Below are 45,552 nucleotides of genomic sequence, written 5' to 3'. Positions count from 1 at the left end.
CGATCGCGCTGTGAGCCGTCGCGCCACCACGCGCGGTGAGAATGCCGGCGACCCGCACGGGATCGAGACGCGCCACATCGGAGGGGCCGACCTCATCCATCACCAGGATGTACGGTTGCTCCGGCTCGCTCGGGGTTTCGACCCCACAGAGTTGCGCCAGTACGCGACGACCGATGTCACGCAAGTCGGCCGCGCGTTCGGCGAGCAAGGCATCCTGCAGCGACTCCTGTTGTCTGGCCGCCGCTTCGATCACGCCCATCCACGCCGCTTCGGCGCTTTCGCCTTGCTTGAGGCGCGTGTCGACTTCATCGGTCAATTCCGGGTCGTCGAGCATTTCCTGGTGGGTGATGAAGATCTCGCGGATGGCCTTGGACTGACTGCGTTCGATCAGGCCTTCAATGTCGCGGCGCACTTGCTGCAGCGCTTGCTGGAGACGTTCGCGCTCGATGGCGGCGGACTCTCCGCGCAACGGGTATTCGATGGTTTGCAGCACCTGGATATGCGCCGGGCCGATGGCAATTCCCGGTGCGGCGGCGATGGCCTGGATGACGCTGCCGGAGACTGGTGCGAGCAGCACTTCGGCGATGTCGGTCAACACGGTGCTCTGCTGGCTCACGGCTGGCAACGGTTCGACTTCTTCACCCAGGCCCTCTTCGATGGCGGCCAGCAAGGCCGGCAAGGCGTCTGCCGCAATGATGGGCTCGGCGATGAACTCCAGCACCTGGCCACGACGCGCACCGAGGCTCAGCAACTTGCTCAGGCTCTTCACAGAGACGGCGCTGTCGTGACCATCGACGATGCGTACACGAATCTCGCCCTCAAAGCTTTTCGCCAACTGAGCCAGGATTTTCGCCGGACGGGCATGCAATCCATGGGCGTTGGCCAAGGCGATACGCGCGCTTGGCCAATCGGCCGGCAGCTCGCCGCCGAGGACTTCAAGCACGGCGCGACTGCTGGTAGCGCGACCCAATTCATGGCCGCGACCTTCAATCAACAGCGCGCAAAGTCGTTCGAGCAAGGCTTGGTGCGCTTCTCCGAGGCTGGCCAGGCAGAACAGTCCGCTCAGCGGTTGCCCGAGGTAGCGTATCGGCTTGTCTGGCGTGACGAAGGCCAGGCCTGGACGCTTCACCGTTTGTTCACTGTGCAACCACCACAGGCCATCACCGAGGGGCAGCGCTTCTACCTGCTGCAACACCGCGGCAAAGCCGTTGCTCACGCAATCCGCCTGGCGCAACAAACGTGCGCCACGCCAAACCAGCTCTTCGAAATCATCGGCGGACACGCCAAGGCCGATCATCTGCGCGTCCAGTGCCAGTTCCTGCGGTGCGCCTTGCAGCAGTTTCAACAAGGCTTCGGCGGAGCTGGCACGACGCAGGGCCTGGCCCAGATCGGTTTCGCCGAGGGCTCGAGTCAGCAGTTGCAGCAGACGCAGGTGTTCATCGGACTTGGCGGCAATACCAATCGCCAGGTAGACAATTTGACCGTCGCCCCAGTCCACCCCATCAGGAAATTGCATCAGCCGCACGCCGGTGGAAAACACCTGATCGCGGGTTTGCGGCGTTCCGTGGGGGATGGCAATACCTTGACCGAGAAAGGTCGAGCCCTGGGCTTCACGCGCTTGCAAACCGGCGAGGTAACCCTCGGCGACCAGGCCATCGGCAACCAGGTGCCGGGCCAGCAAGTCCAACGCTGCAGGCTTATCCACGGCTGATTGGCCCATGGAAATCTGCTCTATGGTGAGCTCGAGCATGCTTTCTCCTTTTGGCACCCTTTGGGAGGCCAGGTATTGTTTTTGAGGATTCAGCTTAGGCGCTTGTTCATCTTATTTGGCAGTTTCGCGGCAGAACTGGCAAAGGCACCTAAAACGTAGAAAATACGCCTGCTGAAACGTTTAATCTATAATGATCGGCACGTTACTCGATAATGTCTCATCCTTGAAGCGCAACTTGTCGGTTACGTTGCGACAATGGTCGTCTGCCGGAATCGGGTAGGATTGACGAAAATGTCGGGGCACGCTCGAACAAACAAGGAAATCCCGAGTTGAAACTCAGTGATATCGCACAGTTGGCTGGTGTCTCCGTGACCACCGCCAGTTATGTCATCAATGGCAAGGCTGAACAGCAGCGGATCAGCAGCGCCACGGTCGAGCGCGTCCGCGCGGTCGTCGAACTGCATGGCTTTACGCCCAACCCACAGGCTGCCGGACTGCGAAGCCGGCACACCCGCACGCTGGGTTTCATTCTGCCGGACCTGGAAAACCCCAGTTACGCGCGGATTGCCAAGCTGCTGGAACAAGGTGCTCGTGCTCGCGGCTACCAGCTGCTGATCGCCAGCTCGGACGACGCGCCAGACAGCGAACGGCAACTGCTGCAACTGTTTCGAGCGAGGCGTTGCGACGCGTTAATCGTCGCCAGTTGCCTGCCGACCAGCGATGACAGCTACCGCCAATTACAGGCCAAAGGCATTCCGATCATCGCGATCGACCGGGTCATGGAACCCGAGCATTTCTGTTCGGTAATCAGTGACGACCGGGAAGCCAGCCTGGAATTGACCCGCAGTCTACTGGACCCTGTGCCCAAACAGATCGCCCTGATTGGCGCTCGCCCCGAACTGAGTATCAGCCAGGAGCGCGCCGCCGGGTTCAAAGAGGCCTTGGCCGGGTTCAAAGGCGAGGTGCTGATCGAACACGGCGAATCCTTCAGCCGCGAATGTGGCAAGCAGTTGATGGACGAAATGCTTCAGCGCCTGGGGCATTTGCCGGACGCTCTGGTCACGACGTCCTACGTGTTGTTGCAGGGCGTATTCGATGCCTTGCACGACTTCCCGCTGAAATCCCGGCCGCTGCGCCTTGGCACCTTTGGTGACACGCAGTTGCTGGACTTCTTGCCGTTACCGGTCAATGCCATGGCCCAGCAGCATCAACTGATTGCCGACAAGGCGCTGGAGCTGGCCTTGGCCGCGATTGAACAGTCGGACTACCAGCCCGGCGTGCAAGCCATCGCGCGGACATTCAAGCAGCGTATTCGCCAGGACTGAACCGTGGAGCTGATCGACACCCACACGCACCTGGATTTTCCCGACTTCGACGCCGATCGCACGGCGTTGCTGGCCGAAAGTCGTGCGCTCGGTGTTCAGCGAATGGTTGTGTTGGGCGTTTATCAGGGGAATTGGCAACGGGTCTGGGACCTGGTGCAAAGCGATCCTGACCTGCACGCGGCGTTCGGCTTGCACCCGGTGTACCTGGATCAACATCAGCCAGGAGATTTGCCCGAACTCGGTGACTGGCTGACACGGTTAGCCGGTCATCGGCAGCTGTGCGCGGTGGGTGAGATCGGTCTGGATTACTTCATCGAAACCCTGGACCGCGAACGCCAGCAAGCACTGTTCGATGCGCAACTGCAACTGGCGGTGGACTTTGACTTGCCGGCGCTGATCCACGTGCGTCGCAGCCATGCGGCAGTGATTGCTACGCTCAAACGGTTTCGCTTGAAACGCGCGGGAATCATCCATGCGTTTGCGGGAAGCAAGGAGGAGGCTCGCGAGTACATCAAGCTGGGTTTCAAACTCGGCCTGGGTGGCGCTGCAACATGGCCGCAGGCGCTGCGCATGCACCGCGTACTTGCTGAACTGCCACTGGACGCCGTGGTGCTGGAAACCGACTCACCGGACATGGCGCCCGCGATGTTCGCCGATCAACGCAACAGTCCGGCGCATTTGCCGGACATTTGCGCCGCATTGGCGAAAATTATGGGGATCAGCCCCGAGCAGTTGGCAGCGGTCAGCAGTGCCAATGCGCGTGACGTGTTCCGCTGGTGACCAACGTAGCGCCTTGTAGGCGCTGCGGTGTTTTCAGACCCGGAACGCACTGATCAGCTGTTTCAACTCCACCACCTGAGCCGACAATGCACGGCTGGCATCTTCGGTCTGGTGGGCTCCTTCGGCCGTACGCTCGCCTGCGCGATTGATCTCGACGATGTTCTGGTCGATGTCGTGGGCCACGGCAGTTTGTTGCTCCACGGCGGCGGCGATTTGCTGGTTCTGATCGACGATCATGCCCACAGCGCCAAGAATATTTTCCAACGCTTGCTGGACCTTCTCCGACTGCCCGACAGTGCCGCTGGCCATCTGATGACTGGTGCCCATGGCTTTCACCGCTGCGCCTACGCCGCTGTGCAGCCTGGTGATCATCTGCTCGATTTCTTCGGTCGATTGCTGCGTGCGCTTGGCCAGTGTCCTGACCTCATCGGCCACCACCGCGAATCCACGGCCCTGCTCACCCGCCCGCGCAGCTTCAATTGCCGCGTTGAGTGCCAGCAGGTTGGTTTGCTCGGCGATGCTTTTGATCACTTCCAGCACACGACTGATGGATTGGCTGTCGCTGGCCAGTTGATTGATCACCAGGACAGATTGATCAATTTCGCCGGCAAGGGCTGCGATGCTGCCCTGCTGTGACTGCACAAGTCCGCGGCCGTTGAGGGTTTCATCGTTGACGCTGTGCGCGCTGCTAACCGCGGCGGCGGCACTGCGCGCTACCTCCAGAGAGGTGGCGGACATCTGGTTCATGGCCGTGGCGACCTGCTCGATCTGCGAGCGCTGTCCCGCCACTGCCTGGTTACTTTGGGCAGAAACGTTTTCGACCTGACCGGCCTGGCGCTCGACCTCGCTGACGGTTTGTCCGACGCGCTCGATCAGGTCGTGAATTTTCTTCACGGTCCCGTTGAACACTTCGCCCAACTCGCCGAGTTCGTCGCGACTGTTGGCACTGAACGTCACTGTCATGTCGCCCGCCGCGACTTTGTCCATCACGGCGCCAAGGCGCTTGAGGGTGGTGCGGGTCGAGGCGTAGAAACCGCCGTATAGGTAAAAGATCAACACGAACACCACCGACAGCGCCACGGCCTGAAGGATCATATGCGTGCGATTCTGCTCCAGTCGTTGCTGTAACTGGGTGCCGAGAAATTTCAGGGTGGCTTCGTTGAGTTGGTAGGTTTGGTCCATCAGGCCAGTGACGGTGTCGTAAAAACCTTGCCACGGCGCATCAAGCGTATCGGCCATCACCACCTGTTCTTCGAACAGTTCACTGGCTTTTTTAAGCGAGGCGTTGCTGGTGTCGGCCAGAGCCGTCAGCGAGTCCTTGGCCGCTTTGCTCGAGCCCAGTGTGTCCTGCAATTTCAGGCCGTACTCAGCCTGGAGCTTTTCGATCTGCACCAGCAATTCATCAAATCGGGTGCTCGATGCCGAGTTGAGAAAACCCTGCCCCAGGGAAAAAGAGCCCATCGCCCGGCCTTCACCCAACAGCTGGGTGACCGGTGGGGTGACAGTGGTGATGAGTTCGGTCAATTGGCGCATGTCGCTTTGAGTGTCGCGACTCAGGCCCGCCTGACTGGCAATGATCTGGCTGAAAATTTGTGCGCTGCCGAGTAACTTGCCAATCATCCCGCTTTTACTTTGCAGGGAGCTTTCCGCTTGCTGGGCTTTGAACGCCGCAATCATCTCATCGCGCTTGGCATCGAATACCGCGATCTGCTCGGGGTCCGTGGACATTGCGGCCAGACCTTGCAGACGAGCCAGTACGCTTTGCTCCAGCGCGCTGATCTTCGATTCGACATTGCCGGCTTTACCCGACTGACCCAGGGTGACGTTGATCTGCACCAGGTTGTTCAGGGTCTCGAGATCGCGACGAAGTGCCAGGCTGCTGCCGAGTAAGTCGATGCTTTGCAGTTCGATGCGGGTGCCTTGAAATTCGCGATAGGAATCTCGCACCAGATAGAAGTTGGTCACCAGCATCGGTATGAGGAACAGCACGCTGATCAGGCTGAACTTCATGCCGAAGCTCAGGCGATTCATTAGCGCAACGGCGGGATAGAGCAAGCTCTTCACTGTGAAGTCTCCCTTGGATTTCTTATTTTTATTGGCAGGCGCACAGAGAAAGCAGATAGCCACTATTGGGCGCTATCTCTGTATAGCTTAAATCGGCAGGAGGTTTTGTAACTTAAGGTTAACGGAGGAGGGATTCGTGTAGCAGCGGGTAAAGCCGTCATTGGTTTTGGCAACCTGCGACGGCTTCGCCGCCGAACGCAGGCTTCGCCAGCTGCTACAAGGTGGTTGTGTTCAGGGAAGGACAGTCCACAAGGCGAACCCGGCGTACCAAAGCAACGCTGCGCGCAGCAGCAGTTCCCAAATGCGGTCCAGGCTGTTGATACCGTCGGGCCCGACCACCGGTGCCGGTATTTCACCGGCCACCAGCCCGACCTTCTCGATCAATTGGGCAGCGCTGATGTTCCAGTTGAGCAGTTCATGCAGCATCACCCGACTGACCGCGACAAAGTTGCCCACCAGCGCAAAGCTCGCCGCCAGCAGGCGCACCGGTATCCAGTCGAACGCATGTCGCAATTGCGCAGCACACTCGGTGACCGCCGGGTTTTTCCCGTGTTCTTCGGCCAACGCTAACAGGCGATAGCTGAGTGCCGCGACCGGACCCAACAGGAAATACCAGAAAATCACAGCGAAAAAGCTTTGGTAAGCCTCCCACAGCAAGTGACCTTCGACGCGCTCCAGCAGTTGTTCGCCGTTGTCGGCACAAATGCCCAGATCGCGGTTCGCGACGTGTGCTGCCGCCTGTAGATCTTCCCGACGCCAGGCATCGCGAAACGGGCCAAGACCGGCCAGCAAATCGCCACGGCCCAGGCTGTAGATCACTACCAGCAAATGCACTGGCAACGCCAAAAGACCGTAGGCCACCGGCTCAAGCACGATCAACAGCAACCCCAGCACCGCGACCGGCAGTAACACGAGCACGATCAAGATCAGCCATGGGTGGCTGGCAAAGCGTGGGCTTGCTTCAAGCTTGTTCAGTTCGCTTACCCAACCACTGTCGCGCTGAACACGATGACGAAGGGCCGAGAATTTCTCGATCCAGACCGCCAACAGCAACACCAGAAAACTCATTGTTGTTCCTCTTTTGCCAAGGCCGCGCGATAGCGTGCCCAGTCGAACGCTGGACCCGGATCGGTTTTACGTCCGGGTGCGATGTCACTATGACCGCAGATACGCTGTGCCGTGATGGCCGTGAAGGCGCTTTGCAGCTGTCGGGTCAGGGCCGTCAATGCAGTGTATTGAGCATCGGTGAACGGCAGATCATCCGTACCTTCCAGCTCAATGCCCACGGAAAAATCGTTACAGGTTTCCCGGCCTTCGAAAACCGAGACACCCGCATGCCAGGCGCGCTCAAGACAAGAGACAAACTGGGTGACCTTGCCGTCACGTTCGATCAGGAAATGCGCGGACACGCGCAGATCAGCTATCCCTTCAAAGTAAGGGTGCTCTGTGACGTCCAGGCGATTCTGGAAAAACGCCTGCACCTTGCCGGTGGCGAACTGCGCGGGCGGCAGGCTGATGTTGTGGATCACCAGCAGGGAAATTTCGCCCGTGGGGCGCGCATTGAAGTTAGGCGAAGGGCAGACCTGCACGCCCTGACACCAACCACTTGCGGGATCCAAGTGCATACCGGTTCCTTGAGCATCGACTGTATTGGCGCCCAGTATGCCGCGATAGACCCTCGCGACGCGATCACTTGCCACAATTGATGTCGCTGGAGAATCGACCAAATGCACCTTTCATCACCCAGGAAAGGCCCCTGATGCCTTGGGTTGCCGCGTGCCATGCCCCTATAATCGGATCACTTTGTTTGTGGAGTCCGTTATGCCGAATCTACGTCTCGCCGACTTGACCGCCGAAATCGAAGCCAACGTGCGCCGTGCGTTGCTCGAAGACATCGGCAGCGGCGACATCACCGCACAATTGATCCCGGCTGAACGCCTGGCCAAAGCGACCATCATCACCCGTGATGCTGCCGTTATCGCGGGCACCGCATGGGTCGATGCTGTATTCCGGCAATTGGACCCTCGAGTGGCCGTTCATTGGCAAGTGCGCGATGGCGAACGGGTGAAACCCAATCAGGCGCTGTTCCACCTCGAAGGGCCGGCACGCTCGCTTCTCACTGGCGAGCGCTGCGCACTGAACTTCCTGCAGCTGCTTTCAGGGGTGGCCACTCGCGCGCAGTACCTGGCGGATTACGTTGCCGAGACCCAGGTCAAATTGCTCGACACCCGCAAAACCCTTCCCGGGCTGCGTCTGGCGCAAAAATATGCCGTGACCTGCGGCGGTTGCCACAATCATCGCATCGGCCTGTATGACGCGTTCCTGATCAAGGAAAACCATATTGCGGCTTGTGGTGGCATCCCAGAGGCCATCAACGCCGCGCACAAGATTGCTCCGGGCAAACCGGTTGAGATCGAGGTGGAAAGTCTTGAGGAGTTGAAGCAAGCCCTGGCAGCAGGTGCGGACATCATCATGCTTGATGAGCTGAGCCTGGATGACATGCGCGAAGCGGTACGCCTGAACGACGGCAAGGCGAAACTGGAAGCCAGTGGTGGCATCAACGAAAGTACGCTGCTGCCGATCGCTGAAACAGGCGTGGATTACATTTCGATCGGTGCGATGACCAAGGATGTAAAGGCCGTTGATCTGTCGATGCGCCTTAGTCTTTAAGAAGCTGCAAGCCTAAAGCAGCAAGCCACAAGCCACAAGCCATAAGCAATCTCGCTTCAACTTGTGGCTTGCGGCCGCATGCATGAGACGGCGATCACACCACTAGATTATTCATCTCGCAGTACTCTTCCCACTCGACGCCCAGCACTTCGGCCGCCTCCTTGTGCAAAACCAGGCGCGCCTCCTCAAACTCTTCAGGTGTTGAGGTGTACTTGAGCGTCAGCTCCCAAGGCTGCAATCCCTGGGATTCAGCCTCGTCCTCGAATGCCCATTGGATCTGGTCTTTCTGATCGTCGGAGGGCAAGTCCTTGATCTCTTCGGCCAGCTGGGGGGAATCCAGCAAATACTTTTTCAGCGCTTCTTGGTGTCTGGCTTCTTGGGTCAATTCTTTAACGGTCATGGCGTTCTCTTTGATCTGGGGAATGGAAGATGGATCTGGATCATCAAGGATCTCTCTGACGCAAAAAGCCGCTTGAAACCCGGCTTGTCTGGCCTTCAGAACCATTCGGGATCATCTGAAAACAACGTGTCGCTGGTGCCCGAGACAGGAATCGAACCTGCGACCTTCGCGTTACGAGTGCGCTGCTCTACCGGCTGAGCTACACGGGCGGTGGGCTAAACCTAGCACTGACTTTGGGGTCAGGCAACTGACGGCGCTACAAAGATCTTTTGACCTTTTTCTACAGGGCAAAAAAAACCCCGCAGCTTTCACTACGGGGCATTTTTTACAACGTTGAAGCTTTCAAGCGAAGGGGGTAATTAAACGCCCGATGCCTTGGCTGCTGCTACGTCTTTGATGGACAGCTTGATACGGCCGCGGTTGTCCACGTCCAGTACCAGTACTTCCACTTCCTGGCCTTCTTTCAGGATGTCGGTCACTTTTTCAACGCGAGCGTCGCTCAGCATCGAGATGTGAACCAGACCGTCCTTGCCTGGCAGGATGTTGACGAATGCGCCGAAGTCGACGATGCGCTCAACCTTACCCACGTAGATCTTGCCGATTTCAGCTTCTGCGGTGATGCCCAGAACGCGCTGACGTGCAGCTTCAGCAGCTTCCTTGGTTTCGCCGAAGATCTTGATCGAGCCGTCGTCTTCGATGTCGATCGAAGCCTTGGTCTCTTCACAGATCGCACGAATGGTCGCGCCGCCTTTACCGATAACATCACGGATTTTGTCGGTGTCGATTTTCATCGCGATCATGGTCGGAGCATTTTCCGACAGTTCGGTACGGGACTGACCAATGATCTGGTTCATCTGACCGAGGATATTCAGGCGCGCTTCCAGGGCTTGGCCCAGAGCGATTTCCATGATTTCTTCGGTGATGCCCTTGATCTTGATGTCCATCTGCAGCGCGGTAACACCTTTGGCGGTACCGGCTACTTTGAAGTCCATGTCGCCGAGGTGGTCTTCGTCACCCAGGATGTCGGTCAGGATGGCGAACTTCTCGCCTTCTTTAACCAGACCCATGGCGATACCGGCAACCGGTGCCTTCATCGGAACGCCGGCATCCATCAGGGCCAGGGAAGCGCCGCAGACCGAAGCCATGGAGCTCGAACCGTTGGACTCGGTGATTTCCGACACAACACGGATGGTGTACGGGAACACGTCGGCAGCAGGCAGCATGGCGGCAATCGAACGACGGGCCAGACGGCCGTGACCGATTTCGCGACGACCAGCGCCACCCATGCGACCACACTCACCTACCGAGAACGGAGGGAAGTTGTAGTGCAGCATGAACGGGTCTTTTTTCTCGCCTTCCAGGGTGTCCAGCAGCTGCGCGTCACGGGCAGTACCCAGCGTTGCAACGACCAGGGCCTGGGTTTCGCCACGGGTGAACAGCGCCGAACCGTGGGTCTTTGGCAGAACGCCGACTTCGATGTTCAGAGGACGTACGGTCTTGGTGTCGCGACCATCGATACGTGGCTTGCCGTTTACGATGTTTTCGCGAACGGTGCGGTATTCGATTTCGCCGAAAGCGGCTTTGACTTCGCTGGAAGAAGGCTGGCCTTCTTCACCGGACAGCTTGGCAACAACCTGATCCTTCAGCTCACCCAGGCGAGCGTAACGGTCGGCCTTGATGGTGATGGTGTAAGCCTGGGAGATCGCATTGCCGAACTCGGCACGGATAGCGCCCAGCAGAGCAGTGGCTTCAGGCTGTGGAGCCCAGGTCCAGGTCGGCTTGGCAGCTTCGGCAGCCAGTTCTTTAACAGCGTTGATCACAACCTGGAACTCGTCGTGAGCAAACAGTACCGCGCCCAGCATCTGGTCTTCGGTCAGCTCTTTGGCTTCCGATTCAACCATCAACACGGCTTCCGACGTACCGGCAACGACCATGTCCAGGCTCGAAGCTTTCTGTTGTTCGTAAGTCGGGTTCAGCAGGTAGCCGGTGCTTTCGTGGAAAGCAACGCGGGCAGCGCCGATCGGGCCATCGAAAGGAATACCGGAGATGGCCAGTGCAGCCGAGGTACCGATCATCGCAGCGATGTCCGGATCGGTTTTCTTGCTGGTGGAAACGACGGTGCAGACAACCTGCACTTCGTTCATGAAGCCTTCTGGGAACAGCGGACGGATCGGACGGTCGATCAGTCGGGAAGTCAGGGTTTCTTTCTCGGAAGGACGGCCTTCACGCTTGAAGAAACCGCCAGGGATCTTACCGGCAGCGTAAGTTTTTTCCTGGTAGTGAACGGACAGAGGGAAGAAGCCCTTGCCTGGATCGGCTTGCTTGGCGCCGACTACAGTTACCAACACGCTGACGTCGTCGTCAACGGTGACCAATACTGCGCCGGAGGCCTGACGGGCGATACGGCCAGTCTCGAGAGTAACGGTCGACTGACCGAACTGGAATTTTTTGATTACCGGGTTCACGGTGTCCTACCTTCTTTTGTGGCTCTTGGGGAACTTGTCTTCTTGCGAAATTCTTGGGCAATGTCGGGAATCGGCCCAACGCCTGTCCAGGGTAAAACGTGTATCCAGATAAAACTTGAGGCTGGGAGCCTGCCATGCGCCAGCGGGAATCCCACTGACGTACGACAGACAACCAACCTCTAGCGCAATCGCTTATTAGCGACGCAGACCCAGGCGACCGATCAGAGCCTGATAACGACCCAGATCCTTGCCTTTCAGGTAGTCCAGCAGCTTACGACGCTGGTTTACCATGCGGATCAGACCACGACGGGAGTGGTGATCTTTACCGTTGGCCTTGAAGTGACCTTGCAGCTTGTTGATGTTGTGGGTCAGCAGTGCAACTTGCACTTCTGGCGAACCAGTGTCACCAACAGCTTGCTGGTAGTCAGCTACGATTTGAGCTTTTTCTTGAACGTCGAGAGCCATGAGGCAATCCTTTTATCAGGAAACTGTTTCAAAGAAACAGCTTCAACAGGCCAGGGACAAATCCCTGTATCTAAAAATGAGTAGTGACCGTGCCTGTTAACAGCCACCCTCGTCCGGTCATTCTGACCGAATCAGTCGACGCGGCGCGATGCGCCCGTCTTCGCTCACTTCACCGATTCCGATGAAGCGACCGTTGTGATCCTGTACCCGTACCATGCCGAACTTCGGTGCATCCGGGGCGCGTACTGGCTGGCCGTTAAGCCAGTAGAACGAGCTGTGCTCCGAGAACTGCAACAGCGGCCAATCCAGCAGACCGCTGTCCGATGGCATGAGGAAGCGATCTACCGCTTCGTTGCCGCCTTCGGCGTGTACGGCTTCCAGCTCTTCAAGCGTAACCGTCTGCGCCAGCGTGAACGGCCCGGCCTGGGTACGTCGCAATTCTGCAACGTAAGCGCCACAACCGAGTTGCTCGCCGATATCCTCCACCAGGGTGCGGATATAGGTGCCTTTGCTGCAATCCACTGCCAGCCGCGCAGTATCACCGTCGAAGGCCAGCAATTCCAAGCGCGCAATAGTAACAGAACGCGGTTCGCGCTCCACTACTTCGCCTGCACGAGCCAGCTTGTACAGCGGCTGGCCATCACGCTTGAGTGCCGAGTACATCGGCGGTATCTGACTGATTTGTCCACGAAAATTCGGCAGTGCCGCTTCGACATCGGCGCGACCAACGGTCACCGGGCGCTCCTGCAAAACCTCACCTTCGGCATCCGCCGTCGTGGTGGTTTTGCCCAACTGCGCCAGAGTTTCATAGGCCTTGTCGGAATCAAGCAGGTACTGCGAAAACTTCGTCGCCTCACCGAAGCACAACGGCAACACGCCAGTGGCCAGCGGATCGAGGCTGCCGGTATGACCGGCCTTCTCGGCGTTCAGCAACCAGCGAACCTTCTGCAACGCCGCGTTGGAAGTGAAGCCCAACGGCTTGTCGAGCAGGATGATGCCGCTGACGTTACGACGGATACGTTTGACCTGAGCCACCGATTACTCCTTGGCGTCTTCGGGTTCAGCCGCTTCCGGGCGCTGACTGTCTTCAGCCACCGCACGCTCGATCAAGGCCGACAGATGCGCGCCACGCACGACGCTTTCGTCGTAGTGGAAGTGCAACTGCGGAACACTGCGCAGCTTCATTTCACGCGCTAGCTGCATACGCAGGAAGCCGGCAGCGGAGTTGAGCACCTTGATGCTCTGTGCGATGTCTTCGGCGTTGTCCTGGCCCATCACGGTGATGAAGATCTTGGCGTGACCGACGTCACGGCTGACTTCAACAGCGGTAATAGTCACCAGGCCTACGCGTGGGTCTTTGACTTCACGACGGATCAGCTGTGCCAGCTCACGCTGCATCTGATCGCCGATACGTTGGGTACGGCTGTATTCTTTTGCCATGTCTTGTTACCTGTTACTGCCCCACGGTGAAACCCGTGTGGTCTGAAAGCGGCAAACGCCCGGCCTGACAGAAGCCAGACCGGGCGTTGCGTTTAGAGTCCTGACGCCTGACCGCGCATCTGCATGCGGCGGCTCGGCGTGGCCCTTGAAGTGCGCGAGTTAGAGGCTGCGAGCAACCTGAACCTTCTCGAAGACTTCGATCTTGTCACCGACTTTGACGTCGTTGTAGCTCTTCACGCCGATACCGCATTCCATGCCGGCACGTACTTCGGAAGCGTCATCCTTGAAGCGGCGCAGGGATTCCAGCTCGCCTTCGAAGATAACGATGTCTTCACGCAGTACACGGATTGGACGGTTACGGTGAACAACACCTTCGAGAACCATGCAACCGGCGATCGCGCCAAACTTCGGCGAGCGGAACACGTCACGGACTTCAGCGATACCCAGGATGTTCTCGCGAACATCACTGCCCAGCATACCGGTGAGGGCTTTCTTGACGTCTTCGATGATGTCGTAGATCACGTTGTAGTAACGCATATCCAGACCTTCCTGCTCGACGATCTTGCGAGCGCCAGCATCGGCACGCACGTTGAAGCCGAACAGTACAGCGTTGGAGGCCAGTGCCAGGTTGGCGTCGGACTCGGTGATACCACCGACACCGCCACCGACAACACGCACTTGCACTTCGTCGTTACCCAGGCCGTTCAAGGCACCGTTCAACGCTTCCAGCGAACCACGGACGTCGGATTTGAGGACGATGTTGAGCGTCTTCTTCTCTGCCTGACCCATGTTTTCGAAGATATTTTCCAGCTTGCCGGCGTGAGCGCGAGCCAACTTGACTTCGCGGAACTTGCCTTGACGGAACAGAGCCACTTCACGGGCTTTCTTCTCGTCGGACAACACGCTCATCTCGTCGCCAGCGTCCGGGGTACCGTCCAGGCCGAGGATCTCGACAGGGATGGACGGACCGGCTTCCTTGATTGGCTTGCCGTTCTCGTCGAGCATGGCACGTACACGGCCATAGTTCGAACCGACCAGCACCATGTCGCCTTGGCGCAGGGTACCGTCTTGAACTAGAACGGTTGCAACCGGGCCGCGACCTTTGTCGAGACGCGATTCAACCACAACACCGCGACCTGGGGCCGATGGGGTTGCTTTCAGTTCGAGAACTTCAGCTTGCAGCAAGACAGCTTCGAGCAACTCGTCCACGCCAGTACCGACTTTCGCCGAAACCGATACGAACGGGGTGTCGCCGCCCCACTCTTCCGAGGTCACGCCGTGAACCGACAGTTCGCTGCGGATGCGATCGAGATCGGCGCCCGGCTTGTCGATCTTGTTCACTGCAACAACCAGCGGAACACCAGCGGCCTTGGCGTGCTGGACAGCTTCAATGGTCTGCGGCATCACGCCGTCGTCCGCTGCAACTACCAGAATCACGATGTCAGTCGCCTTGGCACCACGGGCACGCATTGCGGTAAACGCGGCGTGACCTGGGGTATCGAGGAACGTGACCATGCCGCGTTCGGTTTCAACGTGGTATGCACCAATGTGCTGAGTGATACCACCGGCTTCGCCAGCAGCTACCTTGGCACGACGGATGTAGTCGAGCAGCGACGTCTTACCGTGGTCGACGTGGCCCATTACGGTCACGACTGGTGCACGGGAGAACGTCTCACCTTCAAACTTCAGGGACTCGGCCAAGGAATCTTCCAGGGCGGTGTCGCTGACCAGGGTCACTTTGTGGCCCAGTTCTTCGGCTACCAGCTGAGCAGTTTCCTGATCAAGCACCTGGTTGATGGTCGCTGGAGTTCCCAGTTTGAACATGAACTTGATGATTTCAGCAGCCTTGACCGACATCTGATTGGCGAGATCGCCAACAGTGATGGTCTCGCCGATCTGCACATCACGCACGACAGGGCCGGTTGGGCTCTGGAAACCGTGAGCGTTGCGTTTCTTCAGCTTGGCCTTGCCGCGACCACCACGACGGAAGCTATCGCTTTCTTCGTCGGTAGTACGTGGCGCAACACGTGGAGCAGGCGCTTTCTCTTTGACCGAAGCACGATGTGGAGCGTTTTTGCGCTCGCCATCGCCACTGCCACGACGATTGTTATCGTCGGCGCGTGGTTTGTCCGGACGGCGCTGTTCGTTCTGCTTGTTGCGAACGTCAGCAGACGGTGCTGGAGCAGCAGCCACAACCGGCGCGCTTTCACGCACTGGCTCGACTGCCGCAGCAGGCGCTGCGACAGCGTCGTTAGCAGTAGCTTGCGTACCAGCAGGCTGGCGACGCGCTTCTTCTTCGGCGCGACGCTTGGCTTCTTCTTCAGCCTTCTGACGTGCAGCATTTTCTACTGCGCGACGTTCATCCAGTTCGCGTTTGCGCTCGGCTTCGATTTCTTCCGGGCTGCGCTGTACGAAGACTTTCTTCTTGCGTACTTCAACGCTGATGCTTTTGCTGCCAGCAACACGCAGGGTGCTGGTGGTTTTACGCTGCAGCGTGATCTTGCGTGGTTCTTCCACTTTCGCCTTGTGGCTGCTTTTCAAGTGAGTCAGCAAAGATTGCTTCTCACTGTCAGTCACATGTTCTTCGGCGGCGGTGTGCGGCAGACCTGCCTCACGCATCTGCTGCAACAGGCGCTCTACCGGTGTTTTGACCTCATCGGCCAGTTGTTTCACCGTGACTTGCGTCATGCACTTCTCTCCTCAGGCCGCGCCTAATTACTCGAACCAATGGGCTCGGGCGGCCATGATCAACTTGCCGGCACGATCATCGTCAATGCCGTCGATGTCGAGCAGGTCGTCAATAGACTGCTCGGCCAGGTCTTCGCGGGTAATTACGCCGCGCACCGCCAGTTCCATCGCCAAATCCTTGTCCATACCCTCAAGCGAGAGCAGGTCTTCGGCCGGATGGGCGTCTGCCAGCTTTTCCTCAGTAGCGATGGCTTTGGTCAACAAACGATCCTTGGCACGAGCGCGAAGCTCGTTGACGGTTTCTTCGTCAAAGCCGTCGATGTTGAGCATTTCTTCCAACGGTACGTAGGCAATCTCTTCCAGGCTGGTGAAGCCTTCATCTACCAGCACCTGCGCCAGGTCTTCGTCGACTTCCAGCTCGTCGATGAAGTTGCGCAGGATGTCGCCGGTTTCTGCTTGCTGCTTAGCCTGGATGTCCGATTCGGTCATCACGTTCAGGGTCCAGCCAGTCAACTGGCTAGCCAGACGCACGTTCTGACCACCGCGACCGATGGCCTGAGCCAGATTGTCTGCGCCAACGGCGATGTCCATTGCATGGGCATCCTCGTCAACGATAATTGCCGCCACTTCAGCCGGCGACATTGCATTGATTACGAACTGAGCCGGGTTGTCATCCCACAGGACGATATCCACACGCTCACCGCCCAACTCGCCCGACACTGCCTGGACGCGCGAACCGCGCATACCGATGCAAGCGCCCTGCGGGTCAATGCGTTTGTCCTTGGAACGGACTGCGATCTTGGCGCGCGAACCCGGGTCACGGGACGCAGCCATTACTTCGATCAGGCCTTCTGCGATTTCCGGCACTTCGATGCGGAACAACTCGATCAGCATTTCCGGCGCGGTACGCGACAGGATCAGCTGCGGGCCGCGGTTCTCGGTGCGGATTTCCTTCAGCAGTGCACGCAGGCGCACACCAACCCGGAAAGTCTCGCGGGAGATGATGTCTTCACGAGCCAGCAGCGCTTCAGCGTTGTTGCCCAGGTCGACGATCACGTTGTCGCGGGTGACTTTCTTCACGGTGCCGGAGATGATTTCTCCCAGGCGCTCGCGGTAGGCATCAACGACTTGAGCGCGCTCGGCTTCGCGAACTTTCTGCACGATGACTTGCTTCGCAGTCTGTGCAGCAATGCGGCCGAACTCGATGGATTCAATCTTTTCTTCGACTACGTCACCGACCTGAGCACCAGGATGCGTTTCTGCAACCTTGCTCGGCCAGGTTTCGATCGCCGGATCGTCCAGGTCGTCTTCTTCGACGACCGTCCAGCGACGGAATGTCTCGTAAGCGCCCGTGTGGCGATTGATTTCCACACGCAGATCGACTTCGTCCTCGAAACGCTTTTTGGTAGCAGTGGCCAGAGCCAGCTCCAGCGCTTCAAAAATTACGTTTGCCGGTACGCCCTTTTCATTGGATACCGACTCAACAACCAGCAGTACTTCTTTGCTCATCGTACGCCTCGCCTTTCGCAAGCCATTGGATCCGCGGGATCCGCGTCTCAGTCAAAACTGGGAATAATGTTGGCCTTGTCGATCATATCGATCGGCAACAGGAACTCATGGTCTTCAACCTGCACCACGACGTCCTGCTCTTCTACACCGCGCAGAAGGCCCTGAAAGTTGCGTCGACCTTCAAAAGGCGAGCGCAGCTTGATCTTCACTTGTTCACCGGCAAATTTTGCAAACTGCTCAATAGTGAACAGCGGGCGTTCCATGCCAGGCGAGGAAACTTCTAGGGTGTACTCCACAGCGATCGGATCTTCAACATCCAGGACACCGCTGATCTGACGGCTGACAATGGCACAATCGTCCACCAGCACACCGCCCTCTTTATCGATATAAACGCGCAACATTGAGTGGCGACCTTGAGCCGAAAACTCAATACCCCAGCATTCATAGCCTAGGGCCACGACCACCGGGGCCAGCAAGGCCTGCAACTCTTCTAGCTTGCTCGACACCTGAACCCCCTCGTGCATGTATGTGCATGCTATGCAAAATAAAAAAATGGGCGAAACGCCCATCCTTGAAACGCCGTCGAACAGCGGCGTTATAAAGTGTCCAGCTAACAAAAAGCCCCTGAAAAGGGGCTCCTTAAACTGGTTGCGGGGGCCGGATTTGAACCGACGACCTTCGGGTTATGAGCCCGACGAGCTACCAGACTGCTCCACCCCGCGACAAAGCTGGGGCGGAAGTATACGACCGATCCCTGACAGGGTCAATGTAACCTTCCACCTACAAGAAAGCCCGCAACAGCGGGCTCTCCTGATAATTGGTACCGAGAAGGGGACTCGAACCCCTACACCCTATGGGCACAACCACCTCAAGGTTGCGTGTCTACCAATTCCACCACCTCGGCAATACTACGTGTGAAACCCTTCTTACTTTTGCTCTTGAGCTGGAGGCACGTCAGTCGCTGGAGTAGCCGACTTTTGCTCTTGAAGCACCGGTACATCATCAGAAGCCGGTTGTTGCTTTGGAACTTCCAACACTGCTGGATTTGGCAAACCTACTTGAGTCAGCTGATGAGCTTTCTCTTTAGCAAAGTAACCTAACCCTAAGCTGGTTATGAAGAAACCTGCGGCAAGTATAGCAGTAAACTTACTAAGAAAGGTAGAGGAACCTTGGCTTCCGAACACAGTATTTGAAGCACCTGCACCGAAAGACGCACCAGCATCCGCACCTTTACCCTGCTGCAGCAAAACCAGAGCAACTACGCCCAATGCACCCAGCAGATGAAAAACGACTACGACTGTTTCCAGCATTTTTTCAGTTTCCCGCGGCGCGACAAATCGCACCGAACTCATCTGCATTCAGGGAAGCCCCACCAATGAGCCCCCCATCGATATCCGGCATGCCGAACAGTTCGACCGCATTGGCCGCCTTCACGCTGCCGCCGTATAGAAGCCGCACACCTTGTGCGACCTCAGAATTCTTTGCCGCCAACTGAGCGCGAATGGCTGCATGCACATCCTGCGCTTGTTGCGGCGAAGCAGTCAGCCCGGTACCAATGGCCCAGACCGGCTCATAAGCAATTACTGCTTTTGCAAACACCTCGACACCCAACTCGTCAATGATGCTGTCCAGCTGACGCCCGACAACATCAAGAGTTTTGCCGGCTTCGCGCTGCTCGAGAGTTTCCCCTACGCACAACACCGGAATTAAGCCGGAAGCCTGTGCCGCCGCAAACTTGCGGATCAGCATTCCGTCCTGCTCACCCATTATCTGGCGGCGCTCGGAATGCCCAACAAGGACCAGGGAACAACCTGCATCCACCAACTGACTCGGTGCAACCTCACCGGTCAACGCACCTTGCATGGATTCCACCGCAGAGTTCTGCGCGCCGATCATGACCGGCCGACCTTTCAAACCATCAACCACTTGGTTGATATGCAAGCAAGGCGGGAAAACCGCAACATCAACATCGCTCGGCAAGGCCAGATTACGTAGGCCGTTGATCAGCTCAGCGACGCTGGCGCGGGTACCGTGCATCTTCCAGTTACCAGCTACCAAAGGGCGACGCATGCTGTACCTCGTCGGTCAAAGTGGGCGCAGATGTTACCCAAGACAATCATGGCTGGCAAGCCGAAATCAGGCAGAAACTTCAGTTACCAGTTTTGCCAGTTCTTCGGCGTAGCCACGAACCTGTGTTTCGTCCTCACCTTCGACCATGACGCGCACCAAAGGCTCAGTACCAGACTTGCGCAACAGCACCCGCCCACGACCTGCCATTGCCTGGGTGACAGCCTCACTGGCCTCTTTAACTGATGGATGCTCAAGTGGATTCGCACCGCCGCCAAAACGCACGTTGATCAGCACCTGAGGGCACTTACGCAATGCCTGACGAGCTTGAGCCAGACCTTCCGAGCGTCTCTTCAGCGCCATCAGAACCTGCAATGCGGCAATAATCGCATCACCGGTAGTAGTGTGACTGAAGCAGACGATATGCCCCGAATTCTCACCACCCACCAGCCAATTACGCTCCAACAGATCTGCGATGACGTAGCGATCACCGACATTGGCGCGAACAAAGGGAATGGACAAATCAGCCAAGGCCAACTCCAGGCCCAGGTTACTCATCAATGTTCCAACTACGCCGCCCTGCAACTTGCCGCGCTCATGCAAATCGCGAGCGATGATGTACAACAATTCATCACCGTCGACAATTGCACCTGTGTGATCGACCATCAGAACTCGATCACCATCACCATCAAAGGCAATACCCAGGTCGGCATGCTCGGCCAATACAGCAGCCTGAAGCTGGCCCATATGGGTCGAACCGCAATTGTCATTGATGTTCAGGCCGTTCGGCTGAGCAGAAAGGACGACAACTTCAGCCCCAAGCTCGCGGAAAACGCTGGGGGCCACCTTGTAGGTCGCACCGTGAGCGCAATCAATCACGATCTTCAAGCCAGCAAAGCTGGTGCCAGTCGGAACACTGCTCTTGCAGAACTCGATGTAGCGACCCGACGCATCGTTGATCCGCGACACCTTGCCAATCTTGCTCGACTCAACCACGGTCATCGGAGTGTCCAGCAGCTCTTCGATCATCAGCTCGACTTCGTCCGGCAGCTTGGTGCCTTTCCCCGAGAAAAACTTGATGCCGTTGTCATCGTGGGGATTATGCGAAGCACTGATCACGATACCCGCCTCAGCATGAAATGTACGTGTCAGGTAAGCGATGGCTGGAGTTGGCATCGGGCCAAGCAGCATCACGTCAGCACCTGCGGACGTTAAACCGGCCTCGAGAGCAGACTCGAACATATAACCGGAGATCCGCGTGTCCTTGCCAACGAGCACCTTGCAGGCGCCCATTTTGCGAAACGCCATGCCCGCGGCCCAACCGAGCTTGAGCATGAAGTCAGGAGTGATCGGGTATTCACCGACCCGACCGCGAATGCCGTCGGTGCCAAAATATTTCTTAGTCATAAGTGCTCCATCATTCTTATTCGGCTGATTCCACTGCGGCGATCATCCGCACTACATCAACTGTTTCAGCTACGTCATGGACGCGCAATATACGCGCCCCCTTGGTCGAAGCCAGCGCCGCGAGCGCAAGACCGCCAAACAGGCGCTCCCCGACCGGACGATTCAGCGCCTGACCAATCATGCTTTTGCGCGAAACCCCGACCAGCAGGGGGCGCCCCAAGGCATGCAGAGCTTCCATGTGCTTAAACAAGCTTAGATTGTGCTGCAGGGTTTTGGCGAAGCCGAATCCCGGGTCGAGAATGATCCGTTCGGACGGAATTCCAGCCCGCGCACACTGAACCATTCGCTCAGCCAGAAACGCTCCCACCTCCTGGGTTACGTTCTGATACTGCGGATCATCCTGCATGTCACCAGGCTCCCCGAGCATATGCATCAGACAGACCGGAAGACCGGTGTCCGCAGCCGCATCAAGAGCCCCATCCCGTCGCAATGAACGCACATCGTTGATCAACCCCGCCCCAAGTCGCGCTGTTTCGCGCATGACCGCAGGCGTGGAAGTATCAACCGAGATGATCACATCCAGCTCGCGATGTATTCGCTCGACGACAGATGCCACGCGCTCAAGCTCTTCGAGTGGCGACACCGCTCTGGCACCTGGCCGCGTAGACTCGCCACCCACATCGATCAGTGTTGCACCCGCGACCACCATCGCCTCAGCGTGGCGCAAGGCCGCATCCAGCTGGCTATATTGGCCGCCGTCAGAAAAGGAGTCAGGAGTCACGTTGAGAATGCCCATGACATGCGTCTGGGCCAAATCAAGAACCCGGTTGCCGCAAGGCAACCGGGTTGAGGACTGAACAAAAGTCATTTCAAACCTTAAACGTCAGCAGCAGGACCGCCGATCGGTGTTTCAGGACGCTCGCCCTGCACTACCGGAGGTGTTCCGGAAGTCCCGGTGCCACCAGACCAGTCGCGAGGTTCGCGAGGCGTACGACCCGCCATGATGTCATCGATCTGTTCAGCATCGATCGTCTCGTACTTCATCAGTGCATCAGCCATCGCATCAAGCTTGTCACGGTTATCCGTGAGGATCTGCTTGGCGGTGCCGTAGCACTGGTCAATGATGCTACGCACTTCGGAGTCGATCAGTTTGGCAGTCTCACCGGAGAAGCTTGCACTCTGACCGCCACCGCCACGACCGAGGAATACTTCACCCTCGTCTTCGGCATACATCAACGGACCCAGCTTTTCGGACAGACCCCACTTGGTCACCATATTCCGTGCAATCTGGCTGGCACGCATGATGTCATTGGAGGCACCGGTGGTAACACCGTCGAACCCAAGTGTCATCTCTTCGGCAATACGACCGCCGTACAGCGAACAGATCTGGCTGATCAATGCTCGCTTGGACAGACTGTAACGATCTTCTTCGGGCAGAAACATGGTCACACCCAACGCACGACCGCGCGGAATGATCGACACCTTGTAAACCGGGTCGTGCTCAGGCACGACGCGACCAACGATGGCGTGGCCCGCTTCGTGATAAGCGGTGTTCTGCTTCTCTTTCTCGGACATGACCATGGATTTGCGCTCAGCGCCCATCATGATCTTGTCTTTAGCCAGCTCGAACTCTTTCATCTCAACGACGCGCTTGCCAGTACGAGCAGCAAACAACGACGCTTCGTTTACCAGGTTGGCCAGATCAGCACCGGAGAAACCAGGAGTACCACGAGCGATAACCGCTGGAGCGACGTCGTCACCCATTGGCACTTTACGCATGTGGACTTTGAGAATTTGCTCACGACCGCGGATATCCGGCAAACCGACCACGACCTGACGGTCGAAACGGCCCGGACGCAGCAGCGCAGGGTCCAGAACGTCAGGACGGTTGGTTGCGGCGATGACGATAATACCGTCATTCATTTCAAAGCCGTCCATCTCTACCAGCAACTGGTTGAGAGTCTGCTCACGCTCATCATGACCGCCGCCCATACCAGCGCCACGATGGCGACCAACGGCGTCGATTTCATCGATGAAGATGATGCAAGGAGCGTGCTTCTTGGCTTGTTCGAACATGTCACGGACACGGCTTGCGCCTACACCGACGAACATTTCGACGAAGTCGGAACCGGAAATGGTGAAGAACGGCACTTTGGCCTCACCGGCAATCGCTTTGGCCAGCAAGGTTTTACCAGTACCAGGAGGACCCACCATCAGCACACCGCGAGGAATGCGACCGCCTAAACGCTGGAACTTGCCCGGGTCACGGAGGAACTCGACCAGCTCGCCGACTTCTTCCTTGGCTTCGTCGCAACCGGCAACGTCAGCCAAAGTGGTTTTCACCTGATCTTCGGAGAGCAGGCGCGCCTTGCTCTTGCCGAAGCTCATCGGACCGCCCTTGCCTCCCGCACCACCCTGCATCTGGCGCATGAAGAACATGAACACGGCGATGATCACCAGGATCGGGAAGCTCGCCACCAGGAGCTGAGTCCAGATGCTTTGCTGCTCAGGCTGCTTGCCTTCAACGACCACATGGTTGTCCACGAGGTCGCCAATCAGACCGTTGTCCTGGATTGCAGGACGAATGGTCTTGAAGCTGTCGCCATCACTGCGCTTACCGGTAATGACGTAGCCGTCAACCGCTACGCGCTCGACCTTGCCATCCTTGACCTGCTGGATGAAGTCGGAATAGTTGAGGGTCTGCGGCTCGTTAGGGCTGGAGAAGTTGTTCATCACTGTCACCAGGACAGCCGCGATGATCAACCACAGGATCAGATTCTTTGCCATATCGTTCAATTAACTACCCTCTGAAGCAAGCTCCGCTAATGGCGCGCGCTTCGCATGATATTCACCGGCCTAACTTACTACATTACCTACGGCTCTGGCAGGCGCCGTCTGTAACCCTTTGTGAAACACTTTCTACACAATATTCGCTAATGCTCACGGGGCGAAATACGAAAATCCTATCGACCCGCTAAAAAACTGCGATTTACTCACTACGGCCGCGGTAGCCCCAAGCCAGCATGTATTGCTCACGGGAGCTGCCGCGGGAAGAGTCCGGCTTGATCATCTGGACCTTGTCGAATTTCTGACGAGCGTCCTTCACGTAAGCATCAAACCCTTCGCCCTGGAACACCTTGATCACGAAATTACCACCCGGCTTGAGAATCCGAGCTGCCAAATCAAGAGCCAGCTCACATAGAAACATGGCCTTTGGCATGTCCACCTCAGGCGTACCACTCATATTGGGGGCCATATCGGAAATCACAAGGTCCACCTGCGAATTACCCACGGCTTCAAGGATCTGAGCGAGCACGTCGTCCCGGGTGAAGTCACCCTGGATGAAAGTCACATCCGGAATGCTGTCCATTTCCAGGATGTCCGAGGCTATCAGACGCCCCTGACCACCGATCAGCCGACTAGTGACCTGCGACCAGCCGCCGGGCGCCGCTCCCAAGTCGACAACGCTCATACCTGGACGGATCAGTTTGTATTTCTCCTGAACCTCCAGAAGCTTGTAACTCGCACGCGAACGGTAACCATCCTTCTGCGCCTGCTTCACATAGGGATCATTAACATGTCTTTGCAGCCACTTAAGGCTTGTCTTGGAACGGGCCACGGGCCACCTCGAAAATAAAACGGGTCGTGATTAACTGGGCGGTCCCGGACTCGCTCGGGTAAACTGGCCGCCGCTTTTTACAAGATCAGACGCAGGGGTCAGATTATGCCGCTCACTCAAGAGCAGAAGAAACAGTACAAATCCATTGGCCACCATCTGAAACCGGTTTTGATCGTGGCTGACAACGGTTTGACTGAAGGTGTGTTAGCCGAACTTGAACGCGCTTTGGCGGATCACGAGCTGATCAAAATCAAGCTCAACATCCTCGATCGCGAATCGCGCCTGGCGACCATTGCAGAACTCTGCAAGGTCGGCAAAGCCGATTTGGTTCAGGTCATCGGCAAGATGGCACTGATTTACCGCAAGAACTTCAGCGTCAACAAGCAGCTGTCGAACGTTCATCGCTTCAAGTGATGGCAAGGGTCAGGGGTGTGCTTCGCGCACCCTGCCACTCCATCCCGGCACCGGCTGTAAAACCAGCACAAGCCCGGAAAAACCTAGCACCAGATAGCTGAAAACCTGCCAACGCACGGCATCCGGCCATCCGAAGCGTACCGCGAAAAACATCCCGCACGCGTAGAACGCTATCATCAGCAGTTGCCCGCGAATATCGCGCCATAGACTGGCAAGGCCCTCGGCCTGAACCAGCACCAAAGCCTGAAAAATCACACAAGCTGTGGCAAAAGCGACCAACAGCCCGTTCAACACGCCTGCAATTTCATCAATCAACAGCGGTGCCAAGCCAATTTGCCCCAGCACCGGCAGCAGGCCGATATGCAACAGCCACAGGCCGCCAACCCAAAGCATCTGGGTCAGCTGCCAAAGAACAGCGCCCGCACGTAGCGGGCGCCTTCTTTTAGATGTGGCGTACTTCGACAATCTCGTACTCGATAACGCCACCGGGCGTTTTTACCGCAACCACATCACCCTCTTCCTTGGCGATCAAGGCTCGGGCCAGCGGCGAACCCACCGAAATCTTGCCCAGCTTGAAGTCAGCCTCGTCTTCACCAACGATGTGGTAAGTGACGCTTTCATCAGTCTCGACGTTGGCAATCTCAACGGTGGTGCCGAAAATCACTTTGCCGGTGTGAGGAATAGTCGTGACATCGATGATGACCTGATTCTGAATCCGGCCTTCAATGTCCCGGATCCGCGCCTCGACCATCCCCTGCTGCTCGCGAGCAGCGTGGTATTCGGCGTTTTCCTTCAAGTCACCCAGCTCGCGGGCCGTACCGATGTCCTGGCTGAGCTTCGGACGGACGACCTTGGTCAGGTGAGCGTGTTCTTCTTCCAGGGCTTTGGCGCCCTGGACAGTCATTGGATATTTGATCATGCCTTCAATCCTGCGTGTAGATCCTGCAAGCGACGCACGGTCTTCTCGGGACCGAACTTGAGCGCTTCGCAGATGGCTTCGCCAGCAGCAATGGTGGTTGTGCAGTAGATCTTGTGCTGCAAGGCATTACGACGAATGGAGTACGAATCAGCAATCGACTGACGACCTTCAGTCGTGTTGATGATCAGCGTGACTTCGTCATTCTTGATCATGTCGACCACGTGAGGACGACCTTCGGTCACCTTGTTCACACGACGCACTTTCAGACCTGCGGCTTCGATCAGCTTGGCAGTGCCGGCGGTGGCAACCACTTCGAAGCCCAAGTTGATCAGATCACGGGCTACGCCTGCAACCAACGGCTTATCGTCGTCACGCACGCTGATGAACGCAGTACCGCCGGTCGGCAGCACTTCGCTGGCACCCATCTGGGCCTTGGCGAATGCTTCGCCGAAGGTGTCGCCGACACCCATCACCTCACCAGTGGACTTCATCTCTGGGCCCAGGATCGGGTCCACACCAGGGAATTTGGCAAACGGGAACACTGCCTCTTTCACACTGTAGAAATTCGGGATGATTTCCTTGGTGAAACCGATTTCCTTCAGGGTCTTACCGGCCATCACACGGGCTGCGATCATGGCCAGGGAAACACCGATGCACTTGGACACGAACGGTACGGTGCGGGAAGCGCGCGGGTTGACTTCGATGACATAGATGTCTTCGCCCTGCAGCGCCAGCTGAACGTTCATCAGGCCGACAACGCCCAGTTCCAGAGCCATTTTCTTGACCTGTTCGCGCATCTCGTCCTGGATATGGCCAGGCAGCGAGTAAGGCGGCAGGGAGCACGCGGAGTCACCGGAGTGAACGCCGGCCTGCTCGATGTGCTGCATGATCGCGCCGATCACCACATCGGTGCCGTCGCAAACTGCATCGACGTCCATTTCGATGGCGCAGTTCAGGAAGTGGTCCAGCAGCACCGGGCTGTCATTGGACACTTTCACCGCGTCACGCAGGTAGCGCTTGAGCTCTTCTTCTTCGTACACGATTTCCATCGCGCGGCCGCCCAGTACATAGGACGGACGAACCACCAACGGATACCCGATCTTGCTGGCAGCACGAATCGCTTCGTCTTCGCTGCGCACGGTAGCGTTCGGTGGCTGACGAAGGTTCAGGCGTTCAACCATCTGCTGGAAGCGCTCGCGGTCTTCTGCACGGTCGATAGCGTCAGGGCTGGTACCGATGATCGGCACGCCGGCCTCTTCCAGGGCACGCGCCAGTTTCAGCGGGGTTTGGCCGCCGTACTGAACGATCACGCCTTTTGGCTTCTCGACGCGAACGATTTCCAGCACGTCTTCCAGGGTGACTGGTTCGAAGTACAAGCGATCAGAGGTGTCGTAGTCAGTGGAGACGGTTTCCGGGTTGCAGTTGACCATGATGGTCTCGTAACCGTCGGCGCGCAGGGCCAGTGCCGCGTGTACGCAGCAATAGTCGAACTCGATGCCTTGGCCGATGCGGTTAGGACCGCCACCCAGGATCATGATCTTGTCACGGCCCGTTGGTGCGGCCTCGCACTCTTCCTCGTAAGTCGAGTACATGTAAGCAGTGTCAGTGGCGAACTCGGCCGCGCAGGTGTCAACGCGCTTGTAGACCGGGAAAATTTCCAGCTTGTGACGGTGGCGACGCAGGTTTTTCTCGGTTACACCCAGCAGCTTGGCCAGACGCATGTCCGAGAAGCCTTTGCGCTTGAGGCGGAACATCAAGTCGCGGTCGATGCTGGCCAGACCCAGGGTCTTGACCTTCTCTTCTTCCTTGATCAGATCTTCGATCTGCACCAGGAACCACGGATCGATCATGTTCATGCCGAAGATATCTTCGACCGACAGGCCCGCGCGGAAGGCGTCAGCCACGTACCAGATACGCTCGGCACCCGGCACGGTCAGTTCGCGTTTAAGGATGCTCATGCTTTCCGGGTTGCTCAGGTCGAGCTTCTCGTCCAGGCCGCAGACACCCACTTCCAGACCGCGAAGGGCTTTTTGCAGGGATTCCTGGAAAGTCCGGCCGATGGCCATGACTTCACCCACCGACTTCATTTGAGTGGTCAGGCGCGCGTCGGCTTTCGGGAATTTCTCAAAGGCGAAGCGTGGCAGCTTGGTCACGACGTAGTCGATGGACGGCTCGAAGGACGCTGGAGTAGCGCCGCCGGTGATTTCGTTCTGCAACTCGTCCAGGGTGTAGCCGATCGCGAGCTTGGCCGCGATACGCGCAATCGGGAAACCGGTGGCTTTCGAGGCCAACGCCGAAGAGCGGGATACACGCGGGTTCATCTCGATGACAACCATACGGCCAGTGTCCGGGCAAATGCCGAACTGGACGTTGGAGCCGCCGGTTTCCACGCCGATCTCACGCAGTACCGCCAAAGAGGCGTTACGCATGATCTGGTATTCCTTGTCCGTCAGGGTCTGTGCTGGCGCAACGGTGATCGAGTCACCGGTGTGCACGCCCATCGGGTCAAAGTTTTCGATGGAGCAGACGATGATGCAGTTGTCTTTCTTATCGCGGACAACCTCCATCTCGTACTCTTTCCAGCCGATCAGGGATTCGTCGATCAGCAGCTCTTTAGTCGGCGACAGATCCAGACCACGGGCGCAGATTTCTTCGAACTCTTCACGGTTGTAAGCGATGCCGCCACCCGTGCCGCCCATGGTGAAGGACGGACGAATGATGCACGGGAAGCCAAGCTTCTCGAGAACCGCATTGGCCTCTTCCATGCTGTGGGCGATACCGGAACGCGGGCAATCCAGACCGATGGATTTCATTGCCTTGTCGAAGCGCGAACGGTCTTCTGCCTTGTCGATGGTGTCAGCATTGGCGCCGATCATCTCTACGCCGAACTTCTCCAGAACGCCTTCGCGCTCCAGGTCCAGTGCGCAGTTCAGAGCGGTCTGGCCACCCATGGTCGGCAGCAGCGCGTCCGGGCGCTCTTTCTCGATGATCTTGGCAACGGTCTGCCACTTGATCGGCTCGATGTACGTGGCGTCGGCCATGTCCGGGTCGGTCATGATGGTTGCCGGGTTGGAGTTCACCAGGATGACGCGGTAACCCTCCTCGCGCAGGGCTTTGCAGGCCTGGGCGCCGGAGTAGTCGAATTCACAGGCCTGGCCGATAACGATCGGGCCAGCGCCGAGAATCAGGATGCTTTTTATGTCTGTACGTTTTGGCATGGGTTTGTCACTCAAATCCGCAGGTCAGTCGGCAAGCCGTCTTGTTCAATCTGTGAAACTTGAGGGGGCCGCCGATCTCGGGACCACCCTCAAGCTTTGCTGCATCAGGGCTGGCGATTAGCGTCGCTTGGCCATTTCATTGATGAAGCGATCAAACAGAGGCGCTACGTCGTTCGGGCCAGGGCTGGCTTCAGGGTGACCCTGGAAGCTGAAGGCGCTCTTGTCGGTGCGCTCGATCCCTTGCAGGGTGCCGTCGAACAGCGACTTGTGAATCGCACGTACGTTGGCAGGCAGGGTTGCGTCGTCTACCGCAAAACCATGGTTTTGGCTGGTGATCATCACAACACCGGTATCCAGATCCTGGACCGGGTGGTTGGCACCGTGGTGACCATGGCCCATTTTCAGGGTCTTGGCGCCGGAGGCCAAGGCCAGCAGCTGGTGACCGAGGCAGATGCCGAACACCGGGGTCTCGGTTTCCAGCACGTCCTTGATCGCCTGGATCGCGTAGTCGCAAGGCTCAGGGTCACCTGGGCCGTTGGACAGGAACACGCCGTCTGGTTTCATCGCCAGTACGTCAGCAGCAGGCGTCTGCGCCGGTACTACGGTGACGCGGCAACCGCGCGCGACCAGCATGCGCAGGATGTTCAGCTTGACGCCGTAGTCGTAGGCAACCACGTGGTACGGCAGCTCGGAGGCATCGATGGTTGCGTGGCTGTCGGTTTTCAGGTCCCAGACAGTCGAACGCCACTCGTACTTCTCTTTGGTGCTGACGACTTTTGCCAGGTCCATGCCTTTCAGGCCAGGGAAACCCTGGGCAGCGGCGATGGCGGCTTCTTCGGAGATGTTGTCACCGGCCATGATGCAGCCGTTCTGTGCGCCTTTCTCACGCAGGATGCGGGTCAGGCGGCGAGTGTCGATACCGGCGATAGCCACAACATTGTTGGCTTTCAGGTAATCGGACAGGGACATCGTGTTACGCCAGTTGCTCGCAACCAGTGGCAGGTCACGGATAACCAGGCCAGCGGACCATACGCGGTCGGACTCGGCGTCTTCCGGCGTGGTGCCGGTGTTGCCGATATGCGGGTAAGTCAGGGTAACGATTTGTTGGGCGTAGGAAGGATCGGTAAGGATTTCCTGATAGCCGGTCATTGCGGTGTTAAACACCACCTCACCAACGGTTTGACCGTCGGCTCCAATGGCTTCGCCGCGAAAAATGCTGCCATCAGCAAGGGCGAGTATGGCTGGCTTAGTCAAGAAGACCTCCCGTAAATAAAGCCTGAAAGGGCGATCGCAGGTGTAAAAAAGCGGAGTGACGTATGGACACGTCACTCCGCTCATTCACTGAATTATTCTGCGCGCTTTTAGTGAACACACTAAAGCTGTAGCTTACAGAAAAAGGCAATTTTGGTCTACCGCCAATGAGCCCGAAAGGCTGGAGAATGCGACAGGTCGTCGCTTGGCGGAGTAAAACCGGGCTCAAACACGATGTTTGAACCCGATTCCGGATGCATATTAACGCAGGTCGAGCACGTCTTGCATGTCGTAGAGGCCTGGCTCGCGACCATCGAGCCACAATGCGGCACGAACCGCACCCTTGGCGAAGGTCATCCGGCTGGAAGCCTTGTGAGTAATCTCGACACGCTCGCCATCGGCGGCGAACAGCACGGTGTGATCACCAACGATGTCACCCGCACGTACAGTTGCGAAACCGATCGTTTCGCGCTCGCGGGCACCGGTCTGGCCTTCCCGACCATAGACCGCCACCTTCTTCAGGTCACGCCCCAGCGCATCGGCGATGACTTCACCCATGCGCACAGCGGTACCTGAAGGCGCATCGACTTTATGGCGATGGTGAGCTTCGGTGATTTCGATGTCGACATCATCACCCAACACACGAGCAGCCGTATCGAGCAACTTCAAGCACAGATTAACGCCGACACTGAAGTTGGCCGCGAAGACGATCGGGATGTCCTTGCCCGCCTCCGCCAGCAACTGCTTCTCTTCAACGCTGAAACCGGTGGTACCGATAATCATCGCTTTACCGTGCTTGCGGCAGAACGCGAGGTTTTTCAGGGTGACTGTCGGGTGTGTGAAATCGATCAGCACGTCGAACTCGTCGACGACTCGAGCCAGATCACCGGACAGCGGTACGCCAATACGACCCAGCGCCGCCAGCTCACCGGCATCCGCACCGACCAAGGTGCTGTCAGGACGATCGACAGCCGCCGTCAAACCCGCGCCCGGCGTCTGCTGAACAGCTTCGATCAAGGTTTTACCCATGCGCCCCGCGGCGCCCATCACTGCAATACGTCGCATGCCTGCCTCCTTACAAATCGCCGAAGAAGCGCTTCACGCCTTCGAACCAACCGGTGGTTTTCGGCGAGTGACTATTGTCGTCCTCCAGCGAGCTGCGGAACTCTTCCAGCAATTCACGCTGACGACGCCCCAGGTTGACCGGAGTCTCCACCGCTACACGGCACATCAGATCACCAGCACCACCGCCACGCACCGGCGCGACGCCTTTGCCACGAACACGGAACTGCTTGCCGGTCTGGGTCCCCTCCGGGATTTTCAGTTTGACCCGACCATCCAGGGTTGGAATCTCCAGCTCGCCGCCCAGCGCGGCATCAACGAAGCTGATTGGCACTTCGCAAAACAAATGCTTGCCGTCACGCTGGAAGATCGCGTGCTCGCGCACGTTGATCACCACATACAGGTCGCCCGTCGGGCCGCCCTGAGCACCCGCCTCGCCCTCACCGGACAGACGAATGCGATCGCCGGTATCAACGCCGGCCGGGACTTTGACGGAGAGGGTTTTGTACTCTTCGACACGACCTTCGCCGTGGCAGGAATCGCACGGATCGGAAATGATCTTGCCCTGACCATGACAGCGCGGGCAGGTCTGCTGCACAGAGAAGAAACCCTGCTGCATACGAACCTGACCGATACCGCCACACGTCGGGCACGTGACTGGCGAGGAGCCTTTCTTGGCACCCGAGCCGTCACACGGTTTGCAATTAACCAATGTCGGAACGCGGATATTCACCGTCGTACCGCGCACCGCCTCTTCCAGGTTCAGCTCCAGCGTGTACCGCAGGTCACTGCCACGCTGAGCGCCGCCACGGGTACCGCCGCGACCGCCACCGAAGAAATCACTGAAGACATCACCAAAGATGTCGGAGAAATTCTGCCCACCAAACCCGGCACCACCGCCACCCATACTCGGGTCGACACCGGCATGACCGTACTGATCGTAGGCCGCACGCTTACCGGAATCGGACAGTACTTCGTAGGCTTCGTTGGCCTCTTTGAACAGCTCTTCCGATGCTTTGTCATCGGGATTACGGTCTGGGTGGTGCTTCATTGCCAGGCGGCGGTAGGCCTTCTTCAGGTCTGCTTCGCTTGAGCCACGCTCAACACCCAATACTTCGTAATAGTCACGCTTTGCCATAAGTCTTTGCACTCTTAAGGACGTTCGACAAAGCTCTCCTGAACCTCGCCAAACTCGTTGAGCCCCAATACAGGCCCGGACCCAACTCACGTCAATTCAACGATCCTGGTCTTTGATTCATTGCGGTACTTTCAGCTCGAAAAGCAGGAGCATCTTCGGCCATACCACCAGCGCGCGAGCGTTGTCGCATGCTGTAAAAATTCGTGTACTCCAGACACGCCAACGCGGGAGCAGGCTCCCGCGCGGCGACATCCTACCAGTCACCGCCTTAAGGCAGTCAACCGGGCGACCAACAACTTACTTCTGGTCTTTGACTTCTTCGAACTCGGCATCGACAACGTCATCAGCCTTCTCAGCCGACTCGCCTTGCGGTGCAGCGCCTTCAGCAGGCTGAGCCTGTTCGGCGTACATCTTCTGCGCCACTGGAGCGGAGACTTTCGACAGTTCTTCAACCTTGGCTTCGATGGCAGCCTTGTCGTCGCCTTTAACGGCGGCTTCCAGGGCAACCACTGCCGCTTCGATTGCAGTCTTCTCTTCAGCGCTCACTTTATCGCCAGCGTCTGCGACCATTTTGCGAGTCGAGTGAACCAGTGCGTCGCCCTGGTTACGGGCAGCTGCGAGTTCTTCGAACTTGCGGTCTTCGTCAGCGTTGGTTTCAGCATCACGAATCATCTGCTGAATTTCTTCCTCGGACAGACCCGAGTTAGCCTTGATGACGATCGACTGAGTCTTGCCAGTGGCCTTGTCTTTGGCGCCTACGTGCAGAATGCCGTTGGCGTCGATGTCGAAGGTCACTTCGATTTGTGGCACGCCACGTGGTGCTGGTGGAATCTCGGCCAGGTCGAACTTGCCCAAGGACTTGTTCTGAGCTGCTTGCTTACGTTCACCTTGCAGCACGTGAATGGTCACAGCGCCCTGGTTGTCGTCGGCAGTCGAGAACACTTGCGATTTCTTGGTAGGAATCGTGGTGTTTTTCTCGATCAGCGCAGTCATCACGCCGCCCATGGTTTCGATACCCAGAGTCAGCGGGCTGACGTCGAGCAACAGAACGTCTTTAACATCACCGGCCAATACTGCGCCCTGGATTGCAGCACCCATGGCAACGGCTTCGTCCGGGTTCACATCTTTACGAGCTTCTTTACCGAAGAACTCGGTTACCAGCTTCTGAACCAGTGGCATACGGGTCTGACCGCCTACCAGGATCACGTCGTTGATAGCGCCAACGTCGATGCCGGAGTCTTTCAGAGCAATGCGGCAAGGCTCGATAGTGCGTTGAACCAGGTCTTCTACCAGCGCTTCCAGCTTGGCGCGGGAGATTTTCACGTTCAAGTGCTTAGGACCGGTAGCGTCTGCAGTGATGTACGGCAGGTTCACGTCGGTCGACAAAGCAGAAGACAGCTCGATCTTGGCTTTTTCAGCGGCTTCTTTCAGGCGCTGCATGGCCAGCGGATCACCTTTAAGGTTCATGCCGCTTTCTTTCTTGAATTCGTCGACGAGGTAGTCGATCAGACGAATGTCAAAGTCTTCACCGCCCAGGAACGTGTCACCGTTGGTGGCCAAAACTTCGAACTGGTGCTCGCCATCCACTTCAGCGATTTCGATCACGGAAACGTCGAACGTACCGCCACCCAGGTCGTAAACGATCACGGTGTGATCGCCTTTCGCCTTGTCCATACCGTAAGCCAAAGCGGCTGCGGTTGGTTCGTTGATGATGCGTTTAACGTCCAGACCCGCGATACGGCCGGCGTCTTTGGTCGCCTGACGCTGGCTGTCGTTGAAGTAGGCCGGAACGGTGATCACCGCTTCAGTCACTGGCTCGCCGAGGTAGTCTTCGGCGGTCTTCTTCATTTTCTTCAGAATTTCAGCCGAGATTTGTGGCGGCGACATTTTCTGGCCGTTCACTTCAACCCAAGCATCGCCATTGTCAGCCTTGGCGATTTTGTAAGGGACCATCTTGATGTCTTTCTGTACGACTTCTTCGTCGAACTTGCGACCGATCAGACGCTTCACCGCATACAGGGTGTTGTGCGGATTGGTCACTGCCTGACGCTTGGCGGACTGGCCAACCAGGATCTCGCCATCGTTGGCGTAAGCGATGATCGACGGCGTGGTACGCGCGCCTTCAGCATTTTCAATAACTTTGGCTACGCCGTTTTCAAGCACGGAGACGCAGGAGTTGGTAGTCCCCAGGTCGATACCGATAATTTTGCCCATGTTCACTCTCCCGAAACTTTGGATTTGGTTGCCGCAGCAGTGATGGCTAACTGCGGTAGTACTTAAACGCTTGACTTCTAAATGGGGGCCTTGCGGCTAATTTCAAGCCTGCTCGTCAATCGAAGGCGCAACTGGTGATGGAGCCTTGCTGACCACGACCATGGCCGGGCGCAACAGGCGGCCATTAAGCTGGTAGCCCTTCTGGAATACCTTGAGGACGCTGTTCGGCTCGACATCAGCGCTTTCCTGCATGGCCATCGCCTGGTGATGAACGGCGTTGAACGGTTCGCCATGCGGGTCGATCGCTTCCAGCTGATAACGCTTGAGGGTGTCCTGGAACATCTTCAGGGTCAGCTCAATGCCTTCACGCATTGGACGAATGCTTTCGTCATCCGGACTGGACAACTCCAGGCCGCGCTCCAGGCTGTCGATAATCGGCAGCAGGTCAGCGGCGAATTTTTCCAGCGCAAATTTGTGAGCTTTCTCTACGTCCTGCTCGGCGCGACGGCGGACGTTCTGCAGATCGGCGGCAACACGCAAAGCCTGATCCTGCGCGCCTGCCAGCTGCTCTTCGAGCACTTGTACACGTGCCGCCAGGTCTTCACCCGAAGCCTCGGGGCCCTTATTGGCGTCTAGATTTTGCGTATCCACTGTCTGTTCGTCAGCCATAGATTTCTCCTTTCAATATCGTCCGCGAGCTCAACTCGCGCTTCTGCCCAGCTATATGGGGCCGCAAAATTAAGCTTCAAGGGGTCGAGTCGTATTAACCCTACAAAAAGAGCTGCATTGTGAATTCATGGCGGCCTAAGGATTGCTCCCATTCAAACAAATAGAGCTAAGCGAGGGCATTGTCAGCCCGCTTGAAAACACTGTATAAATAACCAGACCTAACACCTGGGAGCGGCCTCTATGCTGGTGCACCTGTCTGTACACAACTACGCCATCGTTGAACATCTCGATCTTGAACTTGATCGCGGGATGAGCGTGATCACAGGGGAAACCGGTGCCGGCAAGTCGATCATGCTCGACGCGCTGGGCTTGACCCTCGGTGATCGTGCCGACAGTGGCGTAGTCCGCCCCGGAGCAGACAAGGCCGATATCCTGGCAACCTTTGACCTGGTCGACATTCCAGAAGCAAGCGCCTGGCTCGCTGAGCGCGACCTCGACAGTGACGGTCCGTGCATCCTGCGCCGGGTGATCACAGCCGAAGGACGCTCGCGCGGTTACATCAATGGCACTCCGTGCCCGCTTGGCGACCTCAAGTCCCTGGGCGAGCTGTTGATCGATATTCATAGCCAGCACGAACACCAGTCTCTACTGAAGACCGATACACACCGCCGCCTGCTTGACGAGTACGCGGGCGCTACCGATCTTGCCCGCCACGTTCAACTGGCCGCCCAGCGATGGCGCCAGACACGACAGGAGCTGGAACGCCTTTCCAACTCCGGTGACGAACAGCGCGCCCGCCACCAATTGCTCAGCTACCAACTCGAAGAGCTTGAAAATCTGGGCCTTGGCGAGAACGAGCTGGAGCAATTGGAGCACGAGCACAAGAACCTCACCAACGCCGAAACCTTGCTGGGCATCTGTCGGCAAGTGGTCGAACAGTGCAGCGAAAGTGACTCCGGCAATGTCCTGAACGCCCTTACCGCCAGCCTTAATCGATTGTCCAGCGTGAACAATTCGATCGGCGCGCTCGGCGAGGCCAGCAGCTTATTGACCAGTGCGCAGATTCAGGTTGAAGAAGCCGTGGGCGAACTGAACCGCTTCCTCGATAACTTTGATGCCGACCCGGCGCGCCTTCAGTACCTGGAAGAGCGCCTTGATGCGATCTACACCATGGCACGCAAACATCGCATCCAGCCGACCGAAGTGGCCGAGATGCAGCAGCGCCTGCTTGATGAAATTGAAACATTGAATGCCAACGATGAATCCATCGAGCGACTGAGCGACGAACTCGCTTCCTACGCCCGTCACTACCAGGAAAAAGCCCGGGAGCTCAGCGACCTTCGCCATCAAGCTTCTAGCAGTCTCGCTGCTGCCGTGGAGCAGGAGATCCAGCGACTGGGCATGCCCGGCGGCCGCTTCACCATTGAACTGCGCCCCAACACCAGCGATGAATTGCTGCCCAATGGACTTGAACAGGTTGAACTGCTGGTCAGCGCCAACCCCGGGCAGCCGCTTAAAGCGCTGGCGAAAGTAGCATCTGGCGGCGAGTTGTCACGAATCAGCCTGGCCATTCAGGTCATCACTGCCCAGACCTCACGCGTGCCTACGCTGGTGTTCGACGAAGTGGACGTGGGAATCGGTGGACCAACAGCCGAGATTGTCGGCCAGTTGCTGCGACGCCTCGGAGAACGTGGCCAGGTACTGACCGTGACTCACTTGCCGCAAGTCGCAGCCCAAGGACACCAGCATCTATTCGTGCACAAGGTGCGTGGCGAAGATGCAACCCGTACAGCCGTCTCCAAGCTAAGCAAAAATGACCGTGTCGAAGAGGTGGCGAGGATGCTGGGTGGCATCGACCTGACCAAGGAATCCCTGGCGCACGCTAAGAAGATGGTAGTTACCGCGAGAATTTAAAGAAGGCAGACAGCACGAAGGCGACCCTGGGGTCGCCTTCGCTCGTTTCGCGAACCTTAAGTTCGCGCGACATGCTTACTTTTTCTTGCGTACGTACAGCACAAGATTGTGATCAACCATCTCAAAGCCATACTTATCGACAATGGCTTTCTGCAGACGCTCGATTTCTTCGTCGAAGAATTCGATCACTTCGCTGGTTTCGACGTTGACCATATGGTCGTGATGCTTGCCGTCGTCCAGCTCGAAGACCGCATGGCCTCCGTCGAAGTTGTGCCGCACCACAAGGCCAGCTGCCTCGAACTGAGTCAGTACACGGTAAACCGTGGCCAGACCGACGTCCTCACCAGCCTCCATCAGCGCCTTGTAAACATCCTCGGCACTCATGTGGCGTTGCTCGGCGGAATCGAGCATTTGCAGAATTTTGACCCGTGGAAGGGTCACTTTGAGGCCGGCTTTGCGTAGTTCGCTATTTTCAACCATGGTCAGCTTTCTCGCGATGCTGCTTCGCAGCTTCTCTTAATGCGGGTATGATCGGCGTTTACGTTGTCCCAGCCAAGATAGTGGAAGTCGCCCACCGATGCAAAACACCAAGCTCTTGCTAACCAGTTTCACCTTTGTGGGACTGCTCGCACTCGCCGGTTGTTCATTCCCCGGGGTTTACAAAATCGACATCCAGCAGGGCAATGTCGTCACGCAGGACATGATAGACCAGTTACGCCCGGGAATGACCCGTCGGCAAGTACGGTTTATCATGGGTAACCCTCTGCTGACCGACACGTTCCATGCCGATCGCTGGGATTATCTGTACAGCCTGCAACCGGGTGGCGGTGAACGCCAACAGGAACGCATTAGCGTTATCTTCAACCCAAATGATCAACTTGTCAGCCTCTCCGGCGATTTCATGCCGGGCGTGAGCCGTGACGAAGCCATTCTCGGTAAGGATAGCGACACAAATGTGACCGCGCCTGCAGAAAACGTCGAGAAGCCGAAACCGGAAAAACCGGTCAAACCAGGTTCGTTGCTGGATCAGATCCAGAAGGACGTGGACGGCGTAGAAACCGTACCAGTCCCGACTCCAGAACCACTGGACACCACGCCGCAATAATTTGCGACGCATTAAAAAACCCGGCTTGTCCGGGTTTTTTATTGTCTGGTGTTTAGCAGATCACTGGTTTCGAGCCTTGGTCTCGGCGGCCTTGGCTGCACGTAACCGGCGAACTTCTTTCGGATCGGCGAGCAATGGTCGGTAAATTTCAATGCGGTCACCCGCTTTCACCAAACGGCTGTCCGGATCGCTGATCACTTTGCCGAATATCCCGACAGGACAATCGGCGAGATTCAGCTCTGGAAATTCCTTTCCAACACCTGACTGCTGCAACGCCTCTCGCACTGTCGCCACCGCCGGCACCTTCACACTGAGAAGCACCTGACGATCAATGGCGGCGTAAACCACCTCGACCTCGATCATGTCCTCAACCATGCATTTGCTTGGCACGTTGACAGAACGCATCCACCAACGTGTTAGCCGCCTGATTGAACAACGGTCCCAAGGTCGCGCGGATAATCGGCCCGGCGTAGTCGAACGACAAGTCCAGGCTGATCTTGCAGGCTTTATCGCTCAAAGGCTTGAAGACCCAGACACCATGCAGCTGATTGAATGGCCCTTCCTCGAGATTCATCTCGATGGAATGACCGGGCACCAACGTATTGCGCGTTACGAAATGCTGGCTGAGGCCACCTTTGGCTACACCGACACTCGCGCGCATATGCTCGGGCGAGCTTTCCAGCACCTCCGCTGACGAGCACCACGGCAAGAACTCCGGGTAACGCGCCACGTCGTTTACCAGGTCGTACAGCGCTTGCGCCGGATAAGGCAGCAGGGCCGAACGTTGAATATGTGTCGTCATGTCAGCGTCACTTCCACAGCTGGGCGGCAAACACTACAAGAATGCCGATGGGCGCCACATAGCGCATCAAAAACAAGGACAGGTTAAACAGTACCGGACTGCGGATCGACAACTCATCACGCACGGCCTCACGGCCCATCACCCAGCCTGCAAACACCACGAAACATAAACCACCGAGAGGCAGCATGATCCGCGAGGTGAAGAAATCGATCACGCCGAAGAAGTCCAGACCGCCTGCCGCACCCCATTGATAGAGGTGGAACATTCCGCCTTCGTTCACGAAAAACTTGGCTTCCTTCCAGATATTGAAGGAAAAAACCGTGCCCAACCCTACGAACCAGCAGGTGAACGCCAACCAGAAAGTCACCCAGGCGCGTCGGACTTTGGTTCGTTCAACCAGATAAGCCACCATCGGCTCCAGCAACGAAATCGCCGAACTCCAGGCTGCAACTGCGACCAGCACGAAGAACACGACGCCCATCAACTGACCGAAAGCCACGTTGCCAAAAGCAAAAGGAAGGCTGACAAACATCAGGCCCGGGCCTTCGCTTGGGTTCAAGCCCGCAGCGAACACAATTGGAAACAATGCCAGACCAGCGACAAGGGATACGAACGTATCCAGCAGCGCTACACCTACGACAGTACCGGAAATCGACGAATTCTTCGGCATGTAGGCGCCGTAGATCATGATCGAGCCAACGCCGACACTCAGGGAAAAGAAGGCGTGCCCCATCGCTGGCAGCAAGCCATCGAGCACTTTTTCCGGATGGAAGTCGAACATGAAATGCACGCCTTCCATGAAATGCCCGGTGGTCATGCTGTAACCCAACAGCACCAGGATCATCACAAAGAGCAACGGCATCATGATCCGCAAGCTGCGCTCAAGCCCGGCAACCACGCCTTTGGCGATCACAACGGCTGACAGGAGCATGAAAACCGTGTGCCAAAGTGTCAGGCGCCAAGGGTCGGCGATTACATTGCCAAAGTACGCGCCGACCTGGTCTGGCGTGACGCCCTGAAAGTCCCCACGCCCCATGTCGATGATGTAATCGAGCGACCAGCCGCCCACCACACTATAGAAAGACAGGATCAGCAACGCCGTGATCATCCCGGCGAATGCCCCCCAGGACCACTTGCCCGAATGCCCCGCTTCTATTGCCAGCACCTTCAAGGCATTGGCCGGACTTTGCCGGGCGCGACGGCCGATCAGGGTTTCAGCCAGCATGACCGGCACACCGATCAACGCGATACAGGCCAGGAACATCAGCACGAAGGCGCCCCCGCCATAGACGCCGACCATGTAAGGGAATTTCCAGATACTACCCAGGCCCACGGCCGAACCGGTCGCGGCGAGTATGAAGACCCAGCGGCTAGCCCAACTGCCGTGGACAGAAACCTTGTCTGTCGACATCGTTATCACGCCCAAGCGTTCAAAAAAGAGGGCGCATTGTCCGGGATTCAATCAACCTGCTCAAGCACGTAGCGATACCGTAGCCGACTCGCGCGCAACTCCCTATAATGCCGCCCCTATGGCTAAACAGAAGAAACACCCCACAGGGACCATCGCGCAAAATAAAAAGGCGCGACACGATTACTTCATCGAACATCGGTTCGAGGCTGGTCTGGTCCTGGCCGGCTGGGAAGTAAAGAGTTTGCGGGCGAGCAAGCTGCAACTGGTTGACAGTTATGTACTGCTCAAGGATGGCGAAGCCTGGCTGCTCGGCAGCCATATCACGCCGCTGATGACCGCAAGCACCCACGTCATCGCCGATCCGACCCGCACCCGAAAGTTGCTGCTCAACCGGCGCGAGCTGGAAAAGCTGGCCTCTGCCGTGCAGCAAAAGGGTTATGCCTGCGTATGCCTGTCCTGGTACTGGAGCAAGCACATGGTCAAGTGCGAGATCGCTCTGGGCAAGGGCAAGAAGGAATACGACAAGCGTGATACCGAGCGCGAACGCGATGCCGGCCGAGAGCTGCAGCGTGCAGTGCGGAACAAGGGCAAGGAAGATTAATCCTCCTTTTGCCTGAGGCCACCATCGCGAGCAGGCTCGCTCCCACAGTGGATTTGTGAACAACACAAACAAATGTGGGGGCGAGCCTGCTCGCGATGGCGATTGCAAACCCGACACAAACTCTGACTGACTACGTCCCCTTGCGCCGCTCCGCTCGAGCCATGCGCTGAACTTCCTGCCGCACCTCCTCCAGCACTTCCTGCACGTACAAAATGTGCCGACTGGACACTTCCCGCGCCTGCTCCGCCCGTCCCTCGACTATCGCCAGGTACAACTCACGGTGCTGAGTAATCAACATGTCGCGAGTTTCCGTACGCTGCTTGTACATCCCGCCAATGTTTGTCACCACGTTGCGCTTGAGCAGATCGAACAGCCCACGAATCGTGTGCAGTAAAACCGCGTTATGACTGGCCTCGGCAATCGCGAGGTGGAATTTCGCATCAGCGGCCCCCTCCTCCGCCCGGCTGACTTCGTCGTGACGGGTATAGCAATCCTGCAGTTCATTGAACGCAGCAGTCAGCCGCTCACGATCCACATCAGTGGCGCGCAACGCTGCGTAATAGGCGCAGGACGCTTCCAGCGTGTGGCGAAATTCAAGCAGGTCGCGCTGGGCTTCTGGATTGCTCTCCAACAGGTGCAACAGCGGATCGCTGAATGTCGACCCCAGCGACTCCACCACATAGTTGCCACCGCCTTGGCGACTGACCAGCAAGCCCTTGGCCGCCAGTTTTTGAATCGCCTCACGCAACGAAGGACGTGACACCCCGAACTGTTCGGCGAGTGCACGTTCGGCCGGCAAACGCTCGCCGGACTTCAGCGTCCCCTCAAGAATCATCTCCTCGAGTTGCTCGACAATATCGTCAGACAAACGGCGCTGACGAATCTGATCAAACCCCATAACTCAATTCTCCACGATCCCGGCAGCTCGCCGGGGTCTCTATTCTGGCCTATCCGCGCTGCAGCAGCACCTACCAGACGACGCTCGACAGCGTAAACAAATCAGCCTCTGCACCCTGCCTGCGACAAAAGTTTTAGGGCGACAAATTGACACACCGCCTACAAGGCTTTTACCCTAGCCAACAGCGATTGTAAATTGGTATTACCAATTAACCAAGAACGCTCATCAGTGCCTGACCAACAACAATTAGGGGCCATCCCATATGCAAACCTGGCAACAGCTCTACAGTCCGCTCGGCAGCCTCGGCCTGTCCGCACTCGCCGCCGTCATTCCCATCGTGTTTTTCTTCCTCGCTTTGGCAGTGTTTCGCCTCAAAGGCCATGTGGCAGGCAGCATTACGCTGGCCCTGTCGATTGCAGTAGCGATCTTTGCCTTCCAGATGCCGGTCGACATGGCGTTCGCCGCAGCCGGCTATGGCTTCGCCTACGGCCTTTGGCCCATCGCGTGGATCATCGTGGCAGCGGTGTTCCTCTACAAATTGACGGTCAAAAGCGGCCAGTTCGAAGTGATCCGCAGCTCCGTGCTGTCGATCACTGACGATCAGCGGCTGCAGGTGCTGTTGATCGGCTTCTGCTTCGGTGCCTTCCTGGAAGGCGCAGCCGGTTTCGGCGCACCTGTGGCGATTACCGCCGCGCTGTTGGTAGGACTGGGGTTCAACCCGCTGTACGCTGCCGGGTTATGCCTGATTGCGAACACGGCGCCAGTGGCCTTCGGCGCCTTGGGCATTCCGATTATTGTCGCCGGGCAAGTTACCGGCATCGACGCCTTCAAGATCGGCGCAATGACCGGTCGCCAACTGCCGCTGCTGTCGCTATTCGTGCCGTTCTGGCTGGTGTTCATGATGGACGGCATGCGTGGCGTCCGCGAAACCTGGCCGGCGGCACTGGTGGCGGGCTTGAGCTTCGCTGTCACCCAATACTTCACGTCGAACTTCATCGGGCCTGAGCTGCCGGACATCACCTCGGCGCTCGCCAGCCTGATTTCCCTGACGCTGTTCCTGAAAGTCTGGCAGCCGAAACGCACCGCCGGCCAACACATCGCCGGTGCAGTCTCCGCGTCTGTCGTAACCGCCAGCGCCGGTGGTTTCGGCTTGCCGCGCAGCACCGTTGCCTCTCCCTACAGCCTGGGTGAGATTTTCAAAGCCTGGTCTCCCTTCCTGATCCTCACCGTGCTGGTGACTATCTGGACCCTGAAACCGTTCAAGGCGATGTTCGCTGCGGGCGGCTCGATGTACAGCTGGGTGTTCAACTTCGCCATTCCGCACCTGGACCAGATGGTGATCAAGGTCGCACCGATCGTGACCGCTCCGACCGCTCTCCCCGCCGTGTTCAAACTCGACCCGATTTCGGCTACAGGCACGGCGATATTCTTCTCCGCGCTGATCTCGATGCTGGTGCTGAAGATCAACTTCAAAACTGGTCTGACCACTTTGCGCGAGACCTTCTACGAGTTGCGCTGGCCGATTCTATCCATTGGCATGGTGCTGGCCTTCGCCTTTGTCACCAACTACTCAGGCATGTCTTCGACCATGGCGCTGGTATTGGCCGGTACAGGCGCAGCGTTCCCGTTCTTCTCGCCGTTCCTCGGTTGGCTGGGCGTATTCCTGACCGGTTCCGATACGTCTTCCAACGCACTGTTCAGCTCGCTGCAAGCCACCACGGCACACCAAATCGGCGTGAGCGATGTGTTGCTGGTCGCCGCGAACACCAGCGGTGGCGTCACCGGCAAGATGATCTCGCCTCAGTCGATCGCCGTGGCCTGCGCCGCGACCGGCCTGGTGGGCAAGGAATCCGACCTGTTCCGGTTCACCCTCAAGCACAGCCTGTTCTTCGCGACGATTGTCGGCTTGATCACCCTGGCCCAGGCCTACTGGTTCACCGGCATGCTGGTGCACTAAGGACTACACGCTGCACGCATTAAACCGACGCCGTACCACGACTACGGCGTCAGCTATTCACAACCCGGTCTGTAAGGCTGCTGAAAGCTTCCCTCACTATATTCAGCAGCCTCAGCGGACGGATAACCGGGACAACCCGGAGACACGCCTGATGAGCGAGCTTTTTTACAACGCTGTGCCGAACGCGACCCGAGTCGCCCCGCCACTGCCCGAGCCACGGCAATACCCCAGCGAAAAACCGCAGCGGGTCTACCTGTTCGGGACGTGCGTGGTGGATTTGTTCTACCCCGAAGCTGGGATGGATGCGATCCACCTGCTGGAGCGCGAAGGCATTCGTGTCGAGTATCCGCAAGGGCAAAGCTGCTGCGGACAACCGGCCTACACCTCGGGTTACACCGAACAGGCCCGGACCGTAGCGCGCTCGCAGCTGGCGCTGTTCGCCGAGGACTACCCGGTGGTGGTGCCGTCAGGTTCTTGCGCGGGTATGTTGCGCGAGCACTACGCCGACTTGTTCAAGGATGAGCCGCACACGTTGAAACAGGTCCAGGCCTTGGCGGCACGGACCTACGAGTTGGCCGAGTTTCTGCTGTTCGTTTGCAAGGTGCAGCTCAAGGACAGCGGTGCGCCGATCAAAGTGGCGCTGCACACCTCGTGTTCGGCGCGTCGTGAGATGAACACCCACCTGCACGGTCGCAAGCTGTTGTCGCAACTGAGCAACGTGGAACGGGTCGAGCACGGTCACGAAAGCGAATGTTGTGGCTTTGGTGGGACGTTCAGCGTCCGTATGCCAGACATTTCCGGCGCGATGGTGGCTGACAAGACCCGGTCGTTGAAGGAATCCGGCGCGCACAAGGTACTCAGTGCCGACTGCGGTTGCCTGATGAACATCAACGGCTCGCTGGAAAAACAGCAGGAAGCGTTGCGCGGCCAACACCTGGCCAGCTTCCTCTGGCAACGAACCGGAGGTGTTCTATGAACGCTTCCGCGATTATTCCTACGGTTGCCGTAGAAGAAGATTTCCGCACTCGGGCTCACGAGGCTCTGGGTGACACGCAGTTGCGAAACAACTTTCGCTCGGCGATGGATTCACTGATGACAAAACGGGCAGCGTCTTTCAGCGATGCCCACGAAAGGGAACATTTGCGAGCGCTGGGCAACGCTGTCCGCGCTCGTGCGTTATCAAAGCTGCCCGACCTGCTCGAGCAGCTTGAACACAACCTGACCCGCAACGGTGTGACAGTGCATTGGGCGGAAACGGTGGACGAAGCCAATGGCATCGTCTTCTCGATCATCCGGGCTCACGAGGCGCGGCAAGTGATCAAGGGCAAATCGATGGTCAGCGAAGAAATGGAAATGAATCATTTCCTCG

The 45,552-nt window shown here is 57.6% G+C and carries 41 protein-coding genes and 3 tRNA genes (1 of these 44 cut by a window edge); 10 read left to right on the top strand and 34 right to left on the bottom strand.

Annotated features, from left to right (window positions below; translation table 11 throughout):
- Positions 1-1,750 (bottom strand): fused PTS fructose transporter subunit IIA/HPr protein (gene fruB, locus GBC55_RS13420; protein ID WP_247266905.1); only part of this gene is annotated, 1,750 nt, incomplete at its 3' end.
- 290 nt (positions 1,751-2,040) lie between these two features.
- Between fruB and cra the strand changes: the two genes are divergently transcribed.
- Together cra and GBC55_RS13410 are read left to right on the top strand one after the other, a co-directional pair.
- Positions 2,041-3,036: a catabolite repressor/activator gene (gene cra / locus GBC55_RS13415; protein WP_162437916.1), complete on the top strand. Its 996-nt coding sequence runs from the start codon at positions 2,041-2,043 to the stop codon at positions 3,034-3,036.
- A gap of 3 nt (positions 3,037-3,039) precedes the next feature.
- Positions 3,040-3,816, top strand: a complete 777-nt coding sequence (locus GBC55_RS13410; protein WP_162437915.1) for a TatD family hydrolase — start codon at positions 3,040-3,042, stop codon at positions 3,814-3,816.
- A gap of 33 nt (positions 3,817-3,849) precedes the next feature.
- Here the strand turns inward: GBC55_RS13410 and GBC55_RS13405 are convergent, their stop codons facing one another.
- The 3 genes from GBC55_RS13405 to ampD form a co-directional block, all read right to left on the bottom strand.
- A complete protein-coding gene (locus tag GBC55_RS13405; RefSeq protein WP_162437914.1) occupies positions 3,850-5,880 on the bottom strand; it encodes a methyl-accepting chemotaxis protein in 2,031 nt (676 codons plus the stop codon).
- A gap of 231 nt (positions 5,881-6,111) precedes the next feature.
- Positions 6,112-6,948 (bottom strand): regulatory signaling modulator protein AmpE, encoded by an 837-nt coding sequence (ampE, locus tag GBC55_RS13400; RefSeq protein ID WP_162437913.1) that lies wholly within the window; start codon positions 6,946-6,948, stop codon positions 6,112-6,114.
- Positions 6,945-7,505, bottom strand: a complete 561-nt coding sequence (gene ampD / locus GBC55_RS13395) for a 1,6-anhydro-N-acetylmuramyl-L-alanine amidase AmpD (RefSeq protein WP_162437912.1) — start codon at positions 7,503-7,505, stop codon at positions 6,945-6,947. The genes ampE and ampD overlap by 4 nt, the downstream gene beginning before the upstream one ends.
- Before the next feature lie 196 nt (positions 7,506-7,701).
- Between ampD and nadC the strand changes: the two genes are divergently transcribed.
- On the top strand, positions 7,702-8,550 hold the full coding sequence (gene nadC, locus GBC55_RS13390; RefSeq protein WP_162437911.1) for a carboxylating nicotinate-nucleotide diphosphorylase: 849 nt from the start codon (positions 7,702-7,704) through the stop codon (positions 8,548-8,550).
- A gap of 94 nt (positions 8,551-8,644) precedes the next feature.
- Here nadC and GBC55_RS13385 read toward each other — a convergent pair whose 3' ends face one another.
- The 17 genes from GBC55_RS13385 to rlmE all read right to left on the bottom strand — a co-directional run bounded on the left by GBC55_RS13385 (position 8,645) and on the right by rlmE (position 24,610).
- Positions 8,645-8,950 (bottom strand): DUF6388 family protein, encoded by a 306-nt coding sequence (locus GBC55_RS13385; RefSeq protein ID WP_162437922.1) that lies wholly within the window; start codon positions 8,948-8,950, stop codon positions 8,645-8,647.
- 133 nt (positions 8,951-9,083) lie between these two features.
- Positions 9,084-9,159, bottom strand: a tRNA-Thr gene (locus GBC55_RS13380).
- Positions 9,160-9,309: 150 nt separating this feature from the next.
- Positions 9,310-11,415: a polyribonucleotide nucleotidyltransferase gene (pnp, locus tag GBC55_RS13375; RefSeq protein WP_162437910.1), complete on the bottom strand. Its 2,106-nt coding sequence runs from the start codon at positions 11,413-11,415 to the stop codon at positions 9,310-9,312.
- Positions 11,416-11,610: 195 nt separating this feature from the next.
- Complete coding sequence (rpsO, locus tag GBC55_RS13370; protein WP_003176135.1) at positions 11,611-11,880, bottom strand: 30S ribosomal protein S15; 270 nt, start codon at positions 11,878-11,880, stop codon at positions 11,611-11,613.
- Positions 11,881-11,997: 117 nt separating this feature from the next.
- Positions 11,998-12,915, bottom strand: coding sequence for a tRNA pseudouridine(55) synthase TruB (gene truB, locus GBC55_RS13365; RefSeq protein WP_162437909.1), 918 nt, complete (start codon positions 12,913-12,915; stop codon positions 11,998-12,000).
- A 3-nt stretch (positions 12,916-12,918) separates the two neighbouring features.
- Positions 12,919-13,320 (bottom strand): 30S ribosome-binding factor RbfA, encoded by a 402-nt coding sequence (gene rbfA / locus GBC55_RS13360; protein ID WP_162437908.1) that lies wholly within the window; start codon positions 13,318-13,320, stop codon positions 12,919-12,921.
- A gap of 159 nt (positions 13,321-13,479) precedes the next feature.
- The gene (gene infB, locus GBC55_RS13355) at positions 13,480-16,008 is read right to left on the bottom strand and encodes a translation initiation factor IF-2 (protein WP_162437907.1); all 2,529 of its coding nucleotides are present in this window, start codon (positions 16,006-16,008) and stop codon (positions 13,480-13,482) included.
- A gap of 27 nt (positions 16,009-16,035) precedes the next feature.
- A complete protein-coding gene (gene nusA / locus GBC55_RS13350; RefSeq protein WP_162437906.1) occupies positions 16,036-17,517 on the bottom strand; it encodes a transcription termination factor NusA in 1,482 nt (493 codons plus the stop codon).
- 47 nt (positions 17,518-17,564) lie between these two features.
- Positions 17,565-18,023 (bottom strand): ribosome maturation factor RimP, encoded by a 459-nt coding sequence (rimP, locus tag GBC55_RS13345; protein WP_010463487.1) that lies wholly within the window; start codon positions 18,021-18,023, stop codon positions 17,565-17,567.
- A 139-nt stretch (positions 18,024-18,162) separates the two neighbouring features.
- Positions 18,163-18,239, bottom strand: a tRNA-Met gene (locus GBC55_RS13340).
- A gap of 96 nt (positions 18,240-18,335) precedes the next feature.
- Positions 18,336-18,421: transfer RNA gene (locus GBC55_RS13335), tRNA-Leu, on the bottom strand.
- Between the two features lie 22 nt (positions 18,422-18,443).
- A complete protein-coding gene (gene secG, locus GBC55_RS13330; RefSeq protein ID WP_017336473.1) occupies positions 18,444-18,827 on the bottom strand; it encodes a preprotein translocase subunit SecG in 384 nt (127 codons plus the stop codon).
- A gap of 4 nt (positions 18,828-18,831) precedes the next feature.
- Entirely contained in the window at positions 18,832-19,587 is a 756-nt protein-coding gene (gene tpiA / locus GBC55_RS13325; protein ID WP_162437905.1) for a triose-phosphate isomerase, read from the bottom strand.
- A 66-nt stretch (positions 19,588-19,653) separates the two neighbouring features.
- A complete protein-coding gene (gene glmM / locus GBC55_RS13320; protein WP_162437904.1) occupies positions 19,654-20,991 on the bottom strand; it encodes a phosphoglucosamine mutase in 1,338 nt (445 codons plus the stop codon).
- Between the two features lie 16 nt (positions 20,992-21,007).
- Entirely contained in the window at positions 21,008-21,859 is an 852-nt protein-coding gene (gene folP / locus GBC55_RS13315) for a dihydropteroate synthase (RefSeq protein WP_162437903.1), read from the bottom strand.
- Positions 21,860-21,867: 8 nt separating this feature from the next.
- Positions 21,868-23,778, bottom strand: coding sequence for an ATP-dependent zinc metalloprotease FtsH (gene ftsH, locus GBC55_RS13310; protein WP_162437902.1), 1,911 nt, complete (start codon positions 23,776-23,778; stop codon positions 21,868-21,870).
- A gap of 202 nt (positions 23,779-23,980) precedes the next feature.
- Positions 23,981-24,610 carry a 23S rRNA (uridine(2552)-2'-O)-methyltransferase RlmE gene (rlmE, locus tag GBC55_RS13305; RefSeq protein ID WP_020299918.1) on the bottom strand — a complete coding sequence of 210 codons (630 nt, stop codon included), beginning with the start codon at positions 24,608-24,610 and terminating at the stop codon, positions 23,981-23,983.
- Between the two features lie 105 nt (positions 24,611-24,715).
- On the opposite strand from rlmE, the gene GBC55_RS13300 reads away from it, so the two are divergent.
- Positions 24,716-25,024, top strand: a complete 309-nt coding sequence (locus GBC55_RS13300; protein ID WP_162437901.1) for a YhbY family RNA-binding protein — start codon at positions 24,716-24,718, stop codon at positions 25,022-25,024.
- A 9-nt stretch (positions 25,025-25,033) separates the two neighbouring features.
- Here the strand turns inward: GBC55_RS13300 and GBC55_RS13295 are convergent, their stop codons facing one another.
- The 8 genes from GBC55_RS13295 to grpE form a co-directional block, all read right to left on the bottom strand.
- Positions 25,034-25,417 (bottom strand): MFS transporter, encoded by a 384-nt coding sequence (locus GBC55_RS13295; RefSeq protein ID WP_162437921.1) that lies wholly within the window; start codon positions 25,415-25,417, stop codon positions 25,034-25,036.
- A gap of 49 nt (positions 25,418-25,466) precedes the next feature.
- Positions 25,467-25,943, bottom strand: a complete 477-nt coding sequence (gene greA, locus GBC55_RS13290; protein WP_010463507.1) for a transcription elongation factor GreA — start codon at positions 25,941-25,943, stop codon at positions 25,467-25,469.
- Positions 25,940-29,161 carry a carbamoyl-phosphate synthase large subunit gene (gene carB / locus GBC55_RS13285; RefSeq protein WP_162437900.1) on the bottom strand — a complete coding sequence of 1,074 codons (3,222 nt, stop codon included), beginning with the start codon at positions 29,159-29,161 and terminating at the stop codon, positions 25,940-25,942. Before carB ends, greA begins: the two co-directional genes overlap by 4 nt.
- Before the next feature lie 117 nt (positions 29,162-29,278).
- A complete protein-coding gene (gene carA, locus GBC55_RS13280) occupies positions 29,279-30,415 on the bottom strand; it encodes a glutamine-hydrolyzing carbamoyl-phosphate synthase small subunit (protein WP_162437899.1) in 1,137 nt (378 codons plus the stop codon).
- A 258-nt stretch (positions 30,416-30,673) separates the two neighbouring features.
- The gene (dapB, locus tag GBC55_RS13275) at positions 30,674-31,477 is read right to left on the bottom strand and encodes a 4-hydroxy-tetrahydrodipicolinate reductase (RefSeq protein ID WP_162437898.1); all 804 of its coding nucleotides are present in this window, start codon (positions 31,475-31,477) and stop codon (positions 30,674-30,676) included.
- Between the two features lie 10 nt (positions 31,478-31,487).
- Positions 31,488-32,612: a molecular chaperone DnaJ gene (dnaJ, locus tag GBC55_RS13270; RefSeq protein ID WP_162437897.1), complete on the bottom strand. Its 1,125-nt coding sequence runs from the start codon at positions 32,610-32,612 to the stop codon at positions 31,488-31,490.
- Positions 32,613-32,909: 297 nt separating this feature from the next.
- A complete protein-coding gene (gene dnaK / locus GBC55_RS13265; RefSeq protein ID WP_162437896.1) occupies positions 32,910-34,826 on the bottom strand; it encodes a molecular chaperone DnaK in 1,917 nt (638 codons plus the stop codon).
- A gap of 102 nt (positions 34,827-34,928) precedes the next feature.
- Positions 34,929-35,495, bottom strand: a complete 567-nt coding sequence (gene grpE / locus GBC55_RS13260; RefSeq protein WP_162437895.1) for a nucleotide exchange factor GrpE — start codon at positions 35,493-35,495, stop codon at positions 34,929-34,931.
- A gap of 240 nt (positions 35,496-35,735) precedes the next feature.
- Here grpE and recN point away from each other — a divergent pair, with 240 nt between their 5' ends.
- Positions 35,736-37,409 (top strand): DNA repair protein RecN, encoded by a 1,674-nt coding sequence (gene recN / locus GBC55_RS13255; protein ID WP_162437894.1) that lies wholly within the window; start codon positions 35,736-35,738, stop codon positions 37,407-37,409.
- 75 nt (positions 37,410-37,484) lie between these two features.
- On the opposite strand, the gene fur is transcribed toward recN, so the two are convergent.
- Entirely contained in the window at positions 37,485-37,889 is a 405-nt protein-coding gene (gene fur / locus GBC55_RS13250; protein WP_003197684.1) for a ferric iron uptake transcriptional regulator, read from the bottom strand.
- 97 nt (positions 37,890-37,986) lie between these two features.
- Between fur and GBC55_RS13245 the strand changes: the two genes are divergently transcribed.
- Positions 37,987-38,514: an outer membrane protein assembly factor BamE gene (locus GBC55_RS13245; protein WP_162437893.1), complete on the top strand. Its 528-nt coding sequence runs from the start codon at positions 37,987-37,989 to the stop codon at positions 38,512-38,514.
- A 60-nt stretch (positions 38,515-38,574) separates the two neighbouring features.
- Here the strand turns inward: GBC55_RS13245 and GBC55_RS13240 are convergent, their stop codons facing one another.
- The 3 genes from GBC55_RS13240 to GBC55_RS13230 are packed head-to-tail and all read right to left on the bottom strand — an operon-like array spanning position 38,575 to position 40,727.
- A complete protein-coding gene (locus GBC55_RS13240; RefSeq protein WP_162437892.1) occupies positions 38,575-38,889 on the bottom strand; it encodes an RnfH family protein in 315 nt (104 codons plus the stop codon).
- The gene (locus GBC55_RS13235) at positions 38,882-39,316 is read right to left on the bottom strand and encodes a type II toxin-antitoxin system RatA family toxin (protein WP_162437891.1); all 435 of its coding nucleotides are present in this window, start codon (positions 39,314-39,316) and stop codon (positions 38,882-38,884) included. Before GBC55_RS13235 ends, GBC55_RS13240 begins: the two co-directional genes overlap by 8 nt.
- Before the next feature lie 7 nt (positions 39,317-39,323).
- Positions 39,324-40,727, bottom strand: a complete 1,404-nt coding sequence (locus GBC55_RS13230; protein ID WP_162437890.1) for a sodium-dependent transporter — start codon at positions 40,725-40,727, stop codon at positions 39,324-39,326.
- Positions 40,728-40,845: 118 nt separating this feature from the next.
- Between GBC55_RS13230 and smpB the strand changes: the two genes are divergently transcribed.
- Positions 40,846-41,328 (top strand): SsrA-binding protein SmpB, encoded by a 483-nt coding sequence (gene smpB, locus GBC55_RS13225; RefSeq protein ID WP_150580576.1) that lies wholly within the window; start codon positions 40,846-40,848, stop codon positions 41,326-41,328.
- Between the two features lie 130 nt (positions 41,329-41,458).
- On the opposite strand, the gene GBC55_RS13220 is transcribed toward smpB, so the two are convergent.
- Positions 41,459-42,226, bottom strand: coding sequence for a GntR family transcriptional regulator (locus GBC55_RS13220; protein ID WP_162437889.1), 768 nt, complete (start codon positions 42,224-42,226; stop codon positions 41,459-41,461).
- 262 nt (positions 42,227-42,488) lie between these two features.
- On the opposite strand from GBC55_RS13220, the gene GBC55_RS13215 reads away from it, so the two are divergent.
- The 3 genes from GBC55_RS13215 to GBC55_RS13205 all read left to right on the top strand — a co-directional run.
- The gene (locus tag GBC55_RS13215; RefSeq protein WP_162437888.1) at positions 42,489-44,183 is read left to right on the top strand and encodes a lactate permease LctP family transporter; all 1,695 of its coding nucleotides are present in this window, start codon (positions 42,489-42,491) and stop codon (positions 44,181-44,183) included.
- 151 nt (positions 44,184-44,334) lie between these two features.
- A complete protein-coding gene (locus tag GBC55_RS13210; RefSeq protein WP_162437887.1) occupies positions 44,335-45,159 on the top strand; it encodes a (Fe-S)-binding protein in 825 nt (274 codons plus the stop codon).
- Positions 45,156-45,552, top strand: partial view of a LutB/LldF family L-lactate oxidation iron-sulfur protein gene (locus GBC55_RS13205; RefSeq protein WP_162437886.1) — the beginning only. 1,058 nt of this gene lie beyond the right edge of the window; only the first 397 of its 1,455 coding nucleotides appear in the window; the start codon lies at positions 45,156-45,158; its stop codon lies beyond the right edge, outside the window. The genes GBC55_RS13210 and GBC55_RS13205 overlap by 4 nt, the downstream gene beginning before the upstream one ends.

It is taken from the genome of Pseudomonas sp. TNT3 (genome assembly GCF_010095445.2).
Classification (GTDB): Bacteria; Pseudomonadota; Gammaproteobacteria; order Pseudomonadales; family Pseudomonadaceae; genus Aquipseudomonas.
This window is presented reverse-complemented; position numbering and strand designations above follow the sequence as displayed.

Excerpts from the sequence above, each read along its gene's own strand:
- grpE (WP_162437895.1), bottom strand. The coding sequence starts at position 35,495 with ATGGCTGACGAACAGACAGTGGATACGCAAAATCTAGACGCCAATAAG.
- ampE (WP_162437913.1), bottom strand. The coding sequence starts at position 6,948 with ATGAGTTTTCTGGTGTTGCTGTTGGCGGTCTGGATCGAGAAATTCTCG.
- GBC55_RS13215 (WP_162437888.1), top strand. The coding sequence starts at position 42,489 with ATGCAAACCTGGCAACAGCTCTACAGTCCGCTCGGCAGCCTCGGCCTG.
- GBC55_RS13230 (WP_162437890.1), bottom strand. The coding sequence starts at position 40,727 with ATGTCGACAGACAAGGTTTCTGTCCACGGCAGTTGGGCTAGCCGCTGG.
- dnaK (WP_162437896.1), bottom strand. The coding sequence starts at position 34,826 with ATGGGCAAAATTATCGGTATCGACCTGGGGACTACCAACTCCTGCGTC.
- GBC55_RS13220 (WP_162437889.1), bottom strand. The coding sequence starts at position 42,226 with ATGGGGTTTGATCAGATTCGTCAGCGCCGTTTGTCTGACGATATTGTC.
- GBC55_RS13300 (WP_162437901.1), top strand. The coding sequence starts at position 24,716 with ATGCCGCTCACTCAAGAGCAGAAGAAACAGTACAAATCCATTGGCCAC.
- recN (WP_162437894.1), top strand. The coding sequence starts at position 35,736 with ATGCTGGTGCACCTGTCTGTACACAACTACGCCATCGTTGAACATCTC.
- infB (WP_162437907.1), bottom strand. The coding sequence starts at position 16,008 with ATGACGCAAGTCACGGTGAAACAACTGGCCGATGAGGTCAAAACACCG.
- secG (WP_017336473.1), bottom strand. The coding sequence starts at position 18,827 with ATGCTGGAAACAGTCGTAGTCGTTTTTCATCTGCTGGGTGCATTGGGC.
- GBC55_RS13295 (WP_162437921.1), bottom strand. The coding sequence starts at position 25,417 with ATGCTTTGGGTTGGCGGCCTGTGGCTGTTGCATATCGGCCTGCTGCCG.
- nusA (WP_162437906.1), bottom strand. The coding sequence starts at position 17,517 with ATGAGCAAAGAAGTACTGCTGGTTGTTGAGTCGGTATCCAATGAAAAG.
- fur (WP_003197684.1), bottom strand. The coding sequence starts at position 37,889 with ATGGTTGAAAATAGCGAACTACGCAAAGCCGGCCTCAAAGTGACCCTT.
- GBC55_RS13210 (WP_162437887.1), top strand. The coding sequence starts at position 44,335 with ATGAGCGAGCTTTTTTACAACGCTGTGCCGAACGCGACCCGAGTCGCC.
- GBC55_RS13240 (WP_162437892.1), bottom strand. The coding sequence starts at position 38,889 with ATGGTTGAGGACATGATCGAGGTCGAGGTGGTTTACGCCGCCATTGAT.
- GBC55_RS13385 (WP_162437922.1), bottom strand. The coding sequence starts at position 8,950 with ATGACCGTTAAAGAATTGACCCAAGAAGCCAGACACCAAGAAGCGCTG.
- smpB (WP_150580576.1), top strand. The coding sequence starts at position 40,846 with ATGGCTAAACAGAAGAAACACCCCACAGGGACCATCGCGCAAAATAAA.
- folP (WP_162437903.1), bottom strand. The coding sequence starts at position 21,859 with ATGACTTTTGTTCAGTCCTCAACCCGGTTGCCTTGCGGCAACCGGGTT.
- ftsH (WP_162437902.1), bottom strand. The coding sequence starts at position 23,778 with ATGGCAAAGAATCTGATCCTGTGGTTGATCATCGCGGCTGTCCTGGTG.
- greA (WP_010463507.1), bottom strand. The coding sequence starts at position 25,943 with ATGATCAAATATCCAATGACTGTCCAGGGCGCCAAAGCCCTGGAAGAA.
- GBC55_RS13245 (WP_162437893.1), top strand. The coding sequence starts at position 37,987 with ATGCAAAACACCAAGCTCTTGCTAACCAGTTTCACCTTTGTGGGACTG.
- rbfA (WP_162437908.1), bottom strand. The coding sequence starts at position 13,320 with ATGGCAAAAGAATACAGCCGTACCCAACGTATCGGCGATCAGATGCAG.
- tpiA (WP_162437905.1), bottom strand. The coding sequence starts at position 19,587 with ATGCGTCGCCCTTTGGTAGCTGGTAACTGGAAGATGCACGGTACCCGC.
- rpsO (WP_003176135.1), bottom strand. The coding sequence starts at position 11,880 with ATGGCTCTCGACGTTCAAGAAAAAGCTCAAATCGTAGCTGACTACCAG.
- nadC (WP_162437911.1), top strand. The coding sequence starts at position 7,702 with ATGCCGAATCTACGTCTCGCCGACTTGACCGCCGAAATCGAAGCCAAC.
- dnaJ (WP_162437897.1), bottom strand. The coding sequence starts at position 32,612 with ATGGCAAAGCGTGACTATTACGAAGTATTGGGTGTTGAGCGTGGCTCA.
- dapB (WP_162437898.1), bottom strand. The coding sequence starts at position 31,477 with ATGCGACGTATTGCAGTGATGGGCGCCGCGGGGCGCATGGGTAAAACC.
- ampD (WP_162437912.1), bottom strand. The coding sequence starts at position 7,505 with ATGCACTTGGATCCCGCAAGTGGTTGGTGTCAGGGCGTGCAGGTCTGC.
- GBC55_RS13235 (WP_162437891.1), bottom strand. The coding sequence starts at position 39,316 with ATGACGACACATATTCAACGTTCGGCCCTGCTGCCTTATCCGGCGCAA.
- carB (WP_162437900.1), bottom strand. The coding sequence starts at position 29,161 with ATGCCAAAACGTACAGACATAAAAAGCATCCTGATTCTCGGCGCTGGC.
- glmM (WP_162437904.1), bottom strand. The coding sequence starts at position 20,991 with ATGACTAAGAAATATTTTGGCACCGACGGCATTCGCGGTCGGGTCGGT.